The following is a 57,671-nucleotide window of genomic DNA, read 5'->3' on the forward strand; positions in this document are numbered from 1 at the left end:
AATTCAGACGCTGAAAAATCGATGTAGAAAGCGGAGTTGTGCAACAGCCACGAGCGTTTTAAGAGAAAAACAGAGCTTGCAGATATTTATTTCGGTGCTGTTTTTCTATCAAAACCGTTTATTAGCAATAAATTATAGTATATTCTCCTGTACGGCCTGGTACACTGTCCGGACGGTAGGTTGGAAACCCAGACGACGAGCCAGCGTACTATCACTAAGCAGGTACCAAGGGTTAACCAGCGGCTCGGAAGAGGAGTCTAATGGCTCACCAACTAATTGGGCTAATTCGTAAATCGACGTGGGGGCTTCATCGGAAATATTGACGATGCGCCTATCAATCACACCCAACAAAGCTAAATTCATCGCCGTGGCGATGTCGCGGTGGTGGATGGTACTCATCCGCATGGCGGGGTGCCAGTTGCCAGCTTTCGCATACTTGGGTAAGGCTTCCAAATGCCCATCGCCATCCCCGTAGACGAAGGGAAATCGAAGCACTACCCAATTCAGACCACTTTCCCTCAGTTCCTTTTCAGCCGCCACCTTACTGGCAGGGTAGGCTTGTTGTGGAGTTACATCGTCATCTTCCCGGCCGGGATGCGGATTATCGGCGTTGTAAACGTTGGTCGTACTAGCCAAAATGAATCGGGCGGCAGGAGCATGGGCTTTTACCATGCTGATCAAGTTGCGTGTCCCTTCCAAATTGCTCTTCCAAATCAGATCGGTGTCTGGCGTGCGAAACACGGCGGCCAGATGAATAATGGCGGACACATCTTTCACGGCCTCGGTGAGCGATGACAAATCGAATAGGTCGCCCTCTACTATCGTCACACCAGCTGTAACGCTCTTTCCGGCTCGTACCAGCGCACGGCAGTCCATGCCTGACTCGACTAGACGCTGGAGCAGGCGCTCTCCAACCAAACCGGTCACACCGGTTACCAATAGTTTACCTACTTGTCTGTTCATATCCTATCTGATGTATGACAGGAACAAAGTTCGCCAGAGTGCCGGCAACAAAGCTGGATGAAAACCGATGGGTTCAGGACAAATCCTGAAAAAACTCGGCAACCGTTTTCCCGGTTACTTTTTTAAACAAGCGGGAAAAGTAATCCGGGTCATTAAAACCCAGTTCAAACGCTAGTTCTTTGACCGAAGACCGCTCTCCATAATACATCCGGCGTCTGGCTTCCAGGATCAGTCGATTCGTCACAAATTCTTTGGGTGAGCGTCCCGAATACTGTTTAACGAGCTGATATAAACTATTCGTACTGAGGGCCAGTTCCTGAGCAATATCCTTGACGGCCGGGTGATGGGTCAAGTTGTTTTCGACAAATACTTTGAAGCCGATGTATTTGGCAAGTCGGTCATCGGCTGGCTTTCGCTCCCCGGCAAAATAAGCCGCATTGATTTCAGTCAGGAGGCTATTGAGATGAGCTAAGATGAGTTCAGGGTCTGTATCTGAAGCCGTTAATAAACCTTGAAGCATGGCAAAGATCGCTTGAAGCCTACTGGCGGCAAGCGGTGAAAACCTTATTTTTTGCTGATTGAGTGGATTCAGCAGGAAGGGGTATTGTCTGGGTAACTGGGACAGGCATTGGTCATCAAAGCCCAATTTATAATAATTGTTCCCGTGTAGGGCGAAGGCTAGCTGTTGAATCTGGTAGGGCCAGGCGAACAATAACTCATACTTCCCAACCTCGACTGTTTCTCCATCAATACCATATTGCGTATAGCCCTCCAGGATAAATAGCAAGAAATAGTAGGGTAAGCGGTGGGTAGGACCATATTTTCCTCTAGCCTCTGGAGAGACATGGCCAAAATTGGGAGAAACGATCCGAATAGGCAGTTGGTTATTCTGGCTGAAATCTTCTGGTAACGAATTGGAACCGGTCATACCTAGTGATTGCCAACATGGATGAATCAAAACATATATTTCTAGCTGGGAAAGGCAACTATGACCTGACCTAGTAGGGTGTAAAGTTTACCTTTAACTCCACAAAATACAAATGAGTGTCGCGCATAGTAGCCGAAAATTGAGGCCTTACCATATCGTGAAACGCCCATTTAAAGCGACAGTTACCACCAGTCTCTAAAATGGTATCACCAAAAATGCCCTGTTATCTATGCTAAACCCGCCGTTGGTAAACGTGGATCAATCGGATAAGGCTGAATCGAGAGGACGCGGCACTCGCTACGTTGAGCATGTAAGGGATCTAACAATATATTCCGAGAAGGTGAAAGGGGAACAACAGCTGAAGGTAAGGCCAAACATAAGCACTTATGGCGCTCGAACTGCTGGTCAGCAAAAAGAGGTAAGCCTACCGGGGTAGCATAGGGGTCATCCCAGCCAAGAGGCAGTTCTTCCACGCTAACAAAGCTTATGGAGTGGTCGGGTACGGCAAGTTCACATAGAATCAACGGAGGCAGGTCCGCTAAAGGCGTTCCATCCAGATGCACCATGTACTCCAGAAAACATAGCTCAGGGGTGGTGGCCATGTAGACCATAGGCCGTCCCTTAGCATTCCAGCGCCCACCCCGTAGCTTAGCACCTATGCCCTCCAAAATGCTGTCACGATGCGCGTCGGTTTGGATGCGATACAGAGTGATGGCCATTAGCTGAAGACTCCATATTCAATCCGCCCCAGGATGTCTTCGATTAACTGGACACCGGTGGGACTATCCAGCAGATCTAAGGGAGACCGTTCCCCCAATAGCCGTAATGGTCGACGCAGCCAGCGATTGAACTTGCCTTGGTCCTGAAAAACGGTTGTTCCATAGCCAGCTAATCGCCCTAGTAGCAGCAGCTTTTCGGAGGTAGCGGCATCGAGTCGCCCAACCTTAGCGTGTCGGTGGAAGGTAGCTGTCGATTGATTAAGTAGCCGAGCCATCTCCTTATCGGTAACCCCCAGTAGTCCGGCAATTCGTCCGGCCTCGGTGCCCAACAGCCCTTGACGGGAGCGGTCAATGAGTTGAAGAGCCGTCAGAGGCTGAGAAGAGGCATTCTGTTCACTGATGTAAGCAGTCGCTTGCGTTGCCATATTGTGCCATCGAAGAAGGTGAGTAGTCTCATTTGATAGCAATATAACTATCTTTTGACACTTGCAGTTCATTCATGAACCACAAGTGTCAAAAGCTGGTAAGCAACATGACTAGAAAAGATAGCTTTAATTTGAAAAGCGTGGTAGTTCAGCGGAAAAGGACAGGGACACTTGAGCGATAAATCTGTCATTTACCTGAAGTAGTATAAATAGCCGTCTCGCAATGGAGCCTTTTATGAGACAACCAGTTTAATAACTGTTAACTACAATCCTTCGCATACGTTAAACTAACGTGGCCTCTAAGAATAAAGTTATTTAATAAATCTAAAGGCAAACTGTGTTCCGTTTAATGTGTTATTTTTAGCATTCAGCCCACACTGCCACCGGGCACAAAAAAGCGTCGAAACGATTAACAATGTTCAGCCTGATGCCAGCTTTATCCATTGCCAAGCGATCTCCTCTTTTACTTTACGTACTTTTTGCTGTTCTGATTTTAGGAGTTTTTAGTGTTGCCGGTACGTTTGACAGCAGCCATTTTCAGCGCTATTACCTCATCGTGCAGGTACTGGCGTTAGGGTTGGGTGGGCTTCACTTTCGGCTGAGTCAGCGGTTGGCACCAGCCGTATTCATCCCGTTGGGTCGGGGAGGAGTAGCTACCGTAGGTATTCTCCTGCTGGCAATGATACTGGCGCTGGTCTTTTACTGGCAAACGGGTTACTTCCCAGAACGATGGCCCTTTGTAACGAGTTTACTGCCGTTCCTGATCCCGTTCTTTGTCGGGCAGGCCTACCAATATTACCTGGAGATTCCGCCTGCGGATTATCGCAAATGGTTTTATCCAGTCAATGGCACGATGCCTGATCTGGACTTGTTGGATCTGTCGAAAATTCTAGTGATACAGTTCGAATTCCTTAAAACACCCGCTTACGCAACTTTTACGAATTTTAAGGCGAAAGCGCCGGTATCTATGTCTCTTGGCGATCTATTTTTAATTTTTATCAACGACTACAACGAACGGACGCCCGCCAGTCCAATCCAGTATACGGATGAAACAGGCCAGCCGTTTGGGTGGGTATTTACAAAAAAAGCCACCTGGTGGCAGCGTCGTGTCTATTTAAATCCTGATCTGAATTTTGCTCAGAATCAACTCATTGATAACGATACCATCATAGCCCGCCGGGTGGGTTGAAGATCAGGCGATCAAGTAGTAAGTAGTAAGTGGCTGACCGCACCAGCTGCCCCGCGTGGCCGCAGACGACCGGCGGACCAGCGAAAGTAACACGAATGTGTCAGCCACTTACTACTTGGCCACTTACAACTTAATTACCAGACACTTTCGTGAGTAGCACTGCCAACCGTGATTTTTCGGGCCGAAATGTTCAGGCTCAGTGTCATGGCACTGCTGTTTGTTGAGTTGAAACTCTCGGAGTACCCCACGCAATAACCATCTTCAAACTGAACCTCTTTGAAGGTCGAGTCCTGATCGATCCGCTTGAAGGTGATGCTGCCATTGGTTTTCTTGTAGGGGTCAATCATCCAACCCATCAGCGCGTCCTCTTCATGGGCCGCAATTTGAACAAAAATATTGCCTCCCTGCACATTGGAGGCCGGACGCCCTTTTTCGTCGGTCGATTGACCAAACGAGTAGTTGCAACTCATAACATCGTATTCCTGATCGTCGATTTTTAATGTTGCACTAAATGAAGACATGGCTTTTTGAATTTAAAGTGAGACGTTTTATTTAGTTCGTGTATTCCAATGTTAATTCAGTTTGATCAGAGCGGCCTGAACCTCGACCATGGCATCTCCGTTTAGGGAAACCTTGGCCCCTTTCAGCTTCAATGACGCATCACCTTTCAGTTCAGCAGCCACGTCAGCCTGAATTTTTACTTCTGGCGCACCTACTTTTATGCTGGCTCCTCCCGTAAGCTCCGCTCTGTTTTGACCTTTCAATACTAGTTCGTTGCCAGCCTCCAGCGTTAAGTCGCGTTGGGCTTTCAGGTGGATGGTGTCGCCAGCCAGTTCAATTTCGCCGGATGTTTTCAGGGTTATCTTCCCATTTTCGGCAAAAGACAGGGTGAGTGTCGTTTCGGTATGGTTGATGTTCGTAATCTGAATCTCCTCGCTGCCCTGGTTCTCCACAAAAAGCAGTTGATTGCCACTTTTTGTCTGGATTATCTTTCGGTTATTATTCGAATACGTGTAATCTGTTCCTGCTTTTTTGGGATAAAAGCTCCCGGCAACAAACGGATTGTCGGGCCGGGCCGCTTCGTAGCCAATCAGTACATGGGCATCCAGCTCCGGCACGAACAGGGCACCCTGCCCGGAACCCGTATACGTGGTACTGACACGTATCCAGTCCGATTCGTTATTTGAACCCGACCACATAAACGCCACCTTTACCCTCCCCAGTTTATCGGGATCGTTGTTGTCTGAAACGGTCGCCAGCTCGGGCTGAGCCACCGGCGTACGGACGTGCGTGTTAGGCGGGGGGTAGTCTGCAGATTCAGCAACGGCCCGAAAGTGGTTCTGATAATTTCCACTTCCATCGACCTCATGACTGATGTCAATAATTCGGTACTTGCCAAAACTCTCCTTCGAGGATTTGTCGCGTTTCAGGACCATTCCCTGCACATCAATGATTCCGCCGACGACCAGATCTGGAATTTCCCCATTGCCAGTAAAAGTCAATAGTCCTGTAGCACTGACTGATTTACGAGTTTTAACTACCTCATCCAGGTCACTTTGCCCAAAAATCGGCCATCCGGCAGGCTGCTGGCTGGCCTGTGCAAATACTTCTTCCGACTTCTGCAAGGCAAAGCTGCCGAACTGGCCCAGGCCGCTCACTGACTGACTACCCGACTGACTGGTATACTGAGTCGGATGGCGGTAGTCGTGCGCCGTGAGTGTTTGCTGGGTTGGCTGTAAGTTTATGGACAGGGAAAACAGCTGGATACCATTTACCATAAAGTCGACGGCCTTTCCAGATTCCGGTTGACCTAGCTGCAATTCACGTCCATCATAATAAAACCATTCGCCGTGTTCGGAGGCAAGCCGGTTAAGAAACGCAAAGTTTGTTTCGTCGTACTGAACCGAATAGGGGATTTCGCTGGTGGTGCGGGGCTTCAGCTGCCTTCGGAGTAGATTGCCAGGATACGGGTCGAGGACGTTTTCGGCAATTCGTTTTATCGAATGCTGATGGAACGTTCGTCGGGTGCAACTGTCTTCCAGCACGATCGTTGGGCTGAACCCTTTAAGCAGAAACCCGTTCGTCAGGTCGGAGGTGTTCATTAGAACAATTTCCGTAACGATTCCTTTAAATGTGAAATCGAACGAATCACTGTCGGAGGCCGGGCTTAGCGAGAGCGTGATCGTTTTTCCACAAACGTCCTGATGGGCCTGATGGAAAAAGTGCTCCGACGCATCTTCCAGAACCGAAAACGGCACCCCAATCTCAAACGAATGGTGCGTGTTGAGGTATTGATTGATGCGTAAATGCGTGAAGTGTTTCAGTTCTTTGCCCCCTTCGAGTTCAATCTGAACCTTTACCTGTCGTGCCATAGTCGATTTTTCTTACCGCCACTGATTGTCGTGCTTTGTTCCCCCAATTTTCAGTACCGCCGGACTGATGCCCAGTTCGATCAGATAGGACCCCGGCAAGGCCTGATCGGTCAGGTCGGCGGTGGCCACATGTTCGCTATACTGTACGCAGAAAGCTTGTTCAAACGCCAGTTCTTTAAACGTTGACTGCTCATCAATTCGAAAGAAGGTTATTTTGCCATCAAGTTGCCTTTGGGCGTCTGCGGCCCAGTTCGCCAACGTTTCGTCGTCGCTGCCCGTGAGCCGAAGCTGAATCAGATGGGTTCGAACGCCCGAACTGGGTTTGCCGCTCTCGTCGGTTGCCTGATACAGGCCGTATGACACCGTCAGTACGGGAAAGGTCTTTCCATCAATGCTCAATTCCGCGCTGAATGACGCCATAATACGTTGCTGGGCTAATGCGTTGTCGTAACAGTTGCCGGGTCAGGGCCAGTTGTTCTCCAAAGCAACCTGTCCAATGGTCATTTTCTGTGCGGAAATGGTCAGGGTCGTGGTCATGGGTTTTCCGGATTGGGTACCATCGAACCGCTCGATGTATTCGACACAGAACGCATCCTCAAAGGTGAGTTCCTTCAGTGTAGCATCTTCGTCGATGCGGTAATACCGGACACTTCCCCCGAGTGTTTTGTGCGGATCAGCCATCCATTCGCTCAGCGAATCGTCTTCCACTCCATCGAGCTCCAGTCTGATCTTCCCACCCCTGGGAGCTGATGAAGGCCGCCCGACAGCATCTATGGCCTGGTTAATAGCCAGCCATAGTTGCCGCACGGGGTAGGTGTTCCCATCTACAGTAAGCTCGGTACGAAACGTAGCCATTTACCAGGGTCGTAAATTCGTTGTGGCCGCAAACCCCCACGTGCCGGAAAGAGTCTGTCCACCAATTCCCCCGCCCGGCCCGTAACCAAGTCCGCCAATATTTTGGGAATAGAAATACGCTTCAGAAGACCCCCAGGGTGGTATCGCCGTGATATAGGTGACACCGTAGGATACGCCCAAGCCCCCAACGCCCAACGAGGAAATACGGCCCATGGCGCCGTTCAGATCGTTCCCGCTGAACTCGCGGACACCACAGACGAGAAACATGTTTGTCAGGTTAGTCCAGGGCGAGGATACCGCCCCGTAATCGGCAGGGTTTATTACGCCGGAAGCGTTTCCGCCAACACCCGCGCCAATGCCGCTAAACAGGTATAAGCCCGATACACTGGCCGTTTCGCTATAAAAACAGCATAAGTAGGTCCCGGAAGCATAGCCTGCGCCATACCCAACCTGCCCCAGTCCGCATACCTGCCAGTCGGTTGTTTTTGTGTTCCAGCCCATTTGGATCAGAAAATTAAGATGAGGTCCGTTTGTTGCTTACTGCTGCGCGTAATCCGACTTCCACTCCGCCGAATCCGGATCGTCGCCCTTCTGCCCGTCGAGTTTGATCAGGAACGATTTTGCCGGAAAATAAGGCACCATATGTATATCGAGGAAAATCCGGTCTTTCTGTTTCGGGTCCTGCTCGAAGCGCATGATCTTGAACTTTTCGATGAGCTTGCCCGGCCCCGTGATGTTGTCCAGGAAACGAACGATCTGCTTCTGAATATCCATGCGCGTGTTGACGTTGAAGTTTTCAAACGCCCGCCGATTCAGGAAGTCGATCAGTACTTTTGTGATGTAATCGAACACCCGGACAACGGAGTACGTCTGCAGCCCGATATTGTCGCCATTGAAGAGCGTTTTGGCCGAAAAAGGCATCACTTTGCCGTACTCCGCCACCATCGGAATCAGCCCAAGACGTTCCAGACTAGCGATCTCGCTCTTCTTCAGGGGAAACGTAACCCCGTCAACATCGTTGAGGGCACCGTATTTTCGGCCCGCCGTCACCTGCGACATCAGCGTGCTGTACACTTTTCCGGCCAGGGCGCTGGATGCGGGCACGTGCAGGTCTTCCTCTTCACCCACTTCCTGATATTTACCCCGGCCAACAAGCCAGTTGCAGGCCATCATTACATTGGACAGATAGGGGTCGCTGCCCGTCATATTGGCGGCTTCGAACAGGTCCAGCACGTCGCCAGGTGCATCCAGATGCTGGAAATCCGTCAGCATCATTACTTTGTGTTTGTACGCAACCCTGGCCCATTTGTCGACCACTTTGCGGGAGCCGAGGTAACCCGGCAGGGCCAAAATCGAGTAGTTTTCGCGCAGGTCGAGCCGGTCGTACGTTCGGGCAAATTCCTCATTGACGGCATCCAGAAAAAGCGTGTTGTCCAGATCGGTCAACTGGTCGGCTTCGGCGTTCATGATGCTGACATTGCGGACCTTGTCCTGCCCGGTATTGGCAAAAAAGTTGGCCATCGAGCGGTAGGAACGCTCCAGATCACGCGTAGTTTCGAAGGTACGCCGAAGGTTTTCGCTGAGCAGCGTCTGCGCCGTTTCGGCTTTCGACTGCGCCTGTTGAACCAGGTCGGCCACCGAGTCGGAGCTCTGAAGCAGAGGAAGAATCATCTCCAGCCGTTTTTTCAATTGGTTCCGCTCCTCCTGCCGGGCCGTTTCTGTAAGGAATATTTTTTTGCGCGCTTTCTTCTCCGGGTTCAGGTTCTGGGTGCCTTCCAGCGTGGTTTCGACAATGCCAAAGCCACCATACCGGGTGAGCTTCGAACTACTGGTTTCCAGCGAAAGGGTTTGGGTGGTTTCGGCAGCGTTTTCGATCGTTGCTGCGGGTTTGTCCTGTGCTTCCATAGTTATTTCTGTTAAAGGGTATCACCTAGCTTTTCACTTCTTCCAATTCCCGAATCATGGCTTCGATTGCCGACATGTAAGCGGCTTTTGCTTCAGGATTTTCGAGCACCGTTTTAAGGATTTTATTCGACTTCAGCTGCTTGACATAGCGCTGGAGATCTTCGTAGGTCATGTTCAATTCCTGCAGATAAACACTCTGGGCAATAACGCCCTTGCGACCAAAGTCGCCTAGTGCCCGAAAGCGCAGTGTTTCGCTGATGGGCGAGCCCTCTTCGGTTTCAAATTCGATGTCCTGCTGAGGCTGGAAGTGGTCAAAAACGTCGCCAACGGTTTTCAGACCCTCCACGATCTCCGGGCGAAGGGCTGGGTCAGCGGTTAGTTTTTCAATGAGTAAGGTTCTGTTCTGGGGGATGTCAACGATGCTTTCGTTCACGTCGAGCTTACGCTCCTGTCCGCCGATTCCGTAGTCAAACATAGTTTTGATTAGTTGTTATAGGGTTGAAAATCAGATTTATAGGATTGTGTCAGCCGCCAATGAGCACGGTTGGGCACCCGGCAACGATACTGCCTCCGTGAGCGGTCATGTCGCCCATGCGGGCGGCCGGTTTGCCCCCGATCAGCACCGACGTAGACCCCTGGGCAATCACATCGGGGGGGCCTACGCAAACGCACATATCACCGGCGGTTGCGGCTGGCTGTCCGCCAATGAGCACGGTTGGCATACCCGGCCCCATAATGGGCCCGCCCACGTGCGGAATGGGTACAATGGCAGGCGTTTGCATGGGGCAAACATGCATATCCAGTAAGCGGGCTGCGGGCTGTGGCATGGGTTTCTATTGTCGATAATAAGCGATCATCCGGACGTTGGCGGTCAGCATTTTGGAGATGGACGTGATCACATCTGTCGTTAGAATGGGGCAGTCTTTGTCGCCCCAGGGGTTGTTCATCCAGCACATACCACCGTTGATGCTGGAGTCGATACCCGTGATCACAACGGCATGCATGGCCGCTGGATTTGTAATTGGGGCTCTTCCTGGGCCGTATGGGAAGCCGGTGCAGTTATGCGTCAGAATAAGGGGACCATAGGATTTTAAGGTGTTTTCCAATTCTGAAGCCGTTGAATTGATACCGACCGACGAAAAATTACATCGTTCCAACCGATCGTAGAAGTCATTCAATCCGGTAGCCGGGTTGGCTATTGCTGAATTGCTGGGGTCGAATCCCTGCGCAAAATGGCCGACACCTATGGAATAGCCCAGCCGTTCGCTGGAGACCATGGCCATGCAGGTTATCCAGCAAATCGGGTTCCGCAACTGCGTTACCAAAGGAACATCATACACAACACGTCCCATAATTGTATTTAGTTAGAAAGTATATGTTCGTCGCTTTTCAGCTATATCACTGTTCACTTGTCAGGAGAAGCCACAGTGACCGATTCCGGTTATGGTTCAGACATGCCGCTATCCTGCGTACTGTATTGAGGAGACGCAGACTTCCCTCCGCACAGTGGATCGCCATCGGGCTGAATACGACAGCCGTTATTTTCCCAGCCATCCTCGTAAACCATCGTCCGGTAATTGCCGGTCGCTACACCTGCGGCAAGTCCGGCTTCCAAGCCACCAATGTCCAGCCAACTGGGCGTGTGGTTGATGTTTAAAAAGGTGAGGAAAGTAAGTCCACCACCCACAAGGACGGCTAATTCGGCACCGGATATGTTCACGAATCGATCGTCGAAGTCGGTGATCCACATGGGCGTTGGCGTCGTAAAAAACGAAGGAGAAAAAGTTGAAAGGATAGCCCCGGCGGGTATTCCTCCACCAATGCTGCCGCCTTGCAGGTTGATTGAAAAATAAAGTTGCGCATCAACATCGAACAGCGTTAAGGCGATGAGACCGATGCCGACACTGCCTTTGCCCTTTCCCAGGGAGACGTTGGCCGAAATTGCCCAGTTATATGATGGTTTTGTTTGCTTCGCCATGGTTGTTGGTTATTTTTAGAAATTAGTTGGCAGTTGAACTGCTCATTCCCAATTGCTATAACTTCGGTTCAGCCGCTCCGTGAGAATATCCGTAAAGCCCGTTCGATAGGCTTCGGGTGGCCAGGGGATACTGATTTTGCCTGTCTGCTTATACAAGCCGTAGTTAAGCCAGTCGATGTGGATGTGAGTCTTGTGCAGATCGCTTTCGGTATACGGGCTGCGGTTACCGTTCCTGTCGTACTGAAAATTCATGTAGATAATGCTGTACCACTGCATCTCCGGCCGACATTCGAGAAAAGCTTCGATCAGCTCATTGGCCAGTTGTTTTTCAGACTCCCGGTCCGAAAACAGGATGAGGTCCAGTGCCAGCCCGGCGTCATGCCGGTTGAGGGTTCCGTCTTTTTTCCACTGAAGTCGGGGTAGTGGAGCTCCATTTACCTCTACGTAGGTTTCTGTTAATATCGGCACGTTGTCGAGGAGTACCTGAGCCAGCGTTCGTACCGCCGGACAGGGTTTGTTCCCTTCGAATGTCTGCAACCCTTTGCAAACGCCTAATCCTGTGCATGCTCCCATATTTTGTCGATTTGTTAAGCTTCGAGTCGTTCGATGATCGTGCCGCCGGGCGCGAGAATTAAGCCACGGGCGTCGCCCCACAAATGCACGACGTGACCACTGAACGGATTTGAAAATCCTGCTGATGTCCAGGCCGTTATCTGACCCCCATTTAGTTGCAGGAAGGCGTTGCCAAACGACTCTAGGAATCGCCAACCGTCGGGTCCCTCTGCCACATTACAGCCATTGAACACAATGCGGGCACCACTCGGAAACAGTCGTTCGTAGCCCCGATTGCCGAACCAGTTATCGACATGGGTATAGTTGATCACCTGGCAGCCAATCCCGATCACCCTGGGTGAACCGTGGGTTTCCACCAGTAAGCGATCAATAGACGTGTTTGCCGCGAGCAGGTCGTCGAGGGCCTGACGCATCTCGCTAAAGGTCTTTACTGGCTTCCGGATGCGGGCTTCGCTGCGGGCTTCAGCGCCGTTAGACACCGAATTGTCCAGGCCTAACCGGGTCGACGAGTTGCCGTCGTAAATGTGTACCATCGCCATCGTTATAGAGCTTATACGGGTTGAAGGTTCGCTTCCTGACGCTGATAGTGCCACGTCATTTCCTGATCGCCAGTTATGTCCACGGATACCACAGACCCTTTGCTGACCTCGCCAGCCACGATCATCCGCGAAATGGGCCGACGGAGCTGGTTTCGGATAACCCCCTTCAGTTGTCGGGCTCCGTATTGGGGCGTAAAACCGGTAAGAGCCAGGTGTAGCCGGGCCTCTGGCGTAAGATCGAGGGTGATGCCCTGCTTGAGTAACTGATCGGTAAGGCCCCGCAAATGCAGATTAAAAATGCGGACAGCGTTCTCCTCCGAGATGGGCGCAAAGGGTACGATCTCCGTCAGGCGGGCCAGAAACTCTGGCCGGAAATGGCGGCTCATCGACTCCATCAGCTCCGCCGTTGCCGGTATCTGTCCGTCCCCAAACCGCTCAATGACCAACTGGCTGCCAATGTTGGACGTAAACAGGATGACGGCATCTGAAAAATCGCCCTCTTTCCCCAGTCGGTCGTGCAACCGTCCTTCATCGAGAATTTGCAGGAAGATGTCGAACACGGATGGGTGTGCCTTTTCAATCTCATCGAAGAGGACGACCGAGTAGGGTTTTTCGCGGATTTTGTTCACTAGCAAGCCACCTTCTTCGTAGCCTACATAGCCGGGAGGAGCCCCGTAGAGCAAAGCAGCCGAATGTTCCTCCTTAAACTCCGACATGTCGAATCGAATCAGAAACGACTCGTCGTTGAACAGGAAGTCGGCCAGCGACTTAGCCAGTTCTGTTTTGCCGGTACCCGTGGGGCCAAGCAGAAAGAAAGATCCGATTGGCTGACCCTCTTTTGTCAACCCAGAACGGGCTTCCAGAATGGCGTCGGCAACGGCTTTTACGGCATGATCCTGTCCAATGACCCGCTGTTTCAATACCTCATCCATCGCCAGTAACTTATCCCGTTCCTGACTCTGAATTTTGCCCAGCGGAATGCCCGTTTTGTGCGAAATAACGGCGGCTACATCGTGGCGATCTACGCTTGTTATAGCCGTTTCGTTCAGAGCCGCAAGGCGGATTAGCGTTTGCCGGATATGATCGGCCAAAGCCGGGACCGAGGCCAATAAATCCGTTGGCGATTCATCTTCCTTCCATGGCTCAGCAGCCAGGCTGGCAAGCAAAATGGGGCTGATTTTATGTTCCAGTTCCTGATGCAGGTAGCGCAGCTCGCGTAGCGTATCCACGCCGGCAGCGGTGTTCGTCAACTGGTTGAGTTGTTCGGTCAGTTGAGTTACTTCGGCGGGCGTTCGTTCGCTGATCATCCGCACGGCCGACAGTGTCCGGTCGAGCAGATCAATAGCGGCATCGGGCAGGCGACGGTTGCGGCTGTATCGTTTCGCCAGGATGACGGCTTCGGATACGGCATCGGGACTGACATTGAGTTGGTGGTGTTTTTCGTAGAAAGGCACCAGTCGCTGAATCATACGAATGGCGGTATCTACGTCTGGCTCTTCCACCCGCAACACATCGAACCGACGGCTAAAGGCTTCGTCTGTTTCAATGTATTTCCTATATTCGTCCAGCGTGGTAGCGCCAATGATGGTCAGATTTCCTTTGGCAAGCTCGGGCTTGAGCAGGTTGGCAACTCCCGTGCCCAGCGGCCCCCGGCTGTCGAGAAGCTGGTGAATTTCGTCGATGAACAGAATGATTTTGCTATCTTGTTTCAGCTCTTTCAGGATGCTTTTCAGCCGGTCTTCCACTTCGCCCTTGTACGATGCCCCGGCAACCAGCGCGCCTAAATCAAGCTCCAGCAAACGAGCGTTTTTTAGATGATCCGGAACCTGATCGGCAATAATATTCAGCGCAAAACCATCGGCCAAAGCCGTTTTGCCAACGCCCGGCTCGCCCACCAGAATGACATTCGGCTTGGTCCGGCGGCCCAGTGTTTCGGTCATCATGCGTACCTCGCGATCCCGGCCAATAATGGGGTCTAACCGGCCTTCGGCGGCCATTGTCGTTTTGTCGACGCAAAAGCGAAACAAAGCCTGTCCGACTCCTCCTGAAGAGCCGGGCGTTCGCTGACCATTCTCTTTGGGCTCAGGCGCAATCGCCGTTTCCAGGTCGCTGTCCGCCAGAACCGCCTGCATCAGTTCGGTTTGTGTGAGGGGAAAACTCCGCAGTTGTTCAGCACTGAAGGCGACACCGGGTTTGAGTAGGGCGACCAGCACACAAACCGGGTCGGTCAGGACCTTGCCTACTTGCATAGCCACCAGATCGGCCAGTTCCATGGCCGTTTTTACCTGCTCATCGCCGGGCGGGTTGGGCGACAGGCGGCTCGATTTGGGGCTGGCTTCCAGACGGACTTCAGCCCACTCGCGCAGGTAGGGTACATCCTGCCCGATCACGGCCAGCCACGAGGCCATGCCAACCTCATTATGGAGCAGACCCATCAGCAGGTGTGCCGGTGTGAACAGCTCATTCTGATACTCTTTGGAGAGCGACTGAGCAATCTGAATCGCCCGTTTTACATCTTCCGTGTACGCCATCGGAGTTGGAGTTTAGTCATTAGTCGGAACCTAGCCGGCGCAGTTTGTCATTGATCGTGGCGATGCGCTGTTTGGCATCCGGGCGGGCATTTCGTTCGAGTGTTTCCATCGCAAATTCGTAGAGCGGTCGTCGCCAGAGGGGCGGGCGGTTGGTGGCATCGGCTTTTTTCTCACACCGGTCAATAATGTCCATCTCTACATCGGCCCGCGAAACCCCGGCGGCAGTGGGTGCTGAAACGGGTGCGGCAGGAACACTGCCAGCCGCTTTGAGTTGGTCCTGAAGCTGCGCCACACGGGCCTGAGCCGTGGCTAGTTTCGATGAGCACTCCTGATATTGCGGCAGATAGGTGGGGCCGCCACCGCCGGAGGGGGCTGCTGCCGGAGCCGTGGCCGTCTTCGCTGCCACAATCTTCAGCAGTTCATTTTCCTGCCGGGCCTGCGTCAGGGCTGCCGTTAACTTATCGACCTGACTGGCATCGACGCCCTCTTTTTCGAGCACTTCCCGTAAATAACTGATGCTGTTGCGGTAGGTCAGAACGGCGTCGTAGGCATCAATGATGTCGTGCGATAGTCGTTTATTGAGGGGCTGTAACTGACTGGTATCCGCTTTAAGGCCGTTTACCTGACGCTGAAGGCTGTTTTCCAGACCCGAGAGTTGTGTTTTTATACTTCCCTTTTCAATGTCCGTGGCTTTCAGGTAAGCCTGATCCGTCGTCTGCAGACTTTGCAGATTTGAGGTTACCCCGGCCATTGGGCGCATCAGTTTCTGTGTCTGCTCCGTAAGGGTTTCGTTGAGCCGGGCATTCTCCTGCTTCAGTACGTAGTTCGGGGCGCTGAATAACAGGTAAACGGCCAGCAGGGGTAAACTGAGTGACAGGCAGTAAACGCCGAGAAATCGGCCCACAGCTTGTTGTCGTTCGGGTTTGTTTAGCGGTTCCATGATGACGTGTTAGGGTTTGGTTAACTTGGCTGAACTACCCCAGGGGGCTCCAGCGTGACCGGGGTTTTTCGGATGGCGTTTCTTTTACTTCATGTTCGATAATGAATACATTCTGGCCCTTGCGTTTGCCGATGAAATCGAGTTGTCCGAGCTTGTAAAACACGTTCGATAGGGTTCGGTAGAAGGTGTCCAGTTCGGTGAGCAGGGTGGCCAGTTCTGTGTGTTCGTACGGTAGCTGAAGGGTGGCATTGATCTGTGCTTCCAGAGCTCCCGGTGTCAGGTCGGCCCATTCGCTGATGTAGCCAATGAATTCCTCCCGTTCCCGACCGCTCAGCATAGTCATCACAACCCGTACGGCCTGGATAGGTCGAAGTAAAGCTTCTACCATTTGAATGGGGGGCTCGTAGGGGAGAATCCAGCTATAGCGGGTGCTGATGTCGCCAAGGATAAACGCCATTCGTTCGCCCATCAGCAGGGTATTGGTCTGGAGCAAATTCCTCGGGTCTCGCTCTTTGGTGCGCTGCAAAATTTTGTAGGCATTTGTTTCCAGCGATTCCAGATGCTTGCCGAACTGTTGATGCCATTGTTGCAGGCGGGGCAGGCTATGAAGGGACGTGCAGGCAGGCAGGTAGTCGGGGTCGGCCTGTACCTCGCCATTGCCGTACCGAAGCCGCCCGACAATCAACTGATAACTGAGTTCGCCGGGCCGTATCTGTACCGATGGCACCACATCCAGCCGGTAGTCGGGACGGGAGTGGGGATGCCGTGGGGGCGTTTCAGTAAGAATAGGCTCACCAGCCGGAATCCGGGTGAAGGGGTCTACCGTTAGCACGACGTCAAACGTTTGCGGCTTGCCGGTTTGTAGCCCGTAGGCCTCGGCCAGTGCCGTAAATGAGGTTGTGCAGGTCAGTGAATCGGTACTGGTCTGGTAATCTATTCGGGCACCGTGTGGACTAATGGCCCGGCAGCTTCGAAGCTGTACCCGGATCTGCTGATTATAGTCGCACTGAATCTGTAAATCAAGTGCATTGTCGGCGGGGAGAATACCATACCGAAATCGTGATAAGCCGAGTGCATTGCTATCACGGAGCTGATCATGCATAAAATTCTCCCATTCGGTAAAGTGCCGCCGGGCTATTTTCATGCCGTCTATCCAGTTGACGGGTGGGTAGGTAAGCTGAGGTATTGTCATGGTTCGTGGGCTGTCATTCATATACAGGTCGTAAAATCCAGTCGGCCAAACCCGGCATCGCTGGCAAATGAAAATGTATTGTCAAGGGCCGACGTATCCAGTTCGATACGAAAGCCAGTCGTTAACGGCACCAGATAGCCAGCCAGCCAGTTGAGTAGTTGATGTCCGTTGCCATCCGGCAGGTAATCGGCCAGTCGGTCTGCTTTGTCTATGTGTAGGGTTAGCCTTAGCAACGGCTCTCCGTCGTTTACCCACCCTTCGAAAGCAACATCGGCTCCCAACTGCCACCGGCCCAGCCGACAGGCTTCCCCCCCGGTCGTACGGGCAGTTACCATCTCGTTTTCCGTCGAATGGGTCGTTAACGTCACCCGATCGGCAATCAACTGCCCGAAACAAGCTTCCATTGTAAGCAGATCGCCCGCCATGCGGTGTATCTCCGGCAAGAGGTACATCAGTCGTTTTATCTGCACCGGTGTCAGGAAATCCGGTAAGTTCCAGAACCAGTCCAACAGGTGATTGTCGGCCAGAGCCACGTCGTTCTCGAACAGGAAGGCTCGTTGTTCCTGCTCAATTCGAACCCGGTGCCGGAAAAATTCCTGCTCAAAGGGCAGAAAGAACCGGCGTGCCGCCCGCTCCCGCTCGTGTTGAATTGCCATTTCGCGGAGGGTAGTCTCTTTCGAAACCGACGCGTCGTTGGTTGTTGGCTGGTGAAAGACCCCTTCCGGCAACAGGTCGTATAAACCGGTTCGGTTGAGGTCGATCTGTAACCAACTCTCTACCATAGCCTGAGACTCCACCCACCCGGCCCCGTTAATATCCCGGCCAAAGGCCCGTTTAAATGGGCCGAGGGGGTTTATGATCAGGTCATCGGGCGAAATGCCATCCTCAAGCATATCGGCCACAACGACCTCCGCCCGCAGGTCAACCGGCAGTTGAGTCAAATAAGAAGCGTAGTCAACCAGCGTTTCCATGTTTTATCCGGGTTTAAACAGGTGACACAATAACCTGATAGGGCAGGGCCGCCACCGATTGCCTGGCCAGTGTTGTTTGTATGAGCTGAGCCTGTTCTTGCCAGTCGGCCGGTGAGTAGGGGCTTGTGGGCGAGGGAACCAGTGTTACCCGGATGCACCGCTGAAAGCCGTTTTCCGGTTTGGGGTCTACCCGAAACGTTCGCTCTACCTGCGCCGAACGCAGGTGCGAACCCAGTTCAGCCTGGCAAACAGCCCGCACATCTTCCAGGGTAACGATCCGGTTGCGGGTCAACAGCGCTCGTTTATACTGCGTGATTTTTTCGGATTCTTTGGGTCGTTCCCGTCCACCGGCGGTGCCGGTCATTAAAAAAACAGCCTCTTTTCGCAGAGAATTATCAGCATAAGGCGTCAGTCGGCTACCGGCAGGCAACCGGTTGGCATCCTCACCATCGCAGGTCCAGTATTCGATAAAAACGGTCTCGCCAGCTTGCCTGGGTTTGATAATGAGGTACGGGATGGTATCGCGCTTACTGGTTTTTTGGTCGACTTTAGCTTCGAGCCGTGCCAGAGCCTGGTTCAAATCCCGGATGACAGATGTCAGGAAGTCTTCACCCAGGGCCGCAAACGACGCACTTTCGTCGTGCAGCATATCCTGTAGATTGATCAGTGTCTGGCGGGCATCCCGGTCATCGAAGCGGCTAACCCTGTACTGAACCGTGTACGTGTCGGTGGTTATATCCGACAGGCTTCCCAGCGGTATGGACGTTAACGGGCGATTATGGCTGGTTCGCACGTCCCGCATGCCTAGAAATCGTCGTTCCGTTTCGAGGGGAATGATGTTGAGATTTTGCTGAAGCCGGTAGGTGATTCGATGCAGCCGCCGGTTCATGACCGGGAAACAGTTCACGCCTACCGTCAGGCCTGCCAGCACCGACGCACCGAAGGTATAGGGCAACTTTAGTTCGACCCACCACAATGGCTCTCGCAGGGCGCGCAAATCCCGTTCGGCAAACCACTGCCCAAGCGGTGTCGGATATGGTTGCCGATGCCTGCCGACAGTTGTAAAATCTGGTGCAGTTTCTATCGTAACAAATTGACGTTCGTACACCTGCATGGCCTGTTGCTCTACTTTGTTTATCACATCAAAAGCCATTTCCAGGAGCGTGCCGGGCGCTGCCGATGAAGGCGTCGTTGGCAAACCCGCCCGAACCTGTAGGGCCTGCCCGGCTAACATCCACGGGCTTTGCGCGGTGAGGGCGTGGTAGTCGATGCGGGCTGGTTCGGTAGGGAAGTCAAAGAAGAAGGATAGTCCGGCCAGCGATGTCAGGCTGTCGGCCAGTTCAAGACCCAGCCAAAGTGACTGGTAAGGCATAGCACCGGGCGTTCCCTGGTGTTGGGCGATGGGTGTTTTCTGCGTTCCTTCATCAATCCGGAACAACGTTTCGGCGGTAGCCACATACCGGACGGTTCCATCAACGACCGGGTAGGTGCCCACCGGAGAAAAACAGATTTCGGCGGCACCAGGCTGATCCGAGCGATTGGCACCAGCCCGTTTGTAGCACAGTTGGGTTGTGGGTGTCAGGGTGGTCTTTGCCTCAACGGAACGCAACTGAGCGATACCGAGAGCGGGTCGGGCCACATCGGGTTCGGGATGCAATACCTGGGCCAGCCGATCGAGCAGACGGGTCTGCGTATTGCCGATCTCTACCGATACCCGCTCAAACTCCACCGAGCAGGCTTCGATCAGCAGGGCTACGAGCGGATCGAAGCTGTCCAGGTCTGTTTCGGCATAACCCCATAAGCCCGCTGCCCGGCGCAGCATCCGTGTTTTCACCTGCTCCCGGCTAAATCCCTGGGACATAAGATCAATAGATGATGCCATGGCTTATTCTGTTGAGAGAGGAGCCAGAAACAGGCTCCGTTGAAATGAAAAGGGTTCGTTTGTTCGGGTCAATGTGCCATCAATCCAAACATGTAGCCGTCGCTTCACCCGTCGGTTGGTTCGGCTGAGCTGAATTTCCTGATCTGCCAGATCGACCCGTACCCGCACCTGGATGAGCCGTTTTTCATGTTTGGCAACCGATGTTTCGATCGACTGCCGGATGTCCTCTTTCCACCGGCTGTTGATCTGGTTGGAAAAATCTTCATCCCACAAGCTGCACCCAAACGATTCGTCGAACCGTGATTCAGCAAAGTGAGTCGTCAGAATCAGGTACAGATTTTGGGCTATCGACTGCGGCAGCGAACAGGTGGGCAATGGCTTTCGCTGAAGAATCTCGTCTAGCCGGAGGGGCAGGGCATAATAGGGCTGTGGCATGGCAAATGAGTTTAAAACCGGAAGACCAGGCCAGCGCCAATTCCTACGCTGTTCATCGGTATATTCTCTCTTACATCTTGCCCGACACGAGACGAAGTAGCTTCAACATAACTGCTTTCATTCCTGAATTCAGTCACGCGAGGACTACCGATGGGAATACCGCCCTGCAACGAAGTCACTTCAAGCCTTTGTGGTTTGAACGACTGGTTATAGGCGACAACCTCGGCAAACCCCCGGATGGATTGACTCAGTCGAAATTGAATACCCAGAGCCGCCTGATACCCAATAGCCAGTGAGTTTTTAGTGTATTGATTAGTCGTTCCACTGGTTTTGATGAACCCTGATTTTGCCAGGTCAACATAGCTGTTGACCGTTTTATAATCCAGTACCATACCCCCTACAAGGCCAAGGCGATTGTAAATGTAGTAGGAAGGCCGCGAAAGGGCTTTGAAAGTCACATTGGGAATAAGTGAAGCAACTTTCAGCGTGGTTACGGATGTCGTTGTCGATTTACCAAGGCCATCTTCAAAGCTGTACTCAATCTCTATTGGCGCGTCGAACAATGCCTCGGCATCTATGCCGATGTTAACAAAATCGTTGATGATCAGGCCAATACCTAAGCCGGTACGTAGGCCAGCTCCCAATCCTTTATTAGTGGTTTTAAAGGGCTGTAAGCCTCCGCTTTGAAGAATTGCCGAACTATAGTTAACCTGTACGCCTGGTGTAAGCAGACCATAAAACCCGTAAATTTTTACGTAAAAGGGCGCTTCGGTGGCTTTTGCTTTATAAGGGACAGCGGCAGGAGGAGCTGATTTATCCGAACGGTTCACTGTATTTACAGCAAGCGTGTACTGGGCCTGCACCAGCGTAATCTGCATAAACAGGGTAAGGAGTAAGACGAAGAAACGATGCATAGTCGTCAGATTTAAGTAGAAAGAAGCGTTGGGGCTATTGACGGGTAGACCGCCCTAGTATGGTTGGGCTAATCGTGATTAAAACCGGAATACCAGTCCAGCTCCGACGCCCACACTGTTTATGGCAACGTTAAAGCTTGGTTGTTCATAGGGGTCAGATTTATTGTAATCGCCCTGGTCTTTATACACGGTAGCCGACTCATAAACAGTTGTGCCAGCACCCGATGAACTGGTGGTAAAGCCTTTTACTTCCCTTGGTTTGAACGACTGATTGTAACCCACAACTTCAACAAACCCCCGTAAAGACTGACTCAATCGAAACTGTATGCCCAGGGCCGCCTGATACCCGACAGACAGCGAGTTTTTTGTGTAGGTAGCCGTGGAAATAGATGTATTTATGCCTCCTTTGCTGGTATTAATCAGGGTGTTGTAGCCAATTTTATAATCCAAAACCACCCCGCCAATCAGTCCAAGCCGGTTGTAGATATAGAAAGTTGGTCGCGAAAGGGCTTTGAATGTGATGTTGGGAATGATCGATACCACCTGCAGATTCGTTGTGGTGGAAATCGCATACCTGTCTAACGCAGTGCCACTTCCCGAATAAAAGTTGCTAGTGGCTTTTATGGCAGTTCCGAACAGAATTTCGGCATCAATACCGATATTAATAAAATCGCTGACGAGTACGCCAACACCAATACCCGCGCGGAGGCCTGACCCAAGACGTGTGTTGATGGGCTTGTAAATAGTAGGGGAGCTACTTTGGCTTTGTGACGAGCTGTAATTGATCTTGGTGCCGGGCGATAGCAGGCTATAGAATCCGTACGCTTTCAGGTAAAGCGGAGATTCCATTGCTTTCGTTTTATAGGGCACCGCCAGCGCTGTCTCCGTTTTGGAAACAGGGTATGTAGCGTTCGACACAAATACGGTTTGGGCCTGCGCTGAGGCTACCCGCACAAGCAGGAAAATGAGGAAAGTGAAATACTGATTCATAACAGTCTGGTTTGTGAGCCGACGATGTAGTGCGTTTGAACATACCCTCCCCTTACCCCGAATGGTGAACGGATAGGATAGGTTTACGACTGGTAAATTGCTTCCGAACGGTTATCTATATACGTGTAACGGGTTGAACTGTTTTGTAAACAGGATAGCCTACCATCAGTTGCGTTTGAATTCTACGGTATGCCGGACGGTGGTTTGTTTCTGGGTGTCCTCAAACGTCCACTGCATCGTAGCGCCATTCAGTTGCAGGTCGTATTCATTGCGTTTGCCTTTGCCGTCCTGCAAGACGATTTTGTTTGCTGTCGTTTCCCAGGTGGCTTTGCCGGATGGCATAAACTTCGAGGCTATCTTCATAACCAGGTTGCCCAGTGGATTCTGACACCCTTTAACGGGCGTCATTTTCAGGCTTCCATCGTCGTTGAGAAGCAGGCCCATATCTTCCTGACACCCGCCATACAGATCTTTGTAATGCGTGTAAATGTCTTCGATACCATCCTGAGCGGGGGATACCCGATGAGCAACCATCCGCCACGACCCTGCAATGGCCGGTGCATGGGCCGGGGAAAAACTGATGCCCGTCAGGGGAAGCAGGCAAATAAGAAGTAGTCGATAAAGCTGGCTGTTTTTCATAGTGCGAAGAGGAACAATGTCCTGTTAAAGTGCCTCAAAGTTCTCTACCAGACGGATGCCTGTCCATAACCCTTTACACCCACTGAGGGAACGGTAAAAAGATTTTTTGGGAAGTTAAGTTATTGAAATTCAGTGCGCGGTATAAATGGTTTTTGCCTGTTTCCCCTCATTTAATCAGCCCGAAGAGCGCAAACGGGTCCCCTTACCCTACACGGCGTGGGGTATCATCTGGTATCGCTATATAGTGAGTTGACCAAAGCAGGCGGGGTCTATACTGCTCGTGCTCGTTATTGACACAATTTGTTATTGAGCAGAAAGGGTGAACGGACTGCTGTTTTCTGGATACTGGCCGCATTGGTAAGTGCCACCTCTTTACCCCAGTCTTTGAGGGTGTTAAATTTACTATCGGTCGTCATGTCCATCACGACACAAAGCGGATCTCCCCCGCCAACGTTACCCGGACCCCATTCCCAAACCAGCCACCCGATGTCGAGCCGCTGGGCTTCGGACAGGATCGTTTTGTAATCGACCTGCCCTTTGGGGCCGCAAATGCTTTCCCCACCGGCATAGGCACCGTAACCGGCAAATTCACCGACAATAAAGGGCAACCCGGCGTTGACAGCGGACTGAAACTGTTCTTTAATAAATTGGGGTGTAGCGCCAAAGGCAATCGGCCAGTAGGTATGCACCGAAAAAAGAACGTTTTTGTCTGGGTCGGCCTGAAGAACGCCCGGTCCAACACGAACCAATTGTTCCAGATTTTTGCCGTAGTCCGTTCCATCAATGACCAACGGCGTATGAATACCCGCCTGCCTAAGTTGCTGGACCGCGTCGGTATAGCCCTGGGTAAACTGTTCGTCGGTCACCTGGTCGTCGCCACACTCATTGGCAATGTTGAGAAGGAGGTATTTCTCGTGTTTTTGAATGACGGCCAGGATGTCTGCACGTTTCCAGAAGTTGACCATCTGTGTCAGCATGCTCCAGTCGCCGGTGGCATCATGGGCTTCCACCATCGGTATCATGTTCTGCGCCACACAAGCGGTTATCAGGTTATCGAGATCGGTAGCTTTTGTGGGTTGGCCGTTATCTTCCAGAGCTTGCCAGACAATGCGAACGCAGTTGGCACCGGTTTGGGCAATTTCAGGAAACGAACTGCCCGTTCGATCCGTCCAGATGTTCATTTTGTTGACACCTCGCAAGGTGATTTTGGTACCGCAGGGATCATATAAGAACCGGTCTTTTACATAAAAACCCGGTTTGCCGGATGGAGTAGGGGGGGGCGTAGCAGTCATTGAGCTATCGGTTTGGCTAGAGCAGTTTTGGAGGGTGAGACCAACGAGGAATAACATACCTGTGAATAAGTATTTCATAACAGTAGTGGATAACGTTAACGTCGGTAAAGTTCATTCGATCGATACTCAGAAGCAATAACCCTTTACACCCATTGATTTAACGGGTTTCTCGCTTATTTTCACCTCCGGATTGTTGCCTGATGGGTACAGGTGAAGGGTTTATTTCTGAAAATACAGGTTTCTACAGTCAGCGCAGTTTGCCAACAGCTTCTTAATGCACGATTCCTTATGAGAAGTAAGCTATTGGTCATAGTAGCCACTATCCTATTACTGCAGGGCGGATCGTTACGCCTACTTCATGCTCAGCCGCCCCGAGTCATTTTCAACCACCTGACGGATAAAAGCGGTTTTCCAAGTCTCACTGTATATAGTATTGCTAAAGACAACCAGGGCTTTATCTGGTTCGGCACGCGCCGTTGTCCCGTTCGCTTCGATGGCCAGTCGTTTCGAAATTTCCTCTTCCCTGAGACCTATTTAATAACGGGCATGGCCGCCGACTCCGCCAACCGGATGTGGGTCGCCAGCGACAGGCGGGGAATCTGCTCGATTGACCCCATTACACTCCGGCTGACACCGGTTGCGAACACGCCCCGAACCACCGGTTATCTCTATAAAAGTTCATCCGGCGAAGGCTGGTTCAGTACGGTAAAGGGAATCGGGCGCATCAACTTTCAAACAAATCGGGTCGACCATTACGCTCTACGGCAAACGACGTACCAGGGCCTCAAGGCAAAAGGGTTTCTGGAAGACAAACAACACCGGTTATGGGCGATTGGCAGTGACAATGGACTGTTTCGGTTCGACCGACGGACTAATCGTTTCGAGTGTGTGCTGGGGCTCGACTGCCCCGACCCGAAACGCCGACAGCTGGTGTACTTTAGCCGGGGTTGCGTTGATGCCGGCGGAATACTATGGATTGGGGCATATGGGCATGGCCTTTTACGCGTCGACCCCAATACGGAACAGTTTACCTTTTTCAAACTGCCAAACGAGCCCAACCGCATTACGTGTGTTGAGGAAGGGTACGACGAGAATGGCAGGCGGGTTCTTTGGGTTGGCGATGAAAACGGACTACTCACCTTCCGGCCCGATAAGCAGCAGTTCTTCAGAGTAACCACGATGCAGTCGGCTCCTTTTCAGACGTATGTGCTGTATCGGGATCCCGTCAGTGGCATCGTATGGGCTGGCACGTCCAATGGCGTATTCAGGTACAACCCCCGGGATAACCTGATTCGAACCATTGCCCTGCCAACTGCTTTGGTTCGTCAGCCAGTAGTCGTTAACGTAATCGCGACCGACAGGCAGGATACAACAGGTCAGACTTTTTGGCTGGGTTTATCGCATACCGGCCTGCTGAAGTGGCATCGGCCCACGAATCGCTTTACCCTCATTCGATTTCCGCATGCCGAGTCCGAAGCCATGTGGTTTCAGCAAACGAACCAGCAGCTCTGGATAGGGCTTCGGGACTGGAGTTACAAAGGCGACGGTGTTGTTGTGTATGATACCCACACCAATCGTTTTGTGGACACTCCGGCGGGAAAACGGGCAGGAAGGCTGTTTTCTGTTCCGTTTGTCGATCATGGCCTGATCGATCAACAGCAGCGCTTGTGGGTTGGTAATAATGATGAGGGTGTTCGGGTACTCGATCTGCATACGGGAGCACCTTTGCGGTATTGGTCTGACTCCGTGCTGGCTGCTTTGCACCGCAACAACAATTTTCTGACGGGGCTGGCTCTCGACAGTACCCAACGAATCTGGCTGTCGACTTACAAAGGCGTGTATTACGTAGCCGAGCCGGGGCATCGCATTGTTTGGGCCGACGGCGAGTTGCCAAAGTCCCGATTGCCCGATGACCTGGCAACCAATGCGATCCTGACTGCCCGAAATGGGCATGTTTGGGCGGCCCGCTGGGGTAGTATTACGGAGCGTACGTCCGACGGCCGGCTAAGCACTATACTAACGGCGCGCAACGGGCTCTATGATCGCGAAAACCGTCGCCTTGCCGAAGACGGTGACGGCAGGATCTGGGTTGGCAACTTCGATGGCCTGTATAGTTATACACCCAAAACTAGGCAGTTTATGCGGTTAACGACCAACGACGGACTGAGCCGAAACATGACGACGGCTGCGCTCTATGTTCATCGTGGTACTGAACTATTTGTGGGTCAGCAGGATGGCATCGATCAATTCGATGTAAGGCAGCTGCACCGCCGGGCCAGCCTGCCGCCGGTTGTTGTTACATCCTTTCATGTGCATGAGCAGGAGCGCCCACTCGATCCATCGCGGCCCATTCGGCTAATCCGGACGAATAATGCCTTTAGTGTCGATTTTACGACATTGACCTACAGCCAGCTGGCCAATATCCGATACACTTATTTTCTGGAAGGGTTCGATGAGAATTGGCACCAAAGTGGCAAATCGCAGCGGGCCTATTACACCAATCTGGGACCGGGACACTATACCCTGCATTTACAGGCCGCCGATTCATTTGGAAACCGGAGTCAGAAACCCCTTCAACTGTCTATTGACATCATGCCTGCTTATTACGAAACCTGGTGGTTTCGGGTGTTAGTGGTCACGCTGGTGGTTGGTCTGCTATATGGACTTTATCGGTATCGGATCAATCAGCTGATGCGCGTGTTGCGCATACGCAACCGGATTTCTGCCGACTTACACGACGAAATCGGTTCGTCGCTAAGTGGTATCGGCATATTGGGTGCTATGATCCGGCAAAATTTACCGGCCGAACATCCCTCAGGTTCAATGGTTGAGCGGATCGTTATGGAAGCGCGGCAGGTTAGCAACTCGCTGGACGATATTGTCTGGAGTATCAACCCAAATAATGATGAGTTGAGCAGCCTGATTGCTCGCATGAATCGGTACGCAGCTGAACTGTTTGAAGCCTCTGGCATTAGTTACCAGATTGACATCCCGGATTCGATCCAGCATCTGACGCTACCCATGGAAAAGCGGCAGGATTTGTACCTTATCTCGAAAGAAGCCGTCAACAACCTGGTCAAACATGCTCGTGCGACGCAGGCTTCCCTAAAAATCAGTGTTGAACAACATCATCTTTATCTAGAAGTATCCGACAATGGAGTGGGTTTCGACCCGCTGGCCGAAACTCAGCGAAATGGTGTACGGAACATGCTGACACGGGCAAAGAACCTGCACGGCGACTTGACAATTACGTCGGCACCGGGCCAGGGAACATCCTTGAAACTCAGCTTCCCCATATCACCCTGACCCGAAAGGGTTATTGACAAACCAGTGCCGAATCAGGTAATTTGATACAGAAATCGGCATTGCTTCTTTTTTCGGCTGCTACCGACTTTCTACCCCTTCTTTTCAGCGTTGCCACCTGCTAAATGTTTGACTATGACAACTGTCTCTATTTACGAAGACAATGACGAACTCCGGTCGCTGCTCAAGCTATTGATCGAAAGTAAAGAAGACTATGCAGTTGTGGGTTCCTACAGCAACGGCATGCGAATCGTAGAACAGGCCGCCCACGACCAGCCCGAAATAGTGCTGATGGATATTGACATGCCGGGCCGGGATGGTATCGAATGTGTCCGTTTGCTGAAAGAGTCCAATGTATCGATTCGGATTTTGATGCACACTGTTTTTGACGACGACGAACGACTTTTCGCCTGCCTCAGTAACGGGGCAGATGGGTACTTGTTAAAAAAAAATACCTCAACGCACTTACTAATTGCGCTGGGTGAAGTGATGGATGGTGGCGGGCCTATGTCACCCGGTATCGCGCGACGTGTGCTCAAGACCTTTATGCAGGCGCCTGCCCCCAAAAACCAGCAATATGGCATTACAGAACGCGAACAGCAGATTTTACAACTACTGACAAAGGGATATACTTACCGAATGATTGGTATTCAATGCAACATTTCGGTAGAGACTGTTCGTCGGCATCTGAAAAATATCTATCAAAAGTTACATGTACAGTGCGGAACGGAAGCTGTTGCTAAAGCATTACGGGAACATATTATTTGAGTATAATATGGGCTTGTACTACCGTATGTCTTTAGGGTTATGCCATGTTATTATTTTAAGGTTGGCTTTCTTTTTCTAGCTACCTTCGCTTACTCACAAATGAGAGCTAGCCTACTGCTTCGACGGTCCGCCGCAGCGACATGCCCCACAGTGTTGCCTTAAAGGGTATGTCAGGAAAGACTGCTCCGGCGGCCATGCTATCAGTAGATCCAAGCCTCTGTGTGGTTCCAAGATCTCTAAATTCAACGGGGTGGCCCGAGCAATTAAAATGAGCGTTTTTATAAGACAATCCGTTTTAGCAATTATTCAACCTAGGGAGTGGTATACGGTCTGTAGTTCCAGTTATGAGGTACTCCAGCTAGCTTCCATCAATCTGCTACAATAACACTGGCTATCTTACCGGCGGGTAGCGTGATGACCAAAAGGCCCATTAGTAACAGGATTAGCAGGTTTGCCCCAGAACCATACAAGAAGGCAGTTTGGTAACTGCTTTTCTCCAGTACCGAGAAAAATAAACCGCCTATGGACGCTATCCCAAAGGCACCGGCTGCCTGTTGAGCGGTTGAATAGATTCCGGCCGATGCGCCGGCAAAGGGGGCAGGTACACGGCGCAAGGTGACATTCAACAGGGTTGAATACGTAAAACCAGCCCCGGCTCCGTGGACCAGTAAGACCGACCCGATAACCAGTAGCGAAGGAGTTGAACCCGTAAAGAATACCAATTGCAGAGCCGTCGATAGGGCCATCAGGATGACCCCTGCCAATACGGTTTGTTTGCCGTTCTGACTTACCAGCTTCATGGACCATAACGAGCAAAGCAACATACACCCTCCCCACAACACGAAGCAGCCGCCGGAAACCAGCGGCGACAGGCCGTAGCCGTTCTGAAAGAGCAGCGCCGACATCAGCAGAAAGGAACTGTGCATGATAAAGCAGCAAATGACCGCCCCAATGCCCTGCGTAAAGCCCGGGACTAGAAACAAATCCATATCGATCAAAGGCTGTTGCTTTCGTTTCTTCTTTAGCAGCTGATGACGGTAGAAACCAACAAGCAAGCCTGCCGAAAGCACCAGCAGGAGTACACACCAGGCTGGCCAGCCAAGCTCGCGCCCCTGAATTAAGGGAACGATAAAGCAAATGAGGGCACCGGTCAACAGAATAACCCCTGTCAGATCAAACGCCTGTTTATCCTCAGGCCTGGTTTCCGGCAAATACCGGAGGCCTAGCCCTACCGCAGTCAGGCCAATGGGTACGTTGATAAAGAAGATTAACCGCCAGCCGTCGATCCAGAAGTGAAATGACGTCAGGAGCCCGCCCAGAAATTGACCCAGCATACTGGCCAACCCCAGCGTGATGCCATACCAGCCAATGGCTTTCGTTCGTTCGTTCGCATCGGGAAATAATACTTGAATGAAAGCGATCGTTTGAGGGACCATGAAGGCGGCCGCAATACCCTGTAAAAAGCGGGCTGCATTCAAAAACAATGGCGTATGTGCCAGACCACACAGGGCCGACGCCAACGAAAAACCCAACATTCCGGCCAGAAATACCTTCTTACGGCCAAAGTAATCACCGCTGCGTCCACCCGTAACGAGCAGACAGGCGTACGCCAGCAGGTACAAGGCAATGACGAGTTGCAACTGGGCTTCGGAGGCATGAATGCCTTTGCGAATGGCCGGGATGGCCACATTGATGATAAATACATCAATCACCGACAGCAATGGCGCCGTTAAAACCAACAGTAATGAAAACCACTTGGCGTTTTTCATAAACAGTCGAAAACTAGGGCTTGGCTACTAGGTAGATGGTCATTTCGGCCCGGGTCACAAAGCCCATCTGCTCATAAATCCGGAACGCCCGGGTGTTATCGGTCCGCACATGGAGGTAGGGAATCTTGTCCTCTGCCCGAATATGGCGGATCTGGCTGTCAAGCAATCGTCGGGCATAGCCCTTGCCGGTATGGTCCGGGTGCGTACAGACGGCACTAATCTCCACATGCGTACCACTATCAAACCGGCGACCCGCCATAGCCACCAGTTGATCGCTGGCAAAAATGCCCTGATAGCCACCCAACTCAATCGTCCGGGGCAGGAAGGGCCCAGGGGGGCTCAGCTTGGTCAACGCCAGCATCTGAGGAACATCGGCCTCGGTTAAGTCAATCAGGTTATCCTGCCCGGCCGGGGTCGGTCCTTCATACAGCATCTGAACCCCATCAATGCGGTTGATAAGTACCCAGGGAGACGGGTCGAGCTGGGGTTCATGGGTAAACAGGGCTACTGGCTGCTTATAGGGAATCGTACCCAGTAAGGCCTCAAAATGAACTCGGGTGTTATCCGCCACGGCCACAAACGGCGCAACCTGCGGAGGGTAATATTTAGCCTGGTCATTGCCTAGTGCGACCGATTTATTCCCCGAGGTTAGGGCCGACCAAACCGGGTTATCCAGTGGGTGAATCATAATGGTAGTGATTGAATGAGAGATAGGCCTAGGCCTGTTGTCTTAGCTGCTCCTGAATACGTTGAATTGTTCCTTCCTTGTCCTGCTGCAAGGCCGAGAGCAGTTGAGCGTTCAGCCCCGGCGGGTTATAGATCGACCCCCACAGGCCAATTTCCAGAATGACGGGTACCAGGGAAATGCCTTTTTCGGTCAGTCGATACCTAAACTTTGACTTTTTATCGGCGGCTACCTGCTTCGTCACAAATCCATAGGTTTCCAGCATGCTGAGCCGGTCGGCTAGGATGTTGGTGGCGATCTGCTCGTCGGCGTTTAGAAACTCGCCGTAGGTCGATTTATGGTTCAGGGCCATGTCCCGGATGATCAGCAGCGACCACTTATCACCCATGAAGTCGAGGGTATAACTCAATGGGCAGCCTGACCGTGGTTTAATGTCTTTCATAAAAAATTAGTCATTTTACTTGCAATTTGCAAGTAAATTACCATACCTTTGCGCACTTGCAAATTGCAAGCAAAGTTAGTGGTAATTTTAACGATAGCCAAACGATGTCCTTAGTAAATGCCTTTGAGTGGCGCTACGCCACCAAAAAATATGATACATCAAGGCCACTGAGTGAGGAGCAGGTAGATGATCTGCTCCGAGTGGTGCAGTTAGCCCCTTCCTCCTATGGCCTGCAACCGTATCAGTTCATCACGGTCACCGACCCAGCCAAATTGGAGCAGATCAGTCGGGCTGCTTTTGGCCAGCCCCAGATTACCACAGCCTCCCGAGTGCTAGTCGTGGCGGTGGAAACCAACATCAGCGAGGATACGGTAAAGGCGTACATTGATAGAGCGGCCGTCGTTCGGGGAACGGACCGCCAGAATCTGGAAGCCCGCGAACAATTTGTCAACGCAAAACTGAGTGGGTTATCCCCGGCTCAGAAAATTGACTGGGCCGAAAAGCAGGCCTTCCTGGCGGTAGGTATCCTGGTGAGTGCCGCAGCCGAAGCCGGTATCGATGCCTCCCCGATGGAAGGCTTCGATCGAAGTCAGCTCGATCAGATTCTGGACCTGCGGGCCAAAAACCTTCAATCGGTCCTGCTCTTTGCGTTAGGCTACCGCTCGGCGGACGATGAATTTGCCCGAATTCCGAAAGTGCGGAAAGCCAAAGAGGCGCTTTTTACCACGGTGTAACATGCGCATCTCATGAGTGATTCGAAAATTATACTGCTCGTCGAAGTGCCCGTGAAGGCCGACAGTCTGGAAGACGTCAAAGCGCTTTGTGCCCGCACACTCGTTCCAACCCTAGCTGAACCAGGCTGCGAAGCCTTCTACCAGACAAGCAGACCGGATGATCCGACCACACTGGTGTTTTTTGAGGTATTTGTCTCGCAGCAATCACTCGATCAACACCTGGCGGCTCCGTATACCAAAGCCTTTTTTGCGAGTATTCAGGACAAGCTGACTGGTAAGCCCATAAGTACAACCCTTCAGAGCTTATAAGCCTGTTCCGAAAAGCAACACCACGTTGACTACAGACCAACCAACAGCACTTAAAAAATAAATCAATCTAAAACTGACGATGCATCTGACAAACAAAACCGCTTTGATCACCGGTGGCGGATCGGGCATTGGCTATGCGATTGCCAAACGGCTGAAAGAAAAAGGAAACCAGGTCGTTCTGGTTGGGCGTAATGCCGATAAACTACAGAGAGCGGGCCAGGAACTCGGGGTAGCTACCCTGACCTGCGATGTCAGCAACGAAGCCGACATTAAGGCGCTGGTAGCGCACTTGAACGAGAATTATCCCACCCTGAACGTATTGGTCAACAACGCAGGGGTCGCCAATTTATACAGGTTGGGTGAAGGCGCTGATGCGTATCAAAAAGCCCGGCAGGAATTTGCCGTCAATTATTTCGGTCCTGTTTTATTGACTGAAAAACTCCTGCCGCTGCTCAAACAGCAACCCAAAGCGGCCATCGTCAACATAACGTCTAATGTGAGCTTTCATCCGCTGCTCATTTTGCCGACGTACTCCGATTCGAAAGCGGCTCTACACTCACACACGGTAGCCCTGCGCCTAAGCCTGGCCCAGGATACGGCCATTAAACTCTTTGAGGTCATGCCCTCGCTGGTCGATACAGAAGCGACGAAAGACATGGGCGGTCACACCGGTATGGCACCCCGGTTCGTTGCCGAAACGATCATCGAGGGCATTGAGGCCGACCAATACGAAATTTATATCGGTGAGACGGCCAGCCAACGGACAGCCTACCTGGCTGATCCGGTTGCAGCCGTGAACGCCTTTAACAACGGTTTATAAGTCAGTTATCAAGAAAAATATTATGAATATTTCCAATAAAACAGTCCTGATTACCGGTGGTGGTTCAGGTATTGGCTTCGAAACGGCCAAGCTGCTGAGTCAGAAAGGCAATAAAGTCCTGATCGTGGGCCGGACGGCCGAAATCTTACATCAGGCTGCCGCTCTGTTACCCAACACGATTGCCCTACCCTGCGATATTACGAAGCCGGATGAGGTCGATAAACTGGTGGCGCTGCTGGCAACCAATTACCCTGACCTGAGTGTGCTGGTGAACAATGCCGGTAAAGCCTTTGTCTACACGCATGCGGAAGGCGTGGATGCCATTGAGAAGGCAAGACAGGAAATGGACACGAATTATTTTGCGTTGATCCGGTTGACGGAGAAATTGTTGCCTGTCCTGAAAAAACAATCCGAAGCGGCCATTATCAATGTGAGTTCGATCGTAGCCTTCACGCCGGCGAGCATTATTCCTACCTATTCAGACAGTAAGGCCGCCGTTCATTCCTATACGTTGACGTTGCGGCACACCCTGGCCAAAGACACAGCAATCCGTGTGTTCGAGCTGATGCCGCCAACCGTCAATACGGCGTTTTCGAAGGACATAGGTGGAGAAGCGCATGGCATGCCTGCTGAGGAAGTGGCGCAAGGGCTGATCAACGGACTGGAAAGCGATACGTACGAGATTTATGTTGGTCTGACCACTACCTTTCGGGACTACTTTTTCGCCAATCCTGCCGAAGCCTTCAAACTGCTGAATAAGGACTAGAAAGCAACGTATTGTCTACAAAGCGGGGTAACAAACCAGGCATAACTTCCCTTGGTTTGTTACCCCGCTTTGTAGTAGCTTCCTGACCCCAGCTTTCTGTACTGCAGGGGCACTGCTAACTTTCTTTTCAACGTGTTAATACTCGTATGCTACGAATACTATACTGGCTGACGATTACTAAAACGGGCGTCTTAAAATACGCCCCATTTATCAATACGTAATTCTTACTCGTCTCCTAGGGGAGCGTTTTTTAAGATTGAAATAAGGCCGTTTGCTTAGTACTAGGTTGACGGTTTTCTTTCTTTACTTTTCAACGTGTAAAAACAACAGGCTAAGGAAAGCAAACCCACCTTTACTTTCAAGGAAGTGTATACGTTACTAATCTAGTTGTATCCTGTTTGGTATTACATTATCAACCCAAGCTTTATCGATACGAGATGTGCCAAAAGAGCGAATTGTACATTGGCAACTCATGCTCTCTAAATTAGAAAGATTTATTGGCTATCTTACTCTGAGAAATGCCTCACCATAGCTAGTTACTGAATTGAAAGAGCCTACCCAAGACTATTTCACATCTACGCCACGTAAACAGACGTTGCTGTATCCCAATGCCCCTTGGTATTTTGGGCTGGCCGTTATCATAACCTGGCTGGGATTTTCCCGGTCTTATTTTTCCCGACTCACCCAGACTGACCTCTATCATCATCTGCATGGGGCATCGGCCGGATTATGGATGGGTTTGCTGATTCTACAACCTATTTTGTATCGACGTGGGCAACTAGCCTGTCATCGAAAACTGGGATGGATCGGTACGATTGTACTCGTGCCTGCTTTGCTATTTGGCGGAGTCAAGATGATGCAGCTGATGCTCAAAGCCGCCGATCAATACCCCCCCGGATCGGTCTATCAGCTGTCCTTCATCGATGCTTCCTCGTTGCTGCTTTTTTCCTTGTTTCTGGGCTTGAGTTTATGGAATGGGCGTCGATTAGCCCTCCATGCCCGCTATATGGTGTGTACCGTCCTCATCATTCTGCCGCCCGCCATTACCCGCCTGCTATTTTTCATTCCCTGGTTTGATAGTTTTACTAAAACGCTGAATGGCAGTTTCGTCGCTATTGAAGGAGTATTGTTGCTGTTGCTGCTTGATGACAGACGAATAGATAGGCCACAGCCATCTTATCCCTTGGCCTTAGGGCTTTTTGGGCTATTGCATCTATCGATGAACTTCGCCGGTCAATGGATGTGGTGGCACAGACTGATGGACCGCTTCGCCGGGATATGACTAGGTTGATTTGATAGTTATAGATTAAGGCCTTACCGTCTCAGACTGGAGCGATTTGCGAGATTAGGACAGAAATTATTAATCTCCTGAATGATTAGCTGCTTTTCAGATGCACTGCGGGTTGAGAGCCAGCCATCTAAGCCACGGCTTGTCGAAGGTAACCTGTTACTCTTCGTCGGTCAACGATTTGCCGCTAATCATATAATACAAGTCCGACTCAGATAGTTTAGAGAAAGACCCCGTTGCGCCCTGATGCACCGGGGCGACTTGATAGAGAGGATTGTCGATCGACTCGGTCGATAGCTGCTGGATGGCGTATGTCCGCACCTGATCCGCGCCGATGGATAATTCGACCTCAAACAACAGGGGATCTTCCGAGATAATGGTTAGGTGGCTCACGCACGCATTGGTGTTAGCCATAACGGGCGTCTGCTCTCGGTAAGCCGTTGACAGGTAGCGCAGGATCGGGCTTGGGTTTTCCATGATGGGACCAATATACGCAGTAATTTCTTGGGCGGGTAACAAGCAAGGGAGCTGAATCTAAAATCTAGTGTGTTTATAAAGAGCGTTTTCTTACTTGACCTCATAACACATTGATCAGCTATACAAATTACTGTTGGTGGACCATTTCGTATAAATGGGAGCACTCCCCCTTAGTTGCTTATCGAACTAATACCATATGAATCATCTGTTGAGTAAGGCTCATTTTTAACCCAGCCTACCACCGCAAACAGCGGATCACTCCAGCCACCCGGGCTACGATCAAGGATCTTTATTTGGTCGAACAGGCCGGTTTGCTCATAATACGAACGGACCAACTGCTGATGGCCTAGATCATCGAGCGATTGCCAGATGGCAACGGCCTTGGTAGGAAACATGCGATTGGAGAATACGGTCAGGAACGGACTGCCGGGCCGCAGCACGCGCGCCAGCTCCCGGTAAACAATCACCGGCTGCGTCAGATACTGCACCGACACGGTTACCATGCCACCGTCGAAGGTATTATCGCCGTAGCAGAGGCTGGGTATTTGGTTCAGGTTCTGTACCACGTACTCAGTGAGTTGTGGGTTGGCCTTCAACTCGACCTCGTTCATGCCCAGTCCGGCCACGCGTCCGTAGTGTATGTTGGTAGGCAGGTGGCTTACCCAACTGCTCATCAGATCGAGAATGTTGCCGCCAGCGGGCAAATACTCAGCATATAAGTTGGTGGTTGCCCGGACGGCGGCCTCGTCGATGTGGTTGACCAGGCGGGGCTGCCCGTAAAATTGCCGGTCGTCGGTTTCGTCGTAGCGTTGAAATGGATTAGTAGCGGTCATAAAAAGCAGGTAACTGATCAAGAGCCTAACCGATCGTTTAGAGGGGATGTTTTGCTGGATCAGGCGCGAAACTGATCAAGAAAAGAGCGAACTTACCCACCATACTTGGAGGTATTCAGTAAAAGAGGGTTACCGTTATTGAATTCGGAGCGTTAACTGAGAATTTACAAAACAGGGGTAACAAACCAAGAACACCGTAACATTGCTGGTACGGTGTTCTTCTGTAAACCAACGAAACTACTATTTCACGTTGGTAAAAAAAGGCATCTTGCCCTATCATTTTACCGTTGATAATCCACCCACAAACTGCCGAATATCTTCGGCTAGTAACTCGGGTTGCTCCATCGCAGCAAAATGACCCCCTTCGGGCAGCTTATTCCACTGGCGGATGTCGAAGAACTTTTCGGCAAAGGCCTTCGGAGGCAGCAGGTCGGTTTGGAATTGAGCAACCCCCGTCGGTACATCCGCCTTGGTGCCGGTTTTATCAAAGGGATTCAGTTTTACCAGCGGACTGAACATCTCCTGCATCATATCCTGCATGGCTTCGTTGTACCGGCGAGCTGACGAATTGATGGTTTGGGTGACCCAGTAAATCGTCAGATTGGTCAATAACTCATCCTTGGTAAAACAGCTTTCCAGATCCCCACCGCAATCGCTCCAGGCGTAAAACTTTTCCAACTGCCAGGCTGCTAGTCCCGCCGGTGAGTCGTTGAGGCCATAGGCCAGCGTCTGAGGCTTCGTGCTCTGAATGGCATTATAGGCTCCTTCCGTTTGCTGCCATTGCGTTACTTCCTGCTTGTAGCTCTTTTCCGCTTTGCTGAGTTTGTCCTCGTTGGCCGTAATAATGTGATGATAGGGAATATCAGTCAGGTGAATGCCCAGCAGCGCCTTAGCATGATGTAAAGCCAGTTGTTCGGTAACCTCGCTACCGACATCTCCACCATGAGCGACGAATTTTTCGTAGCCCAACTCCTTGGTCATCAGCTCAGCGAACAAGCCAGCAATTCGCTTGGCGTTCATGCCGCTTTTGGTGGGAATGTCCGAGAATCCATGGCCTGGAATGGAGGGGACGACCACGTCGAAGGAAAGTCCAGTCTCATCAGCTTTTGTCAGCAGGGGAATCAGTTTTAAAAAGCGAACAAACGAGTCAGGCCAGCCATGGGTCAGCAGCAACGGGACCGAATGCGGCCCTTCTCCTTTTTGGTGAATGAAGTGAATACCAAGATCGTCAATCGTCGTCTTAAAATGGGAGAACGTATTCAAGTAGTCTTGTTGCTTTTTCCAGTCGAACTCGTGCTGCCAATACGAGCAGAACTGCTGCAAATAGGTCTTATCGGTGCCCAACAGCCAGTTCTGATTATCGACTTGATCGGGCCAGCGGGTATTGGTCAGCCTGGTTTGTAAATCAGCCAGAACGGCCGAATCAACCGCGATTGTGAACGAATGTGCCATGTCAGGTTGCGTAAATTGAGATGAACCACTGACCTGTAAATCGCTGATACTGTGTGAATGTTTAGTTAAACCTAAGGCAAATGAGTTCCGGATCGATCCCAAGTGGCTTTTGGCCGCTAGGGTATTATCTTCGATCAGAACAAGAAAACCAACGATTAGTGAGATTTTATAAAAAGAGGGTGACAAAGCAGGAATGACTATTGCCGCTTTTTTTACGCTATTAGTAAACAAACCCTCCTAGGTATCCAGATATAAAGCCATACTGAAGCCTTTTAAGCCCTTAAAAAGCGTAGGTCGTTTGTTAACAAAATTGGGTAAGAGACGGACACTACGTTTGTTGGTTTTCCTTAAACCAAACTTGACCAATTGATTTCAGGCTGATTATTTACTGGCAGGTACACCCGGAAGGTAGCCCCTTCGTCGGGTTTACTTCCTACCAGCAGCATACCTTGATGATTCATTACAATCTGTTTGCAGATGGCTAGCCCAATCCCACTGCCCGGATATGAATTTTGGCCATGTAACCGCTCAAACAGTTTAAAGATGCGCTCCATATACTGCTCATCAAAACCGATACCGTTATCAATCACACTGAGTTCGTAGTACGACAACTGGCTTCTTGAAGCGGGCAATAAGGAGCCAGGCAAGGTGTGCGCTGCCACCACCTGACAGCGTATCGACACATGCGGCCTTCGGTTAGGCTTGGAAAACTTGAGCGCATTAGATACCAAATTACTGAAGAGCTGCTGCAACTGAAAAGGATCACCCAAAACCTGAGGCAGTTGATCGACCTCCACAAGGGCCTGTTTTTCGGCAATAATTAATTCCAGATCGTTTAGAATACCGTCCAAAAGCTCGTCTAAATCCACTGGCTGGTGTGGACTGTGAGAGCCACCCAATCGGGAATAGTTCAGTAAGCCGCGGATCAGACTACTCATACGTTCGCTGGATTGGAGCATCCTGTTTATTAACTCGGCTCCTGAATCCGGTAAGGTAGACCCATGCTGCTGCAAGAATATTTCACCAAAACTTTGAATCTTGCGCAACGGGGCTTGCAGGTCGTGACTAGCAACAAAGGCAAACTGCGCTAAATTGTCATTCGACTCTTGCAATTGACGCAGCGTTCGTTCCGCTTTTTGTTTGGCCTGCTGATGATCCGTCACATTAATGAAGGTCACCACCACCCGGTCTTCGCTTTGTTTGACGGCCGATACCTCAAACCAGCCTTCTAGCCCCTGATCGTCGTGATAATATTGCATCGACTGTTCAGCCTCTCCCGTATTGACAACTCGTTTAAACAAATCCAAAAAACCATTTTCGGCGTTGCCGGGAAAGACCTCCAATAGCGTACGACCACGAATTTTATCAACGTCCCGTCCCGTCATTCGTTTTACCGTCGCGTTGGCCGTATCCATTCGAAAATCAATGATTTCCCCCTGCTCATTGCGCAGGGCCGATAGTGAAAGAATAGCGTTGAGGGAGGCGTCTAACGTGGTTCGCAACTGATCGGTTTGCCGAATCAGATCCGCTTCGAGTTGCTGTTGCTGAGTAAGTTGACTAACAAGCCTTTTCTGAAGCTGTTGAAGTTGCCTTTTTTGGCGAATGTTCTTTCGGAGCACTTGAGCTAGCGAAGCCGCTGTTAGGACCATCAACAGACAAATAACGACTAACGAGCGCCCCCACCATTTTCCCCGGCGGGTAGCCTCCCCAAGACTAGACTGACGACTTACCAGCCGTTGCTTTTCCAGGGCGGTCATCTGGCTTATCTGGTGTCGAATCCGGTCCATCAGGGGTTTTCCTTCCTTGATTTCCCGTTGGGCTAACCTCGGATTCGGCCCCAGCTGGCGAAGTTGAATCAAGTTCTGACTAAGCAGTAATCGTTGGCGGATCAGTTTCCGAAGAATCGTAAAGGGCGCTTGCTGTTCAGGATAACTAGCAATAAGTGGACGCAAGGTGTTTAATTGAATAGGAAGTTCCTGTAGTGCCCCCTCATAAGGTTCTAAGGCGCTTCTATGTCCGCTTAGTAAGTAGCCTCGGGTGCCCGTTTCAGCTTCGACGGCTAAGGTGTTTACATGGCCCAGCATCGAAATGATCGTCCCCGTTTGCAGTAACCAATCTTCATTATACTGACGCTGCTGTTGGCTCTGATAAAGCGAATATATGATAAATGATAAGCAGGTAAGGGTAAATAAAAGTGGGGCAAGCACACTAGCGCTGGACAACTTTTGCGTCAATGCCAGAGGGAAATGTATACTCATTTACAGTGATTTACTCGCGAAGATAATGGTTGTCACCTGAATAGTTGATTGATCAGACCTCAAACTTTGGTGTTAATTACTCTTGTTTCTACCAGAGACTACCAGCCTGATACCCATTTGGTCGTGTTAAAGTTTACCTAATCGATTTACTGGGGTGATTCTATTTGGTCGAGTATAGATTATCCTAGACTAGTCGGATAACGCTGTAAAAAAGTTTGCCAACGTGTTTAAGCGTGTGCTTCGGATATAGTCTCCTTTGACGTAGTCAACACGCTACAAAAAGGTGGAAGCAATTTATGAGAATTGTGAACGCTGACAGGAGAATGAATAGTCGCTATATTACTACTGTTACCGAACCGACCAAAGCAAAGCCAGACCGGATTTCCGGATGAACCTGGCCCGCCATACGAAGTAAGCGGCGACCAACAGATTAACCAGACCAAACCAGTTCCCGGTCCTAGCGTAGAAACTGCCCAGTGGTGAAGCGGGCAGGGTGCCCATCAAAATCGCCTTGTTACCCCCTGACGTAGTGGCTTCACTTAAAACCTGACCTAACCCATCGCTAACCAACAGGCGACCTTGCCGAGCGGTTCTTACCAGGGCAAAGCCGTTTTCAACGCCCCGTACTAACGCCATACGGGAATGCAGCCAGGCGTCAACCACAAAATCATTCGCCGGTACAAATAAGCCCATAATCCGCTGGTTGCCGTACCGGCGAATCGTACCCGCAAAATCAAGATCTTTACAGATGGCAACACCCGCCTGTTGACCGGTTATGCTAAACAGGCCCACTTGGTTGCCAGGGGTGAACTGGCGCTCAAAGCCGCCCACCAGATGGTTCTTGGTATAGTTGGCGACCACTTCTCCCTTGCTATTGATGACCATTGCCCTATTGCGGGCCTGGGGTTGACTGAAATCAGCGAGTCCAACCACCAGCGAGACCGCATACCGATGGGCCATACACTTGAGCGAAGCCACGACCGGTTGATACGTGTCGGGCCTTACTCGGATGGCCGTTTCGGGCAGGACAATAATGGCAGCGCCTTGTTCGGCGGCTGACGCAACCGCTTGTGAATAGTCATCCAGCAGATGCCTGAGTTGGGGAGCCGTACGCTGCTGGGCCTTGTGATGTCGCTTTTCGTCCAAGGCCACTAATCCCACCCTGAGGCCCGCTAAAGACTTTTGAGCACTGAGGCGATACCAACTGTAGAAAAACGACAGGCCATACACCAGGACGGCACTCCTCACTAAGGAGGGAATCCAGGACCGGTTTCGATGATAAGCCCGCCACCCCAGTGCCATCAGGGCGGGAAATAAGCTGACCAAAAACGTAATGCCCAGACTACCCGTTACCGACGCAATCTGAATCAACGGTACCACATCCGCTTGGGTATAGGCCAGGCTGGTAGCCGTTCCATCGGGTGAAAACGTTCCGACCAGGTATTCGAAGCTGGTCATTAAGACGGGGTAGGCAAAAACCGTGTACCACGCATTGAGCGCGTAGGCGATGGTGGTTGACCAAACCAGGATGCGAGCAAACACATAGGCCAGTGCCAGCGTCAGCAGTAGAGCCGGGAAAATTGTAACGAGGGTTTGTAGATAAGCCAGCCAACTCAGCCTACCCAGTAAACAAGCCGCGAAAGCCAACCAAAAACTGGTTCTGGGGGAGCGGTCGTAGGCCAGCCCTAAAAGAGGAATCGGCGCTAGCCAAACCAGGTACCAATAGGTTCCCGTCAGGGCGTTGCCAAAATACCAGGCTAACCCCGAGGTTGCCACCAGCAGCGCGGCACAAATGGGTTGTTTATTGCGCTTTATCCGCTGGAGGAGCGTCATTGTTGAATCAGTCTGAGTAATTTCGGTCGGGTGCCTAGTCTTATCTCCCGGTTATCTTCTTTGTTACAAGTATAGTGTTTTCTAGTAGCATTCTTCCGAGCGTATACTGGCTCAAAAAAGGCCCCATTAAGGCGCAGAGTTATAACCGTTCCTTAGTCCCAAGCAGGAGCGTTTTAAGTAGAGGATTGTTTTTTACTCACTTTCAACGCCAGTGAATAGAATACAATTCTCCGATTTTCTAAACCATACTAGTTGAATGTAAGGCGAGATCTTAGATAAAATCACGCATGACATCCTCGATCACGGCGCTCACCGAACGGATTTCATGGATGTACGTAATGCCGTTGCCTACCGAAATGTACCCCTCATCCAGATTGCCTTCCACCATACCCACACGCATCCCCTGGTTCCCTACCAACACATTGGTAATTGCCTCAGTACTGGCACCCGCCTTGTCCATTTCGACTAGCTTATCGGCAAAAGGCGTAGGAAGGGAACGGTAAAAGGAGAAAGCCGAACGGAACATGAGCAACTTATCCGCGTTGCTTTCGACCACCATCTCCTTCACATTAGCGGCCATGCGACTTTCTTGGGTTGCCAAAAAGAGCGTACCCGCATACACCCCTTCTGCCCCCAAAGCAAACACAGCCCGTACGCCATTAACATCCGCAATACCGCCCGCTGCCAGTACGGGAATAGAAACGGCTTGAGCGATCTGGGCCGTAATGGAAAAGGTGCCAATGGGTTTGCTGGGAAGCGATCCGCCCTCGTCGAAGCCCGTAGCGATGATGATGTCGGCCCCCAATCGCTGGGCTTCCCGGGCGTTTTCGGGTGTGACATCAATGGGGCGACATAAGATTTTACGGCCTGCCGCTTTAAAAATTTTAAATAACTCAGCATCAACACCGTTAATCAGAACCACCGGTACATTTTCTTCCAACAGCAAATTGGTCATCAGCGGAATCATATCAGGGTTGGCTGAAACCATCACCGGTACGGCAAAAGGCTTGTCGGTTAAAGCCTTCACGTTGCGTATCTCTGCCCGCATTCGTTTAATCACGTCTTCATTAGAGGTGGGGTTGGTCGTTTGACCTGCATGGGGACCGAGCATTCCTAAGCCTCCTGCATTACTTACTTGGGCAACTAATTGCGCATCGGTAAGCCACGACATGGCTCCTTGGATAATCGGATAGTTTATGCCTAAAATTTGGGGAACACGGCTTTGCAACTCCCATTTTTGATTCCTTGTATTGATAGTCATGGTGATCAATTAGCTGACGCGTAAACGCCGACTGAACGTGGACATACGGTCTGTTTAACTAAAGTTATGTTGCAAAATTAGCCTTATTTAGTTTCCTTTGTATACTAGTTTCCTTTAGGAAACCACAGTTGTATAGTTGAACGTTATGGCAGTTAAGCGAGGACATAGTAATTGTATCGATACGGTAAAGCCCCTACGGGATGCCCTAGACGTGATCAACGGCAAATGGAAACTGCCCATTATCGTTTCCATCGGCGTGGGTAACGATCGCTTTAGCGATATTCGGGATAGTATTCCGGGGATAACGCCAAAGGTGTTGGCGAAAGAGCTCAAAGATTTGGAAGAGCATAAGCTTATCAAGCGAACTGTGGTGGGGGGTTACCCAGTCCAGATTTTATACACTTCCGAAGCGTACGCCGATAGCTTGACGCCGGTAGTCTTAGCGTTAAAGGAATGGGGCTTGAACCACCGGAGCAAAATTTTTAGTGCAGACTAACAGCGTGTATTGTCCGTCTCTCAAAACGACCGTTAAAATGAAATTTTAGACGTAACATATTGATATATAGTATTTTAAGTGCTGTATAATATAGTGTTGTACCAGTTATTCAGGATACCCGTCTTATTCATATTTAATATAACTACCTGTAAGTATCGCCAGCACACTGAACTCGTCAAGGTTCATCAAACAAATTTAACTGGGCCTGATCATTCGCTGGAGTTAATAGGCCAAACGCTTCCTGGCTTTCTAACTCGGTCCGTGGCCGAGCGTAAAGCCATTTAGGCCCTGATGTACTTTTAAGCGAAAACCGGTTCAGGTAATTCTCGATTTCCTTGTTCTGCTGCGGATGCACCCGGTTTATTTCTGCCATGTTGACAAAAATAACGTTTTGCTTACTCTGAGTGATGTTACCAACTCGATCACGAATATGGTGTAGCAAGTGCTCTGAGGCATTGTCATACTCACCGGTTGGCAACTGGTATTTATAGCTGATATATAAGTAAGCATACCCCCGCTGGTAGGTTGAAACGGCTAACTCATATTTAGCTGATTGTTGCTGAACTTGCTGCCAGGCTTCTATTTCCTGCTGAGCATTGTATATTTTACGACGAGATTCAGCCTGGGCCAGTGGCGGTAAATGGTCTATCTTATTCTGTAGCTGGTTAATTGATAATAACAAGCCATTGAGATAGTCATTAATATGTCCGTCGCGTTCTTCTTCTGTGAGGTCATGAGGCTTTTTGAGCCAATATTTATGCTTACTGAAAAAACTCATGCGTACAGCTGGCCGGCCATAGTTGATCAGTTTCACGGTTTTGCATCCAAAGTCCCGCCAAATGGCGAAATCAGCCATGTATTTACTATCGACAAAATGAATGTCGCCACATTCCTGCCAATTACCCTCTATATCCCATTCATCCCGGTCAGGTCTAAGTTTCGGAACTTTAGTAATTTGTTCTGATAAACCTGTTAGTAAGAACTGATACTCTTTTTCAGTAAATTTTGTCTTTTTCTTCATGGCGGAGAAGGGTGAATTTAGTATAAAGATAATTACCTTTTTATTTTACTCTGAGAGTAAAACTAATCTCTATGAAATGCTTTATCAATTTCTGATTTAAAAATTTGATCTTCAATTCATAAGTAGACTTATCACCTCAATACACCTTTGATCAATTACAACTTGTTTCTTATTTTTAATTGTTCTGAAATTGAGAACTTGATTATTTGATACTTGTAAGTCATTTTCTATGTGAGTAACTATCTATAAAACAATTAGTTACGAAAGTTTCAATTAATATAAGGCAAGATCCAGGTAGTTTTTAGCAAGAAGTAGGTAGGTTTAGGCAAGATACAAGTAGGTTAAAGTAAGATGGTGGTAGGTTCAGGCAAGACAGAAGTATCCACAATTGACCTTTTAAGCAAGATGGAAGTAGATTTGAGCAAGATATAAGTAGGTTTAAAGCAAGATGCATATACACTCATGATGCTTTAAATATAAATTTCAGTTAATTATATACATGACATTTTTAATACCTAATAACAATATGTTACTCATATTATTCGTTAAATTTTGGTAAGTACAACATGTAAAATAAGCTAAACCTAAACTACTAATGATCAGGTATATAGATAAGTAAAGCAATATAAAAGTAGGTCAATGGAGTACCGTAAAGCAAGATAGGGACTTTCTATATTGCTTTGATAGCGATTATTCATATTTTTGAGCTAGACTTACCAGGAAATAACATGGGAGAACTCGTCCACATTCAAGAGCCGCTCCGGCTACTATTATCTCGAAACAACTTCGACTTACTAGAAAGGCGAGTTTATTGGCTGATACTCAGGCATATTAAACAGCTTCAGACCCTGAGGCCTGCTGAAGTCGAAACCCTTCCAAGTGAATTTCCGGCATTCAAGATTCCCATTACTGATTTACAACTACCTAATTCCTCCTCCGAGGTTAATTACTCGACATACAAGAGGGTTGCCCAGCGACTTACATCCCGGCAACTATACCTTGATTCCCCAGCGCAGCACGAGTTTACGTCAGTGGTCGTTTTTCCAATGGCCCGCTATAGTAAAGGTGTATTAACGGTTGAGGTTAATAAACACTTGGTGCCTTACATGATCGACTTAAGTAAGGGGTATACCAAGCTCCAACTTCAGGCAGCCTTGTCCCTTAATAGTCAGTACGCTCAGAATTTATATACGAGACTCTGTAAGTTCCTTGATACAGGTATCTGGCGGGTTAGCGTTACAGATTTGAAAGACATCCTCGACGCCCAACAATACGTTCGCTGGTCTAACTTCAAGCAGACCGTATTGGCTCGGGCGATGGAAGAAATCAATCAGAAGACGGATATCGAAGTTTTCGTCAACGAAAAGAGAGAAGGCCGCTTTATCACGACGCTCATTTTTACGATAAAGAGGCAGTCTCGAAAAGACAACAAAGCATTTGATACCTTTAACGAGGAAATGGACATGGTGTATGCTCAACCGACTGAAGAACTTCAGAGTAAAGCAACTCAAATACTACTTCAGAACTATCGATTCACTAGTGCCCAGATGCGAGAAATCGTCAGTAATGAAAACTTACTACAAGAATTTATTCGGCTCGACGTGTTGATCCAGAAGGGGTTCATTGATGTAAAGACGAATCCAACCAGGTACATCGCCGGCATCTTATTTAAAAAACCGAAAGTTGCGGCTACCAAGTAAGTTAAGTGAATTTATTACTCAACGATTATGATACGATTGACACTACCAAGAGCCTGCACGCTGTTGTGTTTGCTTCTGCTAGCTGGTTGTTCAAAAGAGAATGCCGGGCCAGCAATCGACTCCGCACAGATAGTCGGGTAGCTGGCAGATTACCACGATTACGGCTGATCCTGCTGTTACCTCTCCCAACTATGGGAGTAATACAGATGTTCTCCAGCTATATCAGCAAAACATTGGTAAAGATTGTGTGGGTCCAACCCGATACGAATTTGCAGCTGACGGCGCATTACAGCTCACAACCTCGGCGGATTGCCAGAATAGGTTGAACAGTCTTTTCGGATTTACCTCAGCGAACTGGCGCACAAACGGCCAGCAACTACGCGTGGAAGGTAATTACGATGCACTCTCCTATACCGTGACGGAACAAAGTCCGCAGACTATGGTGTGGCGACGAACGGAGTACAACTCCCCGTTTGACGGAAAAACTCATTTGTATACGATCAAGTTGTCAAAGCGGTAAGTTGGGGGGGCCAACATTCGTACGAAATGTTCCGTCAGGCCAACTCTGCGGGTAAAATAACTCGACTTCAAGTGATCGATAGCTTACTTTGGCTGTTTAACCGGGTTTATTTCCCAGAAAATACATTCAAAAGCTATTAATTTGCCATGCATTGACTCAGTAAATAAATCGAACGTTTCCTTTACCACTTACTTAATTGGCGCCTTACTATTCTTTTATCTTCATGAAGATTCTTTCATGGAACATTTCGTACGAATGTTGGCCACTCCCCATCATAAGACGGTAAAACAGAATCAGTTTCTTTCACCGTCTTGTAAATTATAGTTTGCGAGAATTGGTGAAAATAGAATCTTTCACCAATTTTACATTTATATGGCAGAGATATCTTTAAAAGTAAAACTTACTGAAAGTACCGGAGCTAACCAAGCCCTCGGAAAGATACTTACACGTTACACGGTGAGTCAACTGATTCGCTATTTTGGAGCCGACCTGCCTAAGGCAAGTAATTATCCACGACACGCCAGAGTGTTTGTCGAGTTTTGTTTAAAAGAAGGGTTCGGCATTGACGGATTAAGCTTCACCCGATTCACGGCCGAGTTACCCCCCAACCGGGTATCGCCAATCCGCAAATTTTTACTATTCTACCAGACGATCGGTTGCCCGAGCGTTGTCGTTGATCCCAAGACCACTAAGTTACCACCGGCAGCCAATGATTTGGTACTACGATTCATTCGCGAAGCGAAAAACCTGCGGGGAGACCGATCCAAAGAAACGTACACCAAAGCACTCAATGCCTTCTTCATGTATGTTCATGAACAGAATGAACTAGGGCAACCGGCCTCGTTCAGTGGATTGACGGTTTCTGATTTCGTACAGCAGTTGAAAGATAATCAATACTCAGCCTTTACCATTAACCTGTACTTATCGGCCGTCAAGCAGTTAGCAACCTGGTGTATCCGTCGACGGGATGACCTGCATCTGGATGAGGATCAACTAAATGCCTTACGCGATATTGGCGATGTACGGGGACTGGCCATTGAGCGAACCTTTTATAAGGATAGCCTGGAGGCTGGGGAAAGGAACCAGATTCTGGGGGATGTTGAGAGTACACGAGATAAGGCCGTTTTTGTTTTACTGGGTCTGGAAGGCCTACGAACCGTCGAAGTGACTCGGTTGAAGCTAAGTGATTTAGACTTCGAAAGACATCAATTACAGGTGTTGGGCAAGGGCAAGAGTACGAAGAAAGCCATAAAATTTTTTGCTGGATGTCGAGATGTCCTACAAAGCTACCTGGAGGAATCAGGCCGGTGGCCCCTTCCCTACGACCGACGCGGAGAATATCTATTTCACGACCTGAAGACTTACCAAATACGATATATCGTCGATAAGCAACTGAAAAAACATGGATTGAAACGAACTGGTATGTCAGCCCACAGTTTACGGCATACCGTCGGCCAGCTCCTATTAGAAGAAGGGGTTAGTCTAGAGCATGTACAGCAACATCTGCGTCATGAAACAATAGAAACAACACAATTTTACACTAAGAAAAAAACCCGAAAAACATATTTCCAGCAAATGCCTGATTGAGGTCTAAAAAGGAGCAGTACCCCATTGAGTAACTTGAATGTCAAATAAGTCTTCGTTGATAACCCATTGTAGAAGATCGTTTATGTTAATCCGGAGCATTAAGCCACTGATCAACAAGTTGTAAATATTCAGGATGTTCAGTGACCTGAAAACTAACCTCAAGGTCAAGGAGCCGGATAGCCTGTTCCAAAATTATTTTCTGAGAATCAGTAGGCGCGAAATCAGGCCTGGCTATATCGTGTGATAATTGGCTTAAAGAAGACATAAAAAACGTATAGGTCGATTCAGAAACATGCATACTTCTAACTGCCATTGTAGCCCTATTTTCAACATATTCATCCTCCCATAGCTACAATAGCATAGCAATTTTACGCACAAATAAATTTAGCTAACGGTTCCCGTGCCAACTCGGCATAATTGCAGGACAAATAGTGTGTTTGGCAGGACAAACTGGATTTTCCTTTCAGTTGTGGGTATTGAAGTGTCCAGAAGACAAAACAAATACTCTACTAGTTAGCTATATTTAATATTGTATCCATTATGATTTAGGTTGAAGTCAGACCTTATGATTACATCAAAACAGGAAATTCTGTTTAGCCAAGACAGCTTGTCAATAAGCGTATCGGCCGATGCTGATGAGCAAGCCGTTACGTTGCTTGAACAGACCACCTATGGCACAAAAGGCGTTCGTTACCAGCAAACTGGCCAGAAGATTAAACTAAAGCAACTACATAATCCCTACTTTTTTCACCTCTACCAGCATCAGAATTTGATTGGCTTGTACTGTCTGGATCAACGGCCGGTTGCTTTTCCAGGTACTTCAGTGAACGGCTTTTATGGTCGTTATCTGGCCGTTCGTGGCGATGTTCAGGGGAAAGGATACGGACAACTACTGAAATCAAGCGCTATAGAGTATATCACCAAAAACGTGTCAGAGCCCTACCTATTTTACTCATACATTGAAGCCAAAAACACCCGTTCTATGGCAGCATCACTTCGGGAAAACTTCGAGTCCGTTGCCAAGTTAAAAACGTTCATGTTCCGGAGATTCGCGCCCAATCTAGATGCCCGCTTTAACCTGGTATCTGTACCGGATACCGACAGAATTCTGAATCTGGTTAAAAAACAGTATAGAGGCTATGGTTTTCAGAACTTTTTGAACATCAATTATAACAATCATTACTTTACTCTGGAAGAGAATGGACACGTATTGGCAGGTGTTCAGGCAAACCCAATCGTCTGGAAACTGATCCACATTCCAGGCAAGCTTGGACCATTCATCCGGAACGTTGCTCCCTATATTCCAGGTCTCAGGCGTTTCTTTAACCCATCAAAACAGGCATTTGTCACGCTGGAAGGTGTTTATTTGGAGGAAGGTCGGTCGGACCTTCTTGCCGTCCTTCTGGAAAGCGTATTGGCTCATTTTAAAGCACACACTGCTATGTGGCAGATAGATGAAAGAGATCCCATTATTCATTTACTGAATAGTCAGCAGATGGGCCCACTCAGCCAGTTCCAGCCAGGCGTAATAACCCACGTTATGGCTAAGGCAGTGGGTATTCCCTCAATGATCGAATTAGGTAGAGAACCTGTCTACGTATCCAGCTTCGATTATTCATAAAGTAAATGTAGACACGTCATCCAACTACTTTGAGAACCATAAGCCGCTCTCCAATGAATCAATCTGAGACGCAGTTAAAACAATTACTGGAACGGTCTAAAGAACAATTAACCCGACCTTTTTCTAATGTACAGCGTAGATTGCTGTATGTGATCAATATCACTTACCTGACATTAACGCCCACTTTTTTAATCAGCGAAAAGCTAGCTACTGGTTCTTACGTTCCAGACAACCGTCTTTGGTTCATTTATGGATTCGTTTGGTTTGCGAACCTGATTTCGGGGGTTTATGCGTTTGTCACCCTAAAAGGAAACCAGCTATCTATTTTCGGAAGATCATTAGACATATCCAGGCTCAAACGTGGCTCTCGCACGGAGAAGGCTTTACGCTGGCTGAGTGTTGTATCGGTAATGATCATGAGTATAGCCAACATGACAGGTGTTGGCAATCCATCCAATGATTCGCTATTGACCGATTTCGCCCTGGCTCACTCCTTAATCGTTTTGGCAGCCATGATACTGGGCCGGACAGTTATGTGGATCTGGTCGACCGTTGTCATCGTGATTCTGATCTATTTAACATTTGGCCAACTGGGCTATTCTTATCGCTATAACTATCTAACTCCAAGTGAGTCGAGCCTGTATGAGAAAGCCTTGTCAAAGCAAGAAGCTTGGGCAGTAAACCGGCAGACGGTGCTGAAAGCTAATCGTCTGAATCCGCCACAGGCGTCGCGTTATTTTAACACGTGGTCTATTTTTATCGTGGTCGCTTCTGCAACAGCCTATTATTTTGCAGGTATAGCCCGAGATCTCTTTACGATTATTCCCGAAGTCACCGATGATATCAAGGATGCTATCGAAGCTACCAAAGTGGCGGAAGAACGACGTTTAATTCAACAGCAGGAAACACTAAGTACGGAATTAAAGGCGCTGAAAGCCCAGGTTAATCCGCACTTCCTATATAACACCTTAAATTACTTTTATATCCGGTCTCAGGATGTTGATCCCGAATTGGCCGAGTCGATCATGAAACTTTCCGAAATCATGCGTTACAGTATGCGGGAAGATTTTAATACGGTCAAGTTATCAGAAGAAATCAATTACATGGAGCAGTTCATTAGTCTGCACCAGCTGCGATATCCGCTGTACATTAACTTCAACGTTACAGGCGATATTGATGGAAAGACTATTCTGCCCTTTCTCTACATTGGCTTGTTGGAAAACGCTTTTAAACATGGGAATATGACTGATTCGAAATACCCCTTTTCGATTGATAAAAAGGCCAAGAAGGATAGAATTGAGTTTTATACTACTAATCTGAAAAATAAAAAAAAGCGTTTCGAGAGCAATCATATCGGGCTGACCAATACCCGCCAACGGCTGGAGCGCGCTTATGAAAACTACACATTTGACATCAACCAAACAGAGGATACATTTTCGTGTAACCTAATTATTTACTGCTAATGGCTATGACCTGCTTAATCCTCGATGATGAGGAAATATGTGTGAATCTGCTACGCAAATATATTGAGCAAGTACCTACATTAAATCTAAAGGCTACTTTCACCAACCCAAACGACGCCCTTCTATTTCTGGAGCATGAAAAAGTGGACCTTATTTTTCTGGATATGGAAATGCCTAATTATTCTCTCGATGGCTTGGATTTAATTCGTATTCTAGGTGATTCTCAGAATTACATATTTACGACAGGACACCCCAAATATGCGTCGCCTAGCTATGAATATAATGCAATCGATTTCCTTGAAAAACCTTTTCGGTTTGAACGATTCACCAAGTCCGTTCAACGGGCTAAACAAGTGCTGAGCATTCTTGCTCTGAGAGATACTACACCAACTGACACATACACGTTTGTGCGGGTGAATGGGAATTTACAGCGGGTAGATTTTGATGATCTATGTTGGGTTGAGAGCGAGCGTAATGGTATCTGGTTTTATACCGAAACGAACCGTTATTACAGCGGACTATCGATTGGTGACATAGAAGCTCGCCTTCCTAAAAATCAATTCATGCGCGTTCATAAATCGTACATTATTCCCATCAGCAAAGCAGAGGTGATCAATAAAGAAACGATTAGTATTCGAAGGCAGGGAAAGCTTCAGGAAATTCCAATTGGTGAAACTTACCGAAAAGAATTTATTTCCGCAATTGAAAACAAGATAATGAGGAAATAGGCTGGGAAACTACTGGTCTAGTGTGATCGATCTTTTGTCAGATAGGCCGATAGACCTACCCTCAAAGCTCCATCAGGGCGATTCCTATATGACCTACTCTTAAAGGGCTTCTACTGTGACCATTGAAAAATTCAAGGGGGTGACGATTCAAAGATTATAAAGAAGACCATGTACCTTACCCACATCATAGACAACCAATGTGCCCATATCCAGCAAATAGTTCAGTATTGAAATCGGTTATATAAAAGCTAAATTACGTTCCTTACAATCTTTTCTTCCATGTCGCGTTTTTGTGCTTGCTTCATGGCGGGTAAAGTTAACAGGCCCGTCTTCATCTTCTGACGGTAGAGTTGCACCCAACTACGAATCGTATAGCCACTGTGAATGCCTAAATCTTCCACCACCCGGCTAACTTCTTCACTGCCAAAGAGGATGCGAAACAGGGCCGTCTCCCGGAGTTGTTCGCTGTGCTGAAAGCGACATAGTAGGTCGCGAATGTGGTCTTCCATAGTTGTCAATTTTTGATGAAAATTGACAACCTATATCAGGACAAGACACTATATCGCAGTGGTCAACATGTTGTCTGGCCATCTTTAGTAATTATGTTGTGATTTTATGGGATTGAAAAATTCCACCGCCTGCCCTATCTATTCTCTCCGAAAAAATTCGGAGAGAATAGATAGGGCAGCGGCCTGAACTATTTTGAGTTACTACATCTGAAACAACTGCATAGCTTACTACTCAACTATCAGTTTGGGGTAACACTTGGCTGTTTTCAGGAGACTCTTTAAAACCAGAGTAAGCAACGTTCAATATTGGACGAGCTGCAAAAGGGCTGTTAAACTACGATAGTTCCACAGGCGTAAAATGCAGAGGGATTGAATCGGATGAGACAATACTGAGCCATAGGCTTGCGAATTCAAGGCAAACCTTTTTGTTTTGCACTCAGTTTACCAATCGGAAATGCAACTACAGTGCCCACGAAGCCTGTTGATTCCCTCCGACTGTTTGCGCAGCGGGGCTTTATTTTTAGTTTTCTCGGTACCTCGGGGCGAATCGCTACCAACGGTTCAGCTTCGAGGTCCTTTTGCTACATAGATTCTCCATTTTATAGGCTACAAAAAGCAAAGCAGCTATCCTTCGCCTAGTCCAATTTGCTTAACACATTCTTTTCAGGATATTGATTTTTGGCTCACTTTCAAGCTGAATGTAGATTTGTCGTCATAGGTATGTAATTTTTTTCCGATAATTTACTCATCTTCTCCCAGTACTGTATTTGCTGGTGTGTTAGCTGTTTATTCATCCAAGGCGATCGACTCTGCACTTCAACCAATTTTTTTACTGCAGTCGCTGGTTTCAATAATCCGCTTCTAACGAGCCGATCTAGTACCCAGATAAGCGATTTTGCACGTATACCACGCTGTTCCGCGTCACGTCTTAAATAGTCACATCCGGATAATAGATTTGCATTTAGTCGTTTAGCAATTCGACACAACGCACGATCGGTAGTTGACATTCGATTGATCGGGCCAACCTCATTAATCACTTGATTCATATCGTCAGCTGTTGCCATCTCAATCGTCATTTGACCATTTTGACAGTGTTGCTCTATCTCCTTACGGTCATTTTGACCTAATTTCCTGATTACTTCCGGTGTAGTGATCAGACTTACTTTGCTGATCAGCAAAGCTGGGAGCAATTGCGTTTGTTCCAGATCAAGCAGTATTGACGTATCCGCAACGCACCGCTCTAATTGTGCTTTTTCACTCATTCGAATTGGGTTACGGCGCAATACGCCATACTAGTTGTTAAATTTTTGTTTTACATTTTTACAAATGATTCACGAAAATCTGAGAATGACATCCCACTTAATGTTACTGCTTTATCAAGAGTAATCAGGCCTTCAGTGACTGCCTTATGTAGCAATCGTTGAAAGCGACCAGCTCGCTCCTCACCATTGTATTTTCCAGGTTCGTCTTTACGCCACCCTTTTTTAGTGAAGTAGATAGATAATCCGGTGTACGTACTGTTACTGATTATGTCTAGTTCTTTGGCTCTTCGCAAAATCGCCTGCATTGAGACTCCGAAACGAATTTTTATATCAACTAACTCATAAATAGATAGTTGCTTACGTCTAGGTGATAAAATTTGAATCATTCGTTCTCCTGGTAAGAGCAATGCACCCGCGAAATAGTGACACAACATTTCTACATCGCGGCTACTAATTGTCGGAGAGAATCTTAAAATCTGATGAGCTAACTCGTGGCTGGCGGTGAAACGCTGCCTAACTACATCAAAGAATGTATTTACGACGATACCTATATGTTTACCCTCATTAGACTCATTGTCTATTATTGCGGTCAACCCATCAAACTCTTCCGATGCGACAAATTGAAAACACTTGATGCCCATGTCATCCAATAAGCCAATCACATTGGGTATAGGATCCATTCCGAGCTTTAATGCTTGACGTAATTTTTTAGCTGCCTCTTCTACATCAGTTCTTGTACTCACTTCGATTATACCAACGGGGCTAATAAACCGATTACGTTCTCCTGTTAGCTTCTCTAATTCAACAAACCTTTCAAAGTAATCCGTAGCTTCTGCTACAATCATACCTTCATTAGTTTTGGTCAACTTTACCCGTTTACGAAAGTCGATTTGTTGCAACGAAATGGCCACAGGTCGAAGAAAATAGTCTGGGTCGACCCCTAGCACTTTACACAGTTGTATAAGCCCTTCTCCATCAGGGCGAGCTTTTCCCTGCTCATATTTATGAAGAGCCTGTTTACTTATGTTGCCTATCCGATCAGCTATATCTTGTAAGGATAAGCCTTTTCTCTGTCGAGCAAAAATAAACCGCTCAGCGAACGCCTGCATCATAAATTGAATCTTGTTTGTCCACGTAAATATGTGTTATATAGTAGTAATCGTGTTTTTGTTGGCCTAGTAGATCAAGAATAATCTCTGAAATGTCAACCAATCCGCAAATCGCATAAGTTCCCAACTTGAAAGGAAATTTTAGAAAACATGTCAAAAACAAAAGAATATTTTACCTATAGGAAAAATAGTTTAATAGCTTAAAGCAATTTTCGGCCTTTTGCTAGAATATGAGTGGAAGCATTACTTTTTCTCTATCCTCAATTTGAGGTTGTAATTGCACTATTTTAAAATGAGTAAGAAGTAATCATACCTATTGTGATTCTGTACTTTTGCTAATGACAAAAATTGTCATTATTCATTTTATGAATCCAATAATACCTAATACGGATCCGCTCCTCAATGATTTACGTAGTCTAATTTCTCAGTCGCGCCAACAAATAGCCTCCATTATTAATGCAGAAATCACCCGGCTGTATTGGGGTATTGGGAAACGAATCAATGAAGAAATTCTAAATCAAGGCCGAGCGGAATATGGTAAGAAGACGATTCGTCGACTCAGTGAGCAGTTGATTGCCGAATTTGGCCGGGGCTTTAGTATTGCCAATTTGACCAATGCCGTCGAGCTAGCTCGATTATATGCCGATCCCCAAATTATTCAGACAGTGTCTGAACAATTCACTTGGTCGCATTTCGTCACGTTTGTTACCATTAAGGATGAGTTGAAACGGGACTTTTATATGCAGATGGCGCGGTTGGAGCGCTGGAGCGTCCGTACTCTCCAGAAGAAGATTGATGGTATGCTGTACGAACGTACGGCGATTTCACGGCTACCCGAAGAGACAATCCGACAAGAGTTATCCCAGCTGCGGGATGATGATCAACTCTCACCTGACTTAGTTTTTCGAGACCCCTATGTACTTGACTTTTTAGGATTAGAGAGTAATTACTCTGAACTGGAGCTGGAAGATGCAATCCTGTCAGAACTTCAGAAATTTATCATTGAGCTGGGAAGTGACTTTGCCTTTATGGCCAGGCAGAAGCGCGTTGTCATCGACGGGGAAGATCACCGAATTGATTTATTATTTTATCATCGTCGATTACGACGGCTTGTAGCCATCGACCTAAAATTAGGTAGGTTCAAGGCATCCTATAAAGGCCAAATGGAACTCTATCTGGGCTGGTTGAAACAGTATGAAATGCTGGAAGGCGAAGCTTCGCCGATTGGCCTAATTTTGTGCGCCGAGAAAACACGGGAGCACATCGAACTGATGCAATTGGACAAAGGCGACATACGAGTCGCTGAATATCTAACCCATCAGTTGCCAACCACCGTACTGGAGCAAAAACTACACTTAGCTATTGAGCAAGCTCGGCAACGATTAGACTACCCTGCGGATGAGGAGTAAAACCAAGCAATAGAAATTACTAACTTAGAATGGAGGGTAGACTACTAGTAGGGTATCTAGTACGATAAAAATCGTTCAGAAAAAGCGTGACACTAGTCGAAAGAGTGAACTACTAAACTGAACGGATTTATTGAACGCGAAAAGGCCTGTTTTCGGCCACCTCCCTCCTATCCAGTCATCGTTCAAGTAAACCTCCGAATATTTTCGAACAACACAAGAATTGAAGTTACTCCATTAAACTTGGAGACAATACCTCTAAATCTCCTAAAGAAGCATTGGGCATATATTACAATGAGGAGGCTCGTATAATCATCCGGGTAGGAATTCTAACCGTTTCGGTGTTAAGTTTTTTCGATTTGCCTTCAATCAGGTCAATCAATTGTCCGGCAGCTTTCTGTCCAATTTCCAGCGCGGGTTGCTCGACCGTACTCATGGGCGGAGCAAGTAAATCGGCTAAGGGCGTATTGGTAAAACCAATAAGTGACACAGCCTCAGGAATGGCAATATGCCGTTTTTTGAGAGCAGACAGACAACCTATGGCCAGCCTGTCACTGGCTGCAAAAAAAGCGTCGGGAGACTGATTCAGCAGATCGTCGATGACGGGCTCTAGATCATACTGGCCAAAGCTGGCATATCGAACTAAACGTTCGTCATAAGGCAACCCATATTTTTCTAGGGCAGCCCGGTAACCAGCCAGACGCTCTTGGGTTATAGAGATATAAGGTGGTATTGTGACATGGGCAATACGATGTCGCCCCGTCTGGATCAAATGCTCCGTGGCGGCAAAAGCACCCCCAAAATTATCGGCAGTTACGCAAGGGATATTAAGTTCAGAAGCGACACGATCGAACAGGACAATAGGTAGTTTTTTCTCCTGTAAGAGCCGCAGGTGCGACACGTCAGAAGTACTACTAGAGAGCGAAATAAGTAAACCGTCTGCTTTTCGGTCGACTACCTGCTGCACCGTCACCAGTTCCCGCTCGTAAGACTCGTGGCTTTGAAAAATAATTACATAA

The 57,671-nt window shown here is 48.9% G+C and carries 56 protein-coding genes (1 of these 56 running past the window's edge); 16 read left to right on the top strand and 40 right to left on the bottom strand.

Features of this window, described 5'->3' with window-relative positions:
- Positions 1-132: 132 nt before the first annotated feature.
- From ACYVK4_RS10900 to parS, 4 genes are all read right to left on the bottom strand, one after another.
- Positions 133-963, bottom strand: a complete 831-nt coding sequence (locus ACYVK4_RS10900) for an NAD-dependent epimerase/dehydratase family protein (RefSeq protein WP_461127537.1) — start codon at positions 961-963, stop codon at positions 133-135.
- 73 nt (positions 964-1,036) lie between these two features.
- Positions 1,037-1,891 carry an AraC family transcriptional regulator gene (locus ACYVK4_RS10905; RefSeq protein WP_461127538.1) on the bottom strand — a complete coding sequence of 285 codons (855 nt, stop codon included), beginning with the start codon at positions 1,889-1,891 and terminating at the stop codon, positions 1,037-1,039.
- A 227-nt stretch (positions 1,892-2,118) separates the two neighbouring features.
- Positions 2,119-2,610, bottom strand: coding sequence for an RES family NAD+ phosphorylase (locus tag ACYVK4_RS10910; RefSeq protein WP_461127539.1), 492 nt, complete (start codon positions 2,608-2,610; stop codon positions 2,119-2,121).
- Positions 2,610-3,035, bottom strand: coding sequence for a type II RES/Xre toxin-antitoxin system antitoxin (gene parS / locus ACYVK4_RS10915; protein ID WP_461127540.1), 426 nt, complete (start codon positions 3,033-3,035; stop codon positions 2,610-2,612). The genes ACYVK4_RS10910 and parS overlap by 1 nt, the downstream gene beginning before the upstream one ends.
- A 427-nt stretch (positions 3,036-3,462) precedes the next feature.
- Here parS and ACYVK4_RS10920 point away from each other — a divergent pair, with 427 nt between their 5' ends.
- Positions 3,463-4,224 (top strand): TssN family type VI secretion system protein, encoded by a 762-nt coding sequence (locus tag ACYVK4_RS10920; RefSeq protein WP_461127541.1) that lies wholly within the window; start codon positions 3,463-3,465, stop codon positions 4,222-4,224.
- Between the two features lie 134 nt (positions 4,225-4,358).
- Here ACYVK4_RS10920 and tssD (ACYVK4_RS10925) read toward each other — a convergent pair whose 3' ends face one another.
- The 22 genes from tssD (ACYVK4_RS10925) to ACYVK4_RS11030 form a co-directional block, all read right to left on the bottom strand.
- Positions 4,359-4,745, bottom strand: a complete 387-nt coding sequence (gene tssD / locus ACYVK4_RS10925) for a type VI secretion system tube protein TssD (RefSeq protein WP_461127542.1) — start codon at positions 4,743-4,745, stop codon at positions 4,359-4,361.
- A 51-nt stretch (positions 4,746-4,796) separates the two neighbouring features.
- On the bottom strand, positions 4,797-6,596 hold the full coding sequence (locus tag ACYVK4_RS10930) for a type VI secretion system Vgr family protein (protein ID WP_461127543.1): 1,800 nt from the start codon (positions 6,594-6,596) through the stop codon (positions 4,797-4,799).
- 12 nt (positions 6,597-6,608) lie between these two features.
- A complete protein-coding gene (tssD, locus tag ACYVK4_RS10935; protein WP_461127544.1) occupies positions 6,609-7,016 on the bottom strand; it encodes a type VI secretion system tube protein TssD in 408 nt (135 codons plus the stop codon).
- Positions 7,017-7,058: 42 nt separating this feature from the next.
- A complete protein-coding gene (tssD, locus tag ACYVK4_RS10940; protein WP_461127545.1) occupies positions 7,059-7,451 on the bottom strand; it encodes a type VI secretion system tube protein TssD in 393 nt (130 codons plus the stop codon).
- Positions 7,452-7,952, bottom strand: a complete 501-nt coding sequence (locus tag ACYVK4_RS10945; RefSeq protein ID WP_461127546.1) for a hypothetical protein — start codon at positions 7,950-7,952, stop codon at positions 7,452-7,454. It abuts the gene before it with no gap.
- 36 nt (positions 7,953-7,988) lie between these two features.
- Entirely contained in the window at positions 7,989-9,356 is a 1,368-nt protein-coding gene (locus ACYVK4_RS10950; RefSeq protein WP_461127547.1) for a DUF5458 family protein, read from the bottom strand.
- Between the two features lie 25 nt (positions 9,357-9,381).
- The gene (locus ACYVK4_RS10955) at positions 9,382-9,831 is read right to left on the bottom strand and encodes a hypothetical protein (protein ID WP_461127548.1); all 450 of its coding nucleotides are present in this window, start codon (positions 9,829-9,831) and stop codon (positions 9,382-9,384) included.
- Between the two features lie 49 nt (positions 9,832-9,880).
- Complete coding sequence (locus tag ACYVK4_RS10960) at positions 9,881-10,183, bottom strand: PAAR domain-containing protein (RefSeq protein WP_461127549.1); 303 nt, start codon at positions 10,181-10,183, stop codon at positions 9,881-9,883.
- Between the two features lie 6 nt (positions 10,184-10,189).
- Positions 10,190-10,708: a papain-like cysteine protease family protein gene (locus ACYVK4_RS10965; protein ID WP_461127550.1), complete on the bottom strand. Its 519-nt coding sequence runs from the start codon at positions 10,706-10,708 to the stop codon at positions 10,190-10,192.
- 89 nt (positions 10,709-10,797) lie between these two features.
- Positions 10,798-11,334 carry a hypothetical protein gene (locus tag ACYVK4_RS10970; RefSeq protein WP_461127551.1) on the bottom strand — a complete coding sequence of 179 codons (537 nt, stop codon included), beginning with the start codon at positions 11,332-11,334 and terminating at the stop codon, positions 10,798-10,800.
- 42 nt (positions 11,335-11,376) lie between these two features.
- On the bottom strand, positions 11,377-11,907 hold the full coding sequence (locus ACYVK4_RS10975; RefSeq protein WP_461127552.1) for a hypothetical protein: 531 nt from the start codon (positions 11,905-11,907) through the stop codon (positions 11,377-11,379).
- 14 nt (positions 11,908-11,921) lie between these two features.
- Positions 11,922-12,440 carry a DUF4347 domain-containing protein gene (locus ACYVK4_RS10980; RefSeq protein ID WP_461127553.1) on the bottom strand — a complete coding sequence of 173 codons (519 nt, stop codon included), beginning with the start codon at positions 12,438-12,440 and terminating at the stop codon, positions 11,922-11,924.
- Positions 12,441-12,457: 17 nt separating this feature from the next.
- Entirely contained in the window at positions 12,458-14,977 is a 2,520-nt protein-coding gene (locus ACYVK4_RS10985; protein WP_461127554.1) for an ATP-dependent Clp protease ATP-binding subunit, read from the bottom strand.
- Between the two features lie 19 nt (positions 14,978-14,996).
- A complete protein-coding gene (locus tag ACYVK4_RS10990) occupies positions 14,997-15,917 on the bottom strand; it encodes a hypothetical protein (RefSeq protein ID WP_461127555.1) in 921 nt (306 codons plus the stop codon).
- A gap of 34 nt (positions 15,918-15,951) precedes the next feature.
- A complete protein-coding gene (locus tag ACYVK4_RS10995; protein ID WP_461127556.1) occupies positions 15,952-17,130 on the bottom strand; it encodes a hypothetical protein in 1,179 nt (392 codons plus the stop codon).
- Complete coding sequence (locus tag ACYVK4_RS11000) at positions 17,127-18,080, bottom strand: hypothetical protein (protein WP_461127557.1); 954 nt, start codon at positions 18,078-18,080, stop codon at positions 17,127-17,129. Before ACYVK4_RS11000 ends, ACYVK4_RS10995 begins: the two co-directional genes overlap by 4 nt.
- A 13-nt stretch (positions 18,081-18,093) precedes the next feature.
- Positions 18,094-19,962 carry a hypothetical protein gene (locus ACYVK4_RS11005; RefSeq protein ID WP_461127558.1) on the bottom strand — a complete coding sequence of 623 codons (1,869 nt, stop codon included), beginning with the start codon at positions 19,960-19,962 and terminating at the stop codon, positions 18,094-18,096.
- A gap of 3 nt (positions 19,963-19,965) precedes the next feature.
- Positions 19,966-20,397, bottom strand: a complete 432-nt coding sequence (locus ACYVK4_RS11010; RefSeq protein ID WP_461127559.1) for a GPW/gp25 family protein — start codon at positions 20,395-20,397, stop codon at positions 19,966-19,968.
- A gap of 11 nt (positions 20,398-20,408) precedes the next feature.
- The gene (locus ACYVK4_RS11015) at positions 20,409-21,311 is read right to left on the bottom strand and encodes a hypothetical protein (protein ID WP_461127560.1); all 903 of its coding nucleotides are present in this window, start codon (positions 21,309-21,311) and stop codon (positions 20,409-20,411) included.
- A gap of 78 nt (positions 21,312-21,389) precedes the next feature.
- On the bottom strand, positions 21,390-22,301 hold the full coding sequence (locus tag ACYVK4_RS11020) for a hypothetical protein (protein WP_461127561.1): 912 nt from the start codon (positions 22,299-22,301) through the stop codon (positions 21,390-21,392).
- 165 nt (positions 22,302-22,466) lie between these two features.
- On the bottom strand, positions 22,467-22,940 hold the full coding sequence (locus ACYVK4_RS11025) for a hypothetical protein (protein ID WP_461127562.1): 474 nt from the start codon (positions 22,938-22,940) through the stop codon (positions 22,467-22,469).
- A 287-nt stretch (positions 22,941-23,227) separates the two neighbouring features.
- Positions 23,228-24,232 carry a glycoside hydrolase family 5 protein gene (locus ACYVK4_RS11030; protein WP_461127563.1) on the bottom strand — a complete coding sequence of 335 codons (1,005 nt, stop codon included), beginning with the start codon at positions 24,230-24,232 and terminating at the stop codon, positions 23,228-23,230.
- 288 nt (positions 24,233-24,520) lie between these two features.
- Here ACYVK4_RS11030 and ACYVK4_RS11035 point away from each other — a divergent pair, with 288 nt between their 5' ends.
- Together ACYVK4_RS11035 and ACYVK4_RS11040 are read left to right on the top strand one after the other, a co-directional pair.
- Positions 24,521-27,538 carry a sensor histidine kinase gene (locus tag ACYVK4_RS11035; RefSeq protein ID WP_461127564.1) on the top strand — a complete coding sequence of 1,006 codons (3,018 nt, stop codon included), beginning with the start codon at positions 24,521-24,523 and terminating at the stop codon, positions 27,536-27,538.
- Positions 27,539-27,670: 132 nt separating this feature from the next.
- The gene (locus tag ACYVK4_RS11040) at positions 27,671-28,303 is read left to right on the top strand and encodes a response regulator (RefSeq protein WP_461127565.1); all 633 of its coding nucleotides are present in this window, start codon (positions 27,671-27,673) and stop codon (positions 28,301-28,303) included.
- Positions 28,304-28,671: 368 nt separating this feature from the next.
- Here the strand turns inward: ACYVK4_RS11040 and ACYVK4_RS11045 are convergent, their stop codons facing one another.
- The 3 genes from ACYVK4_RS11045 to ACYVK4_RS11055 are packed head-to-tail and all read right to left on the bottom strand — an operon-like array spanning position 28,672 to position 31,199.
- Positions 28,672-30,072, bottom strand: coding sequence for an MFS transporter (locus ACYVK4_RS11045; protein ID WP_461127566.1), 1,401 nt, complete (start codon positions 30,070-30,072; stop codon positions 28,672-28,674).
- 13 nt (positions 30,073-30,085) lie between these two features.
- A complete protein-coding gene (locus ACYVK4_RS11050; protein WP_461127567.1) occupies positions 30,086-30,760 on the bottom strand; it encodes a GNAT family N-acetyltransferase in 675 nt (224 codons plus the stop codon).
- Between the two features lie 28 nt (positions 30,761-30,788).
- Positions 30,789-31,199: a winged helix-turn-helix transcriptional regulator gene (locus ACYVK4_RS11055; protein ID WP_461127568.1), complete on the bottom strand. Its 411-nt coding sequence runs from the start codon at positions 31,197-31,199 to the stop codon at positions 30,789-30,791.
- A 104-nt stretch (positions 31,200-31,303) separates the two neighbouring features.
- On the opposite strand from ACYVK4_RS11055, the gene ACYVK4_RS11060 reads away from it, so the two are divergent.
- The 5 genes from ACYVK4_RS11060 to ACYVK4_RS11080 all read left to right on the top strand — a co-directional run bounded on the left by ACYVK4_RS11060 (position 31,304) and on the right by ACYVK4_RS11080 (position 35,110).
- Entirely contained in the window at positions 31,304-31,933 is a 630-nt protein-coding gene (locus ACYVK4_RS11060; protein ID WP_461127569.1) for a nitroreductase family protein, read from the top strand.
- A gap of 12 nt (positions 31,934-31,945) precedes the next feature.
- The gene (locus tag ACYVK4_RS11065) at positions 31,946-32,242 is read left to right on the top strand and encodes a putative quinol monooxygenase (protein WP_461127570.1); all 297 of its coding nucleotides are present in this window, start codon (positions 31,946-31,948) and stop codon (positions 32,240-32,242) included.
- Between the two features lie 79 nt (positions 32,243-32,321).
- Entirely contained in the window at positions 32,322-33,062 is a 741-nt protein-coding gene (locus ACYVK4_RS11070) for an SDR family oxidoreductase (RefSeq protein ID WP_461127571.1), read from the top strand.
- A 22-nt stretch (positions 33,063-33,084) separates the two neighbouring features.
- Positions 33,085-33,828 (top strand): SDR family oxidoreductase, encoded by a 744-nt coding sequence (locus tag ACYVK4_RS11075; RefSeq protein ID WP_461127572.1) that lies wholly within the window; start codon positions 33,085-33,087, stop codon positions 33,826-33,828.
- A 544-nt stretch (positions 33,829-34,372) separates the two neighbouring features.
- Positions 34,373-35,110 carry a hypothetical protein gene (locus tag ACYVK4_RS11080; protein WP_461127573.1) on the top strand — a complete coding sequence of 246 codons (738 nt, stop codon included), beginning with the start codon at positions 34,373-34,375 and terminating at the stop codon, positions 35,108-35,110.
- A gap of 165 nt (positions 35,111-35,275) precedes the next feature.
- On the opposite strand, the gene ACYVK4_RS11085 is transcribed toward ACYVK4_RS11080, so the two are convergent.
- The 6 genes from ACYVK4_RS11085 to ACYVK4_RS11110 form a co-directional block, all read right to left on the bottom strand.
- Positions 35,276-35,593 (bottom strand): hypothetical protein, encoded by a 318-nt coding sequence (locus ACYVK4_RS11085; protein ID WP_461127574.1) that lies wholly within the window; start codon positions 35,591-35,593, stop codon positions 35,276-35,278.
- A gap of 170 nt (positions 35,594-35,763) precedes the next feature.
- Positions 35,764-36,426, bottom strand: coding sequence for a methyltransferase domain-containing protein (locus tag ACYVK4_RS11090; protein WP_461127575.1), 663 nt, complete (start codon positions 36,424-36,426; stop codon positions 35,764-35,766).
- A 276-nt stretch (positions 36,427-36,702) separates the two neighbouring features.
- Positions 36,703-37,878 carry an epoxide hydrolase family protein gene (locus ACYVK4_RS11095; protein WP_461127576.1) on the bottom strand — a complete coding sequence of 392 codons (1,176 nt, stop codon included), beginning with the start codon at positions 37,876-37,878 and terminating at the stop codon, positions 36,703-36,705.
- 347 nt (positions 37,879-38,225) lie between these two features.
- Positions 38,226-40,136, bottom strand: a complete 1,911-nt coding sequence (locus tag ACYVK4_RS11100; RefSeq protein ID WP_461127577.1) for a sensor histidine kinase — start codon at positions 40,134-40,136, stop codon at positions 38,226-38,228.
- A gap of 348 nt (positions 40,137-40,484) precedes the next feature.
- A complete protein-coding gene (locus ACYVK4_RS11105; RefSeq protein ID WP_461127578.1) occupies positions 40,485-41,969 on the bottom strand; it encodes a nitrilase-related carbon-nitrogen hydrolase in 1,485 nt (494 codons plus the stop codon).
- A 271-nt stretch (positions 41,970-42,240) separates the two neighbouring features.
- Positions 42,241-43,230 carry an NAD(P)H-dependent flavin oxidoreductase gene (locus tag ACYVK4_RS11110; protein ID WP_461127579.1) on the bottom strand — a complete coding sequence of 330 codons (990 nt, stop codon included), beginning with the start codon at positions 43,228-43,230 and terminating at the stop codon, positions 42,241-42,243.
- A gap of 145 nt (positions 43,231-43,375) precedes the next feature.
- Between ACYVK4_RS11110 and ACYVK4_RS11115 the strand changes: the two genes are divergently transcribed.
- Positions 43,376-43,726 carry a winged helix-turn-helix transcriptional regulator gene (locus ACYVK4_RS11115; RefSeq protein WP_461127580.1) on the top strand — a complete coding sequence of 117 codons (351 nt, stop codon included), beginning with the start codon at positions 43,376-43,378 and terminating at the stop codon, positions 43,724-43,726.
- 175 nt (positions 43,727-43,901) lie between these two features.
- On the opposite strand, the gene ACYVK4_RS11120 is transcribed toward ACYVK4_RS11115, so the two are convergent.
- Positions 43,902-44,747: a hypothetical protein gene (locus ACYVK4_RS11120; protein ID WP_461127581.1), complete on the bottom strand. Its 846-nt coding sequence runs from the start codon at positions 44,745-44,747 to the stop codon at positions 43,902-43,904.
- 728 nt (positions 44,748-45,475) lie between these two features.
- On the opposite strand from ACYVK4_RS11120, the gene ACYVK4_RS11125 reads away from it, so the two are divergent.
- The 6 genes from ACYVK4_RS11125 to ACYVK4_RS11150 all read left to right on the top strand — a co-directional run bounded on the left by ACYVK4_RS11125 (position 45,476) and on the right by ACYVK4_RS11150 (position 52,366).
- Positions 45,476-46,447, top strand: coding sequence for a RepB family plasmid replication initiator protein (locus ACYVK4_RS11125; protein WP_461127582.1), 972 nt, complete (start codon positions 45,476-45,478; stop codon positions 46,445-46,447).
- A 157-nt stretch (positions 46,448-46,604) separates the two neighbouring features.
- A complete protein-coding gene (locus ACYVK4_RS11130) occupies positions 46,605-46,967 on the top strand; it encodes a lipocalin family protein (protein WP_461127666.1) in 363 nt (120 codons plus the stop codon).
- Positions 46,968-47,423: 456 nt separating this feature from the next.
- Positions 47,424-48,554 carry a tyrosine-type recombinase/integrase gene (locus ACYVK4_RS11135; RefSeq protein WP_461127583.1) on the top strand — a complete coding sequence of 377 codons (1,131 nt, stop codon included), beginning with the start codon at positions 47,424-47,426 and terminating at the stop codon, positions 48,552-48,554.
- A 565-nt stretch (positions 48,555-49,119) separates the two neighbouring features.
- Entirely contained in the window at positions 49,120-50,175 is a 1,056-nt protein-coding gene (locus ACYVK4_RS11140; protein ID WP_461127584.1) for a GNAT family N-acetyltransferase, read from the top strand.
- Positions 50,176-50,228: 53 nt separating this feature from the next.
- Positions 50,229-51,638 carry a sensor histidine kinase gene (locus ACYVK4_RS11145; protein ID WP_461127585.1) on the top strand — a complete coding sequence of 470 codons (1,410 nt, stop codon included), beginning with the start codon at positions 50,229-50,231 and terminating at the stop codon, positions 51,636-51,638.
- Positions 51,638-52,366, top strand: a complete 729-nt coding sequence (locus tag ACYVK4_RS11150; RefSeq protein ID WP_461127586.1) for a LytR/AlgR family response regulator transcription factor — start codon at positions 51,638-51,640, stop codon at positions 52,364-52,366. The genes ACYVK4_RS11145 and ACYVK4_RS11150 overlap by 1 nt, the downstream gene beginning before the upstream one ends.
- Before the next feature lie 248 nt (positions 52,367-52,614).
- Here ACYVK4_RS11150 and ACYVK4_RS11155 read toward each other — a convergent pair whose 3' ends face one another.
- From ACYVK4_RS11155 to ACYVK4_RS11165, 3 genes are all read right to left on the bottom strand, one after another.
- A complete protein-coding gene (locus tag ACYVK4_RS11155) occupies positions 52,615-52,875 on the bottom strand; it encodes a hypothetical protein (protein ID WP_461127587.1) in 261 nt (86 codons plus the stop codon).
- A 689-nt stretch (positions 52,876-53,564) separates the two neighbouring features.
- A complete protein-coding gene (locus ACYVK4_RS11160; protein WP_461127588.1) occupies positions 53,565-54,137 on the bottom strand; it encodes a hypothetical protein in 573 nt (190 codons plus the stop codon).
- 50 nt (positions 54,138-54,187) lie between these two features.
- Positions 54,188-55,249, bottom strand: coding sequence for a helix-turn-helix domain-containing protein (locus tag ACYVK4_RS11165; protein ID WP_461127589.1), 1,062 nt, complete (start codon positions 55,247-55,249; stop codon positions 54,188-54,190).
- A 335-nt stretch (positions 55,250-55,584) separates the two neighbouring features.
- Between ACYVK4_RS11165 and ACYVK4_RS11170 the strand changes: the two genes are divergently transcribed.
- Complete coding sequence (locus ACYVK4_RS11170; RefSeq protein ID WP_461127590.1) at positions 55,585-56,655, top strand: PDDEXK nuclease domain-containing protein; 1,071 nt, start codon at positions 55,585-55,587, stop codon at positions 56,653-56,655.
- 286 nt (positions 56,656-56,941) lie between these two features.
- On the opposite strand, the gene ACYVK4_RS11175 is transcribed toward ACYVK4_RS11170, so the two are convergent.
- Positions 56,942-57,671, bottom strand: partial view of a LacI family DNA-binding transcriptional regulator gene (locus ACYVK4_RS11175; RefSeq protein WP_461127591.1) — the 3' portion only. It continues 275 nt past the right edge of the window; 730 of the gene's 1,005 nt are visible here — the last part of the coding sequence; the start codon falls outside the window, past its right edge; it ends in the stop codon at positions 56,942-56,944.

It is taken from the genome of Spirosoma aerophilum (assembly GCF_054782495.1).

Excerpts from the sequence above, each read along its gene's own strand:
- ACYVK4_RS10900 (WP_461127537.1), bottom strand. The coding sequence starts at position 963 with ATGAACAGACAAGTAGGTAAACTATTGGTAACCGGTGTGACCGGTTTG.
- ACYVK4_RS10905 (WP_461127538.1), bottom strand. The coding sequence starts at position 1,891 with ATGACCGGTTCCAATTCGTTACCAGAAGATTTCAGCCAGAATAACCAA.
- ACYVK4_RS10910 (WP_461127539.1), bottom strand. The coding sequence starts at position 2,610 with ATGGCCATCACTCTGTATCGCATCCAAACCGACGCGCATCGTGACAGC.
- parS (WP_461127540.1), bottom strand. The coding sequence starts at position 3,035 with ATGGCAACGCAAGCGACTGCTTACATCAGTGAACAGAATGCCTCTTCT.
- ACYVK4_RS10920 (WP_461127541.1), top strand. The coding sequence starts at position 3,463 with ATGCCAGCTTTATCCATTGCCAAGCGATCTCCTCTTTTACTTTACGTA.
- tssD (WP_461127542.1), bottom strand. The coding sequence starts at position 4,745 with ATGTCTTCATTTAGTGCAACATTAAAAATCGACGATCAGGAATACGAT.
- ACYVK4_RS10930 (WP_461127543.1), bottom strand. The coding sequence starts at position 6,596 with ATGGCACGACAGGTAAAGGTTCAGATTGAACTCGAAGGGGGCAAAGAA.
- tssD (WP_461127544.1), bottom strand. The coding sequence starts at position 7,016 with ATGGCGTCATTCAGCGCGGAATTGAGCATTGATGGAAAGACCTTTCCC.
- tssD (WP_461127545.1), bottom strand. The coding sequence starts at position 7,451 with ATGGCTACGTTTCGTACCGAGCTTACTGTAGATGGGAACACCTACCCC.
- ACYVK4_RS10945 (WP_461127546.1), bottom strand. The coding sequence starts at position 7,952 with ATGGGCTGGAACACAAAAACAACCGACTGGCAGGTATGCGGACTGGGG.
- ACYVK4_RS10950 (WP_461127547.1), bottom strand. The coding sequence starts at position 9,356 with ATGGAAGCACAGGACAAACCCGCAGCAACGATCGAAAACGCTGCCGAA.
- ACYVK4_RS10955 (WP_461127548.1), bottom strand. The coding sequence starts at position 9,831 with ATGTTTGACTACGGAATCGGCGGACAGGAGCGTAAGCTCGACGTGAAC.
- ACYVK4_RS10960 (WP_461127549.1), bottom strand. The coding sequence starts at position 10,183 with ATGCCACAGCCCGCAGCCCGCTTACTGGATATGCATGTTTGCCCCATG.
- ACYVK4_RS10965 (WP_461127550.1), bottom strand. The coding sequence starts at position 10,708 with ATGGGACGTGTTGTGTATGATGTTCCTTTGGTAACGCAGTTGCGGAAC.
- ACYVK4_RS10970 (WP_461127551.1), bottom strand. The coding sequence starts at position 11,334 with ATGGCGAAGCAAACAAAACCATCATATAACTGGGCAATTTCGGCCAAC.
- ACYVK4_RS10975 (WP_461127552.1), bottom strand. The coding sequence starts at position 11,907 with ATGGGAGCATGCACAGGATTAGGCGTTTGCAAAGGGTTGCAGACATTC.
- ACYVK4_RS10980 (WP_461127553.1), bottom strand. The coding sequence starts at position 12,440 with ATGGTACACATTTACGACGGCAACTCGTCGACCCGGTTAGGCCTGGAC.
- ACYVK4_RS10985 (WP_461127554.1), bottom strand. The coding sequence starts at position 14,977 with ATGGCGTACACGGAAGATGTAAAACGGGCGATTCAGATTGCTCAGTCG.
- ACYVK4_RS10990 (WP_461127555.1), bottom strand. The coding sequence starts at position 15,917 with ATGGAACCGCTAAACAAACCCGAACGACAACAAGCTGTGGGCCGATTT.
- ACYVK4_RS10995 (WP_461127556.1), bottom strand. The coding sequence starts at position 17,130 with ATGAATGACAGCCCACGAACCATGACAATACCTCAGCTTACCTACCCA.
- ACYVK4_RS11000 (WP_461127557.1), bottom strand. The coding sequence starts at position 18,080 with ATGGAAACGCTGGTTGACTACGCTTCTTATTTGACTCAACTGCCGGTT.
- ACYVK4_RS11005 (WP_461127558.1), bottom strand. The coding sequence starts at position 19,962 with ATGGCATCATCTATTGATCTTATGTCCCAGGGATTTAGCCGGGAGCAG.
- ACYVK4_RS11010 (WP_461127559.1), bottom strand. The coding sequence starts at position 20,397 with ATGCCACAGCCCTATTATGCCCTGCCCCTCCGGCTAGACGAGATTCTT.
- ACYVK4_RS11015 (WP_461127560.1), bottom strand. The coding sequence starts at position 21,311 with ATGCATCGTTTCTTCGTCTTACTCCTTACCCTGTTTATGCAGATTACG.
- ACYVK4_RS11020 (WP_461127561.1), bottom strand. The coding sequence starts at position 22,301 with ATGAATCAGTATTTCACTTTCCTCATTTTCCTGCTTGTGCGGGTAGCC.
- ACYVK4_RS11025 (WP_461127562.1), bottom strand. The coding sequence starts at position 22,940 with ATGAAAAACAGCCAGCTTTATCGACTACTTCTTATTTGCCTGCTTCCC.
- ACYVK4_RS11030 (WP_461127563.1), bottom strand. The coding sequence starts at position 24,232 with ATGACTGCTACGCCCCCCCCTACTCCATCCGGCAAACCGGGTTTTTAT.
- ACYVK4_RS11035 (WP_461127564.1), top strand. The coding sequence starts at position 24,521 with ATGAGAAGTAAGCTATTGGTCATAGTAGCCACTATCCTATTACTGCAG.
- ACYVK4_RS11040 (WP_461127565.1), top strand. The coding sequence starts at position 27,671 with ATGACAACTGTCTCTATTTACGAAGACAATGACGAACTCCGGTCGCTG.
- ACYVK4_RS11045 (WP_461127566.1), bottom strand. The coding sequence starts at position 30,072 with ATGAAAAACGCCAAGTGGTTTTCATTACTGTTGGTTTTAACGGCGCCA.
- ACYVK4_RS11050 (WP_461127567.1), bottom strand. The coding sequence starts at position 30,760 with ATGATTCACCCACTGGATAACCCGGTTTGGTCGGCCCTAACCTCGGGG.
- ACYVK4_RS11055 (WP_461127568.1), bottom strand. The coding sequence starts at position 31,199 with ATGAAAGACATTAAACCACGGTCAGGCTGCCCATTGAGTTATACCCTC.
- ACYVK4_RS11060 (WP_461127569.1), top strand. The coding sequence starts at position 31,304 with ATGTCCTTAGTAAATGCCTTTGAGTGGCGCTACGCCACCAAAAAATAT.
- ACYVK4_RS11065 (WP_461127570.1), top strand. The coding sequence starts at position 31,946 with ATGAGTGATTCGAAAATTATACTGCTCGTCGAAGTGCCCGTGAAGGCC.
- ACYVK4_RS11070 (WP_461127571.1), top strand. The coding sequence starts at position 32,322 with ATGCATCTGACAAACAAAACCGCTTTGATCACCGGTGGCGGATCGGGC.
- ACYVK4_RS11075 (WP_461127572.1), top strand. The coding sequence starts at position 33,085 with ATGAATATTTCCAATAAAACAGTCCTGATTACCGGTGGTGGTTCAGGT.
- ACYVK4_RS11085 (WP_461127574.1), bottom strand. The coding sequence starts at position 35,593 with ATGGAAAACCCAAGCCCGATCCTGCGCTACCTGTCAACGGCTTACCGA.
- ACYVK4_RS11090 (WP_461127575.1), bottom strand. The coding sequence starts at position 36,426 with ATGACCGCTACTAATCCATTTCAACGCTACGACGAAACCGACGACCGG.
- ACYVK4_RS11095 (WP_461127576.1), bottom strand. The coding sequence starts at position 37,878 with ATGGCACATTCGTTCACAATCGCGGTTGATTCGGCCGTTCTGGCTGAT.
- ACYVK4_RS11100 (WP_461127577.1), bottom strand. The coding sequence starts at position 40,136 with ATGAGTATACATTTCCCTCTGGCATTGACGCAAAAGTTGTCCAGCGCT.
- ACYVK4_RS11105 (WP_461127578.1), bottom strand. The coding sequence starts at position 41,969 with ATGACGCTCCTCCAGCGGATAAAGCGCAATAAACAACCCATTTGTGCC.
- ACYVK4_RS11110 (WP_461127579.1), bottom strand. The coding sequence starts at position 43,230 with ATGACTATCAATACAAGGAATCAAAAATGGGAGTTGCAAAGCCGTGTT.
- ACYVK4_RS11115 (WP_461127580.1), top strand. The coding sequence starts at position 43,376 with ATGGCAGTTAAGCGAGGACATAGTAATTGTATCGATACGGTAAAGCCC.
- ACYVK4_RS11120 (WP_461127581.1), bottom strand. The coding sequence starts at position 44,747 with ATGAAGAAAAAGACAAAATTTACTGAAAAAGAGTATCAGTTCTTACTA.
- ACYVK4_RS11125 (WP_461127582.1), top strand. The coding sequence starts at position 45,476 with ATGGGAGAACTCGTCCACATTCAAGAGCCGCTCCGGCTACTATTATCT.
- ACYVK4_RS11140 (WP_461127584.1), top strand. The coding sequence starts at position 49,120 with ATGATTACATCAAAACAGGAAATTCTGTTTAGCCAAGACAGCTTGTCA.
- ACYVK4_RS11145 (WP_461127585.1), top strand. The coding sequence starts at position 50,229 with ATGAATCAATCTGAGACGCAGTTAAAACAATTACTGGAACGGTCTAAA.
- ACYVK4_RS11150 (WP_461127586.1), top strand. The coding sequence starts at position 51,638 with ATGGCTATGACCTGCTTAATCCTCGATGATGAGGAAATATGTGTGAAT.
- ACYVK4_RS11155 (WP_461127587.1), bottom strand. The coding sequence starts at position 52,875 with ATGGAAGACCACATTCGCGACCTACTATGTCGCTTTCAGCACAGCGAA.
- ACYVK4_RS11160 (WP_461127588.1), bottom strand. The coding sequence starts at position 54,137 with ATGAGTGAAAAAGCACAATTAGAGCGGTGCGTTGCGGATACGTCAATA.
- ACYVK4_RS11165 (WP_461127589.1), bottom strand. The coding sequence starts at position 55,249 with ATGATGCAGGCGTTCGCTGAGCGGTTTATTTTTGCTCGACAGAGAAAA.
- ACYVK4_RS11170 (WP_461127590.1), top strand. The coding sequence starts at position 55,585 with ATGACAAAAATTGTCATTATTCATTTTATGAATCCAATAATACCTAAT.